General features: G+C 55.0%; 51 protein-coding genes and 1 rRNA gene (1 of these 52 running past the window's edge). 31 read left to right on the top strand and 21 right to left on the bottom strand.

Annotated elements, in window-relative coordinates; genetic code table 11:
* A protein-coding gene (gltB, locus tag AC0TNG_RS04330) for a glutamate synthase large subunit (protein ID WP_032650412.1) crosses the window boundary here: on the top strand, positions 1 to 3,223 show its 3' portion. It extends 1,238 nt beyond the left edge of the window; only the last 3,223 of its 4,461 coding nucleotides appear in the window; its start codon lies beyond the left edge, outside the window; the stop codon is at positions 3,221 to 3,223.
* 9 nt (positions 3,224 to 3,232) lie between these two features.
* Complete coding sequence (gene gltD, locus AC0TNG_RS04325; RefSeq protein ID WP_023309377.1) at positions 3,233 to 4,651, top strand: glutamate synthase subunit GltD; 1,419 nt, start codon at positions 3,233 to 3,235, stop codon at positions 4,649 to 4,651.
* Positions 4,652 to 4,678: 27 nt separating this feature from the next.
* Here the strand turns inward: gltD and sspB are convergent, their stop codons facing one another.
* The 5 genes from sspB to zapE form a co-directional block, all read right to left on the bottom strand.
* Entirely contained in the window at positions 4,679 to 5,176 is a 498-nt protein-coding gene (gene sspB, locus AC0TNG_RS04320) for a ClpXP protease specificity-enhancing factor (RefSeq protein ID WP_024906337.1), read from the bottom strand.
* 5 nt (positions 5,177 to 5,181) lie between these two features.
* Positions 5,182 to 5,820, bottom strand: a complete 639-nt coding sequence (sspA, locus tag AC0TNG_RS04315) for a stringent starvation protein SspA (protein WP_023333624.1) — start codon at positions 5,818 to 5,820, stop codon at positions 5,182 to 5,184.
* Positions 5,821 to 6,128: 308 nt separating this feature from the next.
* Complete coding sequence (rpsI, locus tag AC0TNG_RS04310; RefSeq protein ID WP_003860436.1) at positions 6,129 to 6,521, bottom strand: 30S ribosomal protein S9; 393 nt, start codon at positions 6,519 to 6,521, stop codon at positions 6,129 to 6,131.
* A 15-nt stretch (positions 6,522 to 6,536) separates the two neighbouring features.
* The gene (gene rplM, locus AC0TNG_RS04305; RefSeq protein ID WP_006178824.1) at positions 6,537 to 6,965 is read right to left on the bottom strand and encodes a 50S ribosomal protein L13; all 429 of its coding nucleotides are present in this window, start codon (positions 6,963 to 6,965) and stop codon (positions 6,537 to 6,539) included.
* A gap of 348 nt (positions 6,966 to 7,313) precedes the next feature.
* On the bottom strand, positions 7,314 to 8,438 hold the full coding sequence (zapE, locus tag AC0TNG_RS04300; protein WP_208763299.1) for a cell division protein ZapE: 1,125 nt from the start codon (positions 8,436 to 8,438) through the stop codon (positions 7,314 to 7,316).
* Positions 8,439 to 8,627: 189 nt separating this feature from the next.
* Here zapE and zapG point away from each other — a divergent pair, with 189 nt between their 5' ends.
* The 3 genes from zapG (at position 8,628) to degS (ending at position 11,724) form a co-directional block, all read left to right on the top strand.
* On the top strand, positions 8,628 to 9,026 hold the full coding sequence (zapG, locus tag AC0TNG_RS04295; RefSeq protein WP_008502832.1) for a Z-ring associated protein ZapG: 399 nt from the start codon (positions 8,628 to 8,630) through the stop codon (positions 9,024 to 9,026).
* Between the two features lie 171 nt (positions 9,027 to 9,197).
* Complete coding sequence (gene degQ, locus AC0TNG_RS04290) at positions 9,198 to 10,565, top strand: serine endoprotease DegQ (RefSeq protein ID WP_473712479.1); 1,368 nt, start codon at positions 9,198 to 9,200, stop codon at positions 10,563 to 10,565.
* Positions 10,566 to 10,656: 91 nt separating this feature from the next.
* Positions 10,657 to 11,724 carry an outer membrane-stress sensor serine endopeptidase DegS gene (degS, locus tag AC0TNG_RS04285; RefSeq protein ID WP_032650421.1) on the top strand — a complete coding sequence of 356 codons (1,068 nt, stop codon included), beginning with the start codon at positions 10,657 to 10,659 and terminating at the stop codon, positions 11,722 to 11,724.
* Positions 11,725 to 11,781: 57 nt separating this feature from the next.
* Here degS and mdh read toward each other — a convergent pair whose 3' ends face one another.
* Entirely contained in the window at positions 11,782 to 12,720 is a 939-nt protein-coding gene (gene mdh / locus AC0TNG_RS04280) for a malate dehydrogenase (RefSeq protein WP_023309387.1), read from the bottom strand.
* Positions 12,721 to 13,117: 397 nt separating this feature from the next.
* Between mdh and argR the strand changes: the two genes are divergently transcribed.
* From argR to yhcN (AC0TNG_RS04265), 3 genes are all read left to right on the top strand, one after another.
* Positions 13,118 to 13,588, top strand: coding sequence for a transcriptional regulator ArgR (gene argR, locus AC0TNG_RS04275; RefSeq protein WP_023309388.1), 471 nt, complete (start codon positions 13,118 to 13,120; stop codon positions 13,586 to 13,588).
* Positions 13,589 to 13,963: 375 nt separating this feature from the next.
* A complete protein-coding gene (gene yhcN / locus AC0TNG_RS04270; protein WP_024906333.1) occupies positions 13,964 to 14,227 on the top strand; it encodes a peroxide/acid stress response protein YhcN in 264 nt (87 codons plus the stop codon).
* Between the two features lie 111 nt (positions 14,228 to 14,338).
* Positions 14,339 to 14,605, top strand: a complete 267-nt coding sequence (gene yhcN, locus AC0TNG_RS04265; protein WP_024906332.1) for a peroxide/acid stress response protein YhcN — start codon at positions 14,339 to 14,341, stop codon at positions 14,603 to 14,605.
* A gap of 64 nt (positions 14,606 to 14,669) precedes the next feature.
* On the opposite strand, the gene AC0TNG_RS04260 is transcribed toward yhcN (AC0TNG_RS04265), so the two are convergent.
* From AC0TNG_RS04260 to aaeX, 5 genes are all read right to left on the bottom strand, one after another.
* On the bottom strand, positions 14,670 to 14,942 hold the full coding sequence (locus tag AC0TNG_RS04260) for a barstar family protein (protein ID WP_008502839.1): 273 nt from the start codon (positions 14,940 to 14,942) through the stop codon (positions 14,670 to 14,672).
* Between the two features lie 45 nt (positions 14,943 to 14,987).
* Positions 14,988 to 16,442 (bottom strand): NAD-dependent succinate-semialdehyde dehydrogenase, encoded by a 1,455-nt coding sequence (locus tag AC0TNG_RS04255; protein ID WP_473712480.1) that lies wholly within the window; start codon positions 16,440 to 16,442, stop codon positions 14,988 to 14,990.
* 89 nt (positions 16,443 to 16,531) lie between these two features.
* A complete protein-coding gene (gene aaeB, locus AC0TNG_RS04250; protein ID WP_290093999.1) occupies positions 16,532 to 18,499 on the bottom strand; it encodes a p-hydroxybenzoic acid efflux pump subunit AaeB in 1,968 nt (655 codons plus the stop codon).
* 5 nt (positions 18,500 to 18,504) lie between these two features.
* Positions 18,505 to 19,437 (bottom strand): p-hydroxybenzoic acid efflux pump subunit AaeA, encoded by a 933-nt coding sequence (aaeA, locus tag AC0TNG_RS04245; protein ID WP_032650427.1) that lies wholly within the window; start codon positions 19,435 to 19,437, stop codon positions 18,505 to 18,507.
* 7 nt (positions 19,438 to 19,444) lie between these two features.
* The gene (gene aaeX / locus AC0TNG_RS04240) at positions 19,445 to 19,648 is read right to left on the bottom strand and encodes a p-hydroxybenzoic acid efflux pump operon protein AaeX (protein ID WP_003860416.1); all 204 of its coding nucleotides are present in this window, start codon (positions 19,646 to 19,648) and stop codon (positions 19,445 to 19,447) included.
* A 179-nt stretch (positions 19,649 to 19,827) separates the two neighbouring features.
* Between aaeX and aaeR the strand changes: the two genes are divergently transcribed.
* Positions 19,828 to 20,754, top strand: a complete 927-nt coding sequence (gene aaeR / locus AC0TNG_RS04235) for an HTH-type transcriptional activator AaeR (protein ID WP_023309395.1) — start codon at positions 19,828 to 19,830, stop codon at positions 20,752 to 20,754.
* 219 nt (positions 20,755 to 20,973) lie between these two features.
* Complete coding sequence (locus AC0TNG_RS04230) at positions 20,974 to 21,588, top strand: YagU family protein (RefSeq protein ID WP_024906328.1); 615 nt, start codon at positions 20,974 to 20,976, stop codon at positions 21,586 to 21,588.
* Between the two features lie 47 nt (positions 21,589 to 21,635).
* On the opposite strand, the gene tldD is transcribed toward AC0TNG_RS04230, so the two are convergent.
* The 8 genes from tldD to csrD all read right to left on the bottom strand — a co-directional run bounded on the left by tldD (position 21,636) and on the right by csrD (position 33,906).
* A complete protein-coding gene (gene tldD / locus AC0TNG_RS04225; RefSeq protein ID WP_024906327.1) occupies positions 21,636 to 23,081 on the bottom strand; it encodes a metalloprotease TldD in 1,446 nt (481 codons plus the stop codon).
* An 84-nt stretch (positions 23,082 to 23,165) separates the two neighbouring features.
* A complete protein-coding gene (gene yhdP, locus AC0TNG_RS04220; RefSeq protein ID WP_463727348.1) occupies positions 23,166 to 26,969 on the bottom strand; it encodes an AsmA2 domain-containing protein YhdP in 3,804 nt (1,267 codons plus the stop codon).
* Between the two features lie 41 nt (positions 26,970 to 27,010).
* The gene (rng, locus tag AC0TNG_RS04215) at positions 27,011 to 28,480 is read right to left on the bottom strand and encodes a ribonuclease G (protein ID WP_010436156.1); all 1,470 of its coding nucleotides are present in this window, start codon (positions 28,478 to 28,480) and stop codon (positions 27,011 to 27,013) included.
* The gene (locus AC0TNG_RS04210; protein ID WP_024906325.1) at positions 28,470 to 29,063 is read right to left on the bottom strand and encodes a Maf family protein; all 594 of its coding nucleotides are present in this window, start codon (positions 29,061 to 29,063) and stop codon (positions 28,470 to 28,472) included. Before AC0TNG_RS04210 ends, rng begins: the two co-directional genes overlap by 11 nt.
* A 9-nt stretch (positions 29,064 to 29,072) precedes the next feature.
* A complete protein-coding gene (mreD, locus tag AC0TNG_RS04205) occupies positions 29,073 to 29,561 on the bottom strand; it encodes a rod shape-determining protein MreD (RefSeq protein ID WP_023309399.1) in 489 nt (162 codons plus the stop codon).
* Positions 29,561 to 30,577: a rod shape-determining protein MreC gene (gene mreC / locus AC0TNG_RS04200; RefSeq protein ID WP_032650442.1), complete on the bottom strand. Its 1,017-nt coding sequence runs from the start codon at positions 30,575 to 30,577 to the stop codon at positions 29,561 to 29,563. The genes mreD and mreC overlap by 1 nt, the downstream gene beginning before the upstream one ends.
* A 62-nt stretch (positions 30,578 to 30,639) precedes the next feature.
* Entirely contained in the window at positions 30,640 to 31,683 is a 1,044-nt protein-coding gene (mreB, locus tag AC0TNG_RS04195) for a rod shape-determining protein MreB (RefSeq protein WP_000913396.1), read from the bottom strand.
* A 282-nt stretch (positions 31,684 to 31,965) separates the two neighbouring features.
* The gene (csrD, locus tag AC0TNG_RS04190; RefSeq protein WP_090418905.1) at positions 31,966 to 33,906 is read right to left on the bottom strand and encodes an RNase E specificity factor CsrD; all 1,941 of its coding nucleotides are present in this window, start codon (positions 33,904 to 33,906) and stop codon (positions 31,966 to 31,968) included.
* Between the two features lie 182 nt (positions 33,907 to 34,088).
* Between csrD and acuI the strand changes: the two genes are divergently transcribed.
* The 14 genes from acuI (at position 34,089) to AC0TNG_RS04120 (ending at position 47,009) form a co-directional block, all read left to right on the top strand.
* Positions 34,089 to 35,063, top strand: coding sequence for an acrylyl-CoA reductase (NADPH) (gene acuI / locus AC0TNG_RS04185; RefSeq protein ID WP_049123414.1), 975 nt, complete (start codon positions 34,089 to 34,091; stop codon positions 35,061 to 35,063).
* A 77-nt stretch (positions 35,064 to 35,140) separates the two neighbouring features.
* Positions 35,141 to 36,142, top strand: a complete 1,002-nt coding sequence (gene msrP, locus AC0TNG_RS04180) for a protein-methionine-sulfoxide reductase catalytic subunit MsrP (RefSeq protein ID WP_023333641.1) — start codon at positions 35,141 to 35,143, stop codon at positions 36,140 to 36,142.
* A complete protein-coding gene (gene msrQ, locus AC0TNG_RS04175) occupies positions 36,143 to 36,742 on the top strand; it encodes a protein-methionine-sulfoxide reductase heme-binding subunit MsrQ (RefSeq protein ID WP_024906321.1) in 600 nt (199 codons plus the stop codon).
* Positions 36,743 to 36,976: 234 nt separating this feature from the next.
* Positions 36,977 to 37,429, top strand: coding sequence for a type II 3-dehydroquinate dehydratase (aroQ, locus tag AC0TNG_RS04170; RefSeq protein ID WP_024906320.1), 453 nt, complete (start codon positions 36,977 to 36,979; stop codon positions 37,427 to 37,429).
* 21 nt (positions 37,430 to 37,450) lie between these two features.
* Positions 37,451 to 37,915: an acetyl-CoA carboxylase biotin carboxyl carrier protein gene (accB, locus tag AC0TNG_RS04165; RefSeq protein WP_013098992.1), complete on the top strand. Its 465-nt coding sequence runs from the start codon at positions 37,451 to 37,453 to the stop codon at positions 37,913 to 37,915.
* Between the two features lie 10 nt (positions 37,916 to 37,925).
* Entirely contained in the window at positions 37,926 to 39,275 is a 1,350-nt protein-coding gene (gene accC, locus AC0TNG_RS04160) for an acetyl-CoA carboxylase biotin carboxylase subunit (protein ID WP_024906319.1), read from the top strand.
* Between the two features lie 108 nt (positions 39,276 to 39,383).
* Positions 39,384 to 39,626, top strand: a complete 243-nt coding sequence (locus AC0TNG_RS04155; protein WP_032650447.1) for a YhdT family protein — start codon at positions 39,384 to 39,386, stop codon at positions 39,624 to 39,626.
* Positions 39,616 to 41,067 carry a sodium/pantothenate symporter gene (panF, locus tag AC0TNG_RS04150; protein WP_032650448.1) on the top strand — a complete coding sequence of 484 codons (1,452 nt, stop codon included), beginning with the start codon at positions 39,616 to 39,618 and terminating at the stop codon, positions 41,065 to 41,067. Before AC0TNG_RS04155 ends, panF begins: the two co-directional genes overlap by 11 nt.
* Positions 41,068 to 41,078: 11 nt before the next feature.
* The gene (gene prmA / locus AC0TNG_RS04145) at positions 41,079 to 41,960 is read left to right on the top strand and encodes a 50S ribosomal protein L11 methyltransferase (RefSeq protein WP_032639765.1); all 882 of its coding nucleotides are present in this window, start codon (positions 41,079 to 41,081) and stop codon (positions 41,958 to 41,960) included.
* A 128-nt stretch (positions 41,961 to 42,088) separates the two neighbouring features.
* Complete coding sequence (locus tag AC0TNG_RS04140) at positions 42,089 to 42,829, top strand: carbonic anhydrase (RefSeq protein ID WP_473712481.1); 741 nt, start codon at positions 42,089 to 42,091, stop codon at positions 42,827 to 42,829.
* 330 nt (positions 42,830 to 43,159) lie between these two features.
* Positions 43,160 to 44,125, top strand: a complete 966-nt coding sequence (dusB, locus tag AC0TNG_RS04135) for a tRNA dihydrouridine synthase DusB (RefSeq protein ID WP_045329658.1) — start codon at positions 43,160 to 43,162, stop codon at positions 44,123 to 44,125.
* Positions 44,126 to 44,148: 23 nt separating this feature from the next.
* On the top strand, positions 44,149 to 44,445 hold the full coding sequence (fis, locus tag AC0TNG_RS04130) for a DNA-binding transcriptional regulator Fis (protein WP_000462905.1): 297 nt from the start codon (positions 44,149 to 44,151) through the stop codon (positions 44,443 to 44,445).
* Between the two features lie 178 nt (positions 44,446 to 44,623).
* On the top strand, positions 44,624 to 44,788 hold the full coding sequence (locus tag AC0TNG_RS04125; RefSeq protein ID WP_024906314.1) for a DUF2556 family protein: 165 nt from the start codon (positions 44,624 to 44,626) through the stop codon (positions 44,786 to 44,788).
* 139 nt (positions 44,789 to 44,927) lie between these two features.
* On the top strand, positions 44,928 to 47,009 hold the full coding sequence (locus AC0TNG_RS04120) for a putative bifunctional diguanylate cyclase/phosphodiesterase (protein ID WP_024906313.1): 2,082 nt from the start codon (positions 44,928 to 44,930) through the stop codon (positions 47,007 to 47,009).
* Here the strand turns inward: AC0TNG_RS04120 and envR are convergent.
* Positions 46,925 to 47,644 (bottom strand): acrEF/envCD operon transcriptional regulator, encoded by a 720-nt coding sequence (envR, locus tag AC0TNG_RS04115; protein WP_024906312.1) that lies wholly within the window; start codon positions 47,642 to 47,644, stop codon positions 46,925 to 46,927. The genes AC0TNG_RS04120 and envR overlap by 85 nt on opposite strands.
* A 387-nt stretch (positions 47,645 to 48,031) precedes the next feature.
* On the opposite strand from envR, the gene AC0TNG_RS04110 reads away from it, so the two are divergent.
* From AC0TNG_RS04110 to AC0TNG_RS04080, 7 genes are all read left to right on the top strand, one after another.
* Positions 48,032 to 49,171 carry an efflux RND transporter periplasmic adaptor subunit gene (locus AC0TNG_RS04110; protein ID WP_032650451.1) on the top strand — a complete coding sequence of 380 codons (1,140 nt, stop codon included), beginning with the start codon at positions 48,032 to 48,034 and terminating at the stop codon, positions 49,169 to 49,171.
* Between the two features lie 11 nt (positions 49,172 to 49,182).
* Positions 49,183 to 52,296: an efflux RND transporter permease subunit gene (locus tag AC0TNG_RS04105; protein WP_024906310.1), complete on the top strand. Its 3,114-nt coding sequence runs from the start codon at positions 49,183 to 49,185 to the stop codon at positions 52,294 to 52,296.
* Positions 52,297 to 52,601: 305 nt separating this feature from the next.
* Positions 52,602 to 52,823: a lipoprotein gene (locus AC0TNG_RS04100; protein WP_008502867.1), complete on the top strand. Its 222-nt coding sequence runs from the start codon at positions 52,602 to 52,604 to the stop codon at positions 52,821 to 52,823.
* 473 nt (positions 52,824 to 53,296) lie between these two features.
* Positions 53,297 to 54,322, top strand: a complete 1,026-nt coding sequence (locus AC0TNG_RS04095; protein ID WP_024906309.1) for an amino acid ABC transporter substrate-binding protein — start codon at positions 53,297 to 53,299, stop codon at positions 54,320 to 54,322.
* Between the two features lie 67 nt (positions 54,323 to 54,389).
* Positions 54,390 to 55,571, top strand: coding sequence for an amino acid ABC transporter permease (locus AC0TNG_RS04090; RefSeq protein WP_090418923.1), 1,182 nt, complete (start codon positions 54,390 to 54,392; stop codon positions 55,569 to 55,571).
* Positions 55,572 to 55,580: 9 nt separating this feature from the next.
* On the top strand, positions 55,581 to 56,684 hold the full coding sequence (locus AC0TNG_RS04085; protein WP_032650459.1) for an amino acid ABC transporter permease: 1,104 nt from the start codon (positions 55,581 to 55,583) through the stop codon (positions 56,682 to 56,684).
* Between the two features lie 7 nt (positions 56,685 to 56,691).
* The gene (locus AC0TNG_RS04080) at positions 56,692 to 57,450 is read left to right on the top strand and encodes an amino acid ABC transporter ATP-binding protein (protein ID WP_014171880.1); all 759 of its coding nucleotides are present in this window, start codon (positions 56,692 to 56,694) and stop codon (positions 57,448 to 57,450) included.
* A gap of 106 nt (positions 57,451 to 57,556) precedes the next feature.
* Here the strand turns inward: AC0TNG_RS04080 and rrf are convergent.
* Positions 57,557 to 57,671, bottom strand: a 5S ribosomal RNA gene (gene rrf, locus AC0TNG_RS04075).

Raw genomic sequence — 57,671 nt, 5'->3', positions numbered from 1 at the left:
CAACGATCTGAAAAGCCGCCATCCGTACAAAGAGTGGATGGAGAAGAACGTGCGTCGTCTGGTGCCGTTCGAAGATCTGTCGGACGAAGAAGTGGGCAGCCGCGAGCTGGACGACGATACCCTCGCAAGCTACCAGAAGCAGTTTAACTACAGCGCAGAAGAGCTGGACTCCGTCATCCGCGTGCTCGGTGAGAACGGCCAGGAAGCGGTCGGCTCGATGGGTGACGATACCCCGTTTGCCGTGCTCTCCAGCCAGCCGCGCATCATTTACGATTACTTCCGTCAGCAGTTCGCGCAGGTCACCAACCCGCCGATCGACCCGCTGCGTGAAGCGCACGTGATGTCGCTGGCCACCAGCATCGGTCGCGAGATGAACGTCTTCTGCGAGGCCGAAGGCCAGGCACACCGTCTGACCTTTAAATCGCCGATCCTGCTGTACTCCGATTTCAAACAGCTCACCACCATGAAAGAGGAGCACTACCGCGCCGACACGCTCGACATTACCTTCGACGTGAACGAAGCGAGCCTCGAAGAGACGGTGAATGCGCTGTGTGACAAAGCCGAACAGATGGTGCGTAACGGTACCGTGCTGCTGGTGCTGTCCGACCGCAACATCGCGAAAAACCGTCTGCCGGTACCGGCCCCGATGGCGGTGGGCGCTATCCAGACGCGTCTGGTCGATAAGAGCCTGCGATGCGACGCCAACATCATTGTGGAAACCGCAAGCGCGCGCGATCCGCACCACTTTGCCGTGCTGTTAGGCTTCGGTGCGACGGCGATCTACCCGTACCTGGCCTACGAAACGCTGGCCCGTCTGGTGGATACCCGCGCGATCGACAAAGATTACCGCGCGGTGATGCTGAACTACCGTAACGGCATCAACAAAGGTCTGTACAAGATCATGTCCAAAATGGGCATCTCGACCATTGCCTCCTACCGCTGCTCGAAGCTGTTTGAAGCGGTCGGCCTGCATGACGAGGTCGCCAACCTCTGCTTCCAGGGCGTGGTCAGCCGCATCGGCGGCGCCGGTTTTGCTGACTTCCAGCAGGATCTGGTGAACCTGTCCAAACGCGCCTGGCTGGCACGTAAGCCGCTGGATCAGGGCGGTCTGCTGAAATACGTTCACGGCGGCGAATACCACGCCTACAACCCGGACGTGGTGCGCACGCTGCAGCAGGCGGTTCAGAGCGGCGAATACCGTGATTATCAGCAGTACGCTGAGCTGGTGAACAACCGTCCGGCGGCAACGCTGCGCGACCTCATTGCCCTGAATCCGGGTGATGAAGCGGTCAGCATTGACGACGTTGAACCGGCATCCGAACTGTTCAAACGCTTCGACACCGCGGCGATGTCCATCGGCGCGCTGAGCCCGGAAGCCCACGAAGCGCTGGCGGAAGCCATGAACAGTATCGGCGGCAACTCTAACTCCGGCGAAGGCGGTGAAGATCCGGCCCGTTACGGCACCAACAAGGTGTCCCGTATCAAGCAGGTGGCATCCGGTCGCTTTGGCGTAACGCCAGCGTACCTGGTCAACGCCGACGTGATTCAGATTAAAGTCGCTCAGGGTGCGAAACCGGGCGAAGGCGGCCAGCTGCCGGGTGATAAAGTTACCCCGTACATCGCCAAACTGCGCTACTCGGTACCGGGCGTGACGCTGATCTCCCCGCCGCCGCACCACGATATCTACTCTATCGAGGACTTAGCGCAGCTGATTTTCGACCTGAAGCAGGTCAACCCGAAGGCGATGATCTCCGTGAAGCTGGTTTCCGAACCGGGGGTCGGCACCATCGCCACCGGCGTGGCGAAAGCCTATGCGGACCTCATCACCATCGCCGGCTACGACGGCGGTACCGGTGCAAGCCCGCTCTCCTCCGTGAAATATGCGGGCTGTCCGTGGGAGCTTGGCCTGGTGGAAACCCAGCAGGCGCTGGTGGCTAACGGTCTGCGTCATAAGATCCGCCTGCAGGTGGACGGTGGTCTGAAAACCGGCCTCGACATCATCAAGGCGGCGATCCTCGGCGCGGAAAGCTTCGGCTTCGGTACCGGCCCAATGGTTGCGCTTGGCTGTAAATACCTGCGTATTTGCCACCTGAACAACTGCGCAACCGGCGTGGCAACCCAGGACGAGAAGCTGCGTAAGAATCACTATCACGGTCTGCCGTTCAAAGTAACCAACTACTTTGACTTCATCGCCCGCGAAACCCGCGAGCTGATGGCGCAGCTGGGCGTTAAACGTCTGGTGGATCTGATTGGTCGTACCGACCTGCTGAAAGAGCTGGAAGGCTTCACGGCGAAGCAGCAGAAGCTGGAGCTGTCTAAGCTGCTGGAAACCGCGCAGCCGCACCCTGGCAAAGCGGTCTACTGCACCGAGAACAACCCGCCGTTCGATAACGGCGTGCTGAACGCACAGCTGCTGCAGCAGGCGAAGCCGTACGTGGACGACAAGCAGAGCAAAACGTTCTGGTTTGATATCCGCAACACCGACCGCTCCGTGGGCGCCTCCCTTTCCGGTTATATCGCGCAAACGCACGGTGACCAGGGGCTGGCGGCGGATCCGATTACCGCGCACTTCAGCGGTACTGCGGGTCAGAGCTTCGGCGTGTGGAACGCAGGCGGCGTTGAGCTTTACCTGACCGGCGATGCCAACGACTACGTCGGCAAAGGCATGGCGGGCGGTCTGCTGGCGGTGCGTCCTCCGGTCGGCTCAGCTTTCCGCAGCCATGAAGCCAGCATCATCGGTAACACCTGCCTGTACGGCGCGACCGGCGGTCGTCTGTTCGCAGCAGGCCGTGCGGGCGAGCGTTTTGCGGTGCGTAACTCCGGTGCCATCACCGTGGTGGAAGGCATTGGCGATAACGGTTGTGAATACATGACGGGCGGGATTGTTTGCGTTCTGGGTAAAACCGGCGTGAACTTTGGCGCGGGCATGACGGGTGGTTTTGCCTACGTCCTGGATGAAGACGGTGAGTTCCGCAAACGCGTGAACCCGGAGCTGGTGGAAGTGCTGGACGTTGATACGCTGGCTATCCACGAAGAACATCTGCGCGGTTTGATCACCGAACACGTGCAGCATACCGGTTCTTCGCGCGGCGAAGAGATCCTGGCGAACTGGCCAGCGTTCTCTGCGAAATTCGCGCTGGTTAAGCCGAAGTCCAGCGATGTTAAAGCCCTGTTGGGTCACCGTAGTCGTAGCGCAGCAGAGCTGCGCGTGCAGGCGCAGTAAGGAATTCAGATGAGCCAGAACGTATACCAGTTTATCGACCTGCAGCGTGTTGATCCGCCAAAGAAACCGCTGAAGATCCGCAAAATTGAATTTGTTGAAATCTACGAGCCGTTTTCAGAGGGCCAGGCCAAAGCGCAGGCAGACCGCTGCCTGTCCTGCGGTAACCCTTACTGCGAATGGAAATGCCCGGTACATAACTACATCCCGAACTGGCTGAAGCTGGCCAACGAAGGACGTATTTTTGAAGCCGCCGAGCTGTCTCACCAGACCAACACCCTGCCGGAAGTGTGCGGCCGCGTGTGTCCTCAGGACCGTCTGTGCGAAGGTTCCTGTACGCTGAACGACGAGTTCGGCGCGGTGACCATCGGCAACATCGAGCGCTATATCAACGATAAAGCGTTCGAGATGGGCTGGCGTCCGGATATGACCGGCGTGAAGCAAACCGACAAGCGCGTGGCGATCATCGGCGCGGGCCCGGCGGGCCTGGCCTGTGCGGACGTGCTGACCCGCAACGGCGTGAAGGCGGTGGTCTTTGACCGTCATCCGGAGATCGGCGGCCTGCTGACCTTCGGTATCCCGGCCTTCAAGCTGGAAAAAGAGGTCATGACCCGTCGCCGTGAAATCTTCACCGGCATGGGCATTGAGTTCAAACTTAACGTGGAAGTGGGCCGCGACGTGCAGCTCGACGACCTGCTGAAGGATTACGACGCCGTGTTCCTGGGCGTGGGCACCTATCAGTCCATGCGCGGCGGTCTGGAGAACGAAGATGCGCCGGGCGTGTACGACGCGCTGCCGTTCCTGATTGCCAACACCAAGCAGATTATGGGCTATGGTGAAACGGCGGATGAGCCATTCGTCAGCATGGAAGGCAAACGCGTGGTGGTGCTGGGCGGCGGTGATACCGCGATGGACTGCGTGCGTACCTCCATTCGTCAGAATGCGGCACACGTGATCTGCGCCTACCGTCGTGACGAAGAGAACATGCCGGGTTCTAAACGCGAAGTGAAAAACGCGCGTGAAGAGGGCGTGGAGTTCCAGTTCAACATCCAGCCTCTGGGTATTGAAGTGAATGCCAACGGTAAAGTGAGCGGTGTGAAGATGGCGCGCACGGAGATGGGGGCACCGGATGCGAAAGGCCGTCGTCGTGCGGAAATCGTCGCCGGTTCTGAACACGTGATCCCGGCCGATGCCGTGGTGATGGCGTTCGGTTTCCGTCCTCACAGCATGGAGTGGCTGGCGAAGCACAGCGTCGAGCTGGATTCACAGGGCCGCGTGATTGCGCCAGAAGGCAGCGATAACGCGTTCCAGACCAGCAACCCGAAAATCTTCGCCGGTGGCGATATCGTTCGCGGTTCTGACCTGGTGGTGACGGCGATTGCCGAAGGCCGCAAGGCGGCTGACGGTATACTGAACTACCTGGAAGTGTAAAAAAACAGGCCCGATTGGGCCTGTTTTTTATTTCACGACGCGAAGAGCCGGACGACCACCGCGCGGAGGCGGATCGTCATCAGGGTCATTGTCGTCGTGATGATCGGGTTTATCGCCATCAATAAGTGACATCACCGTGTCGCTTTCGCGCTCATCGGATGCGTTGTCATCATTCAGGCTGGCAACATCTTCATCATACGCCGCTTCCGGCTCGAACATGGTACCCGCACCGTTTTCACGCGCGTAGATAGCCAGCACGGCTGCCAGAGGTACGGAAACCTGACGCGGCACGCCGCCGAAACGCGCGTTGAAGCGCACTTCATCGTTTGCCAGCTCCAGGTTACCCACCGCACGCGGCGCAATGTTCAGTACGATCTGTCCGTCACGCGCGTATTCCATTGGAACCAGCACGCCCGGCAACGTCACATCCACAACCAGGTGCGGCGTGAGCTGGTTATCCAGCAGCCATTCATAGAAGGCGCGCAGCAGATACGGACGGCGTGGGGTAAGTTGTGACATTTCCACAGTCATTAGCCTCGGCCGAGACGCATTTCACGTTCCGGTTCAGTTAAAGATGCCAGGAAAGAGTCGCGTTCAAATACGCGAGTCATATAGCCTTTCAGCTCTTTCGCGCCAGGACCGCTGAACTCTACGCCCAGGGTTGGCAGACGCCACAGCAGCGGTGCCAGGTAGCAGTCCACCAGGCTGAACTCATCGCTCAGGAAGAACGGTTTCTGACCAAACACAGGCGCGATTGCCAGCAGCTCTTCACGCAGCTGCTTACGTGCAGCGTCAGCTTCAGAAGCGGAACCGCTGACGATAACGTTCATCAGCGAGTACCAGTCTTTTTCAATACGCTGCATGTACAGGCGGCTTTCACCACGCGCGACAGGGTAAACAGGCATCAGTGGCGGATGCGGGAAACGCTCATCCAGATATTCCATAATGATACGGGATTCCCACAGGGTCAGCTCGCGATCCACCAGCGTCGGTACGCTTTGGCTCGGGTTGAGATCGATCAGATCCTGAGGCGGGTTATCCTTTTCCACATGCTCGATCTCAAAACTGACACCCTTCTCGGCCAGCACGATACGAACCTGATGGCTATAAATGTCAGTAGGACCAGAAAACAGCGTCATTACCGAACGTTTGTTGGCAGCGACAGCCATGAAAACCTCCAGGTATATTCAGAATTTTTACTGCTACCAGCCCAACAGGGGCCAGCCAGATGTTGTATCGCCCATCCCAGAGAAAACACATTGTTCAAGAAACGAACAAAAATCGAGTATTCACCGATATTTGGGCAGAAAATTGGATGATAGTTTACCAGATTTTGATGGCTTTGTGGTGAGGGGATTCTGGAAATGTGGAAAAAGAGAAGATATATGCATGGAGATTGTGGATAACCTGCGCATTATCCATAAAAAAACCCGCCGAAGCGGGTTTTTCGCCAATCGTTCTGCGTAAGCAGAATGGATTAACGTTTGGAGAACTGTGGACGACGACGTGCTTTACGCAGACCCACTTTCTTACGTTCAACCTGACGCGCGTCACGAGTAACGAAGCCAGCTTTACGCAGTTCAGAACGCAGGGATTCGTCGTACTCCATCAGAGCGCGGGTGATACCGTGACGGATCGCACCTGCCTGACCGGAGATACCACCACCTTTAACGGTGATGTACAGATCCAGTTTTTCTACCATGTCAACCAGTTCCAGCGGCTGGCGAACTACCATGCGGGCAGTTTCGCGACCGAAGTATTGTTCCAGAGAACGCTGGTTGATTACGATTTTACCACTGCCCGGTTTGATGAAAACGCGAGCTGCGGAACTTTTGCGGCGACCAGTGCCGTAGTATTGATTTTCAGCCATTGCCTATAATCCCGATTAGATGTCAAGAACTTGCGGTTGCTGTGCCGCGTGGTTGTGCTCGTTGCCTGCGTAAACTTTCAGTTTACGGAACATAGCACGACCCAGCGGGCCTTTTGGCAGCATGCCTTTAACCGCGATTTCAATCACACGCTCAGGACGGCGGGCAATCATCTCTTCAAAGGTCGCTTCTTTGATACCACCGATGTGGCCGGTGTGGTGATAGTACACTTTGTCAGTACGCTTGTTGCCGGTTACAGCAACTTTATCAGCGTTCAGAACGATGATGTAATCACCGGTATCAACGTGCGGAGTGTATTCCGCTTTATGCTTACCGCGCAGGCGACGAGCCAGTTCAGTAGCCAGACGGCCCAGAGTTTTACCGGTCGCGTCAACAACATACCAGTCGCGCTGTACGGTTTCTGGTTTAGCTGTAAAAGTTTTCATTAAAAGCTTACCCAAATAATAAGTTACACGTTGGTGAACACCCAAACGTTTAGTCAGTTGAGGTTCACACGACAAAGTCCGGCAAACCTACCCCTTCGAATAGCTAATGCCGACACATAGAAAGTTTCGGGAAAAAAACCTTCTCGTAACGTGGGGTCGCAAGATTATAGAGAAGTTGAGGTCAAAGATCGACCCTTAAATGTGATTTGGAATGGGTTTTTCGGGGTTAAGTATTGTACGGTCTGGTGCCCTCACCCCCGGCCCCTCTCCCACAGGGAGAGGGTGGCATTTATTAACGTCTGGTGCCCTCCCCCCAGTCCCTCTCCCACAGGGAGAGGGTGACGTTTGTTACGGCATATGCTCCAGCTTCAGGTATTCCTCGCTCTGCATCTCCTGCAGGCGCGACAGGCAGCGCTGGAATTCAAACTTCAGCCGCTCGCCCTGGTAAATCTCATATAAAGGTACCTCGGCGCTGACCACCAGCTTGACGTGGCGCTCATAAAACTCGTCCACCAGCGCAATGAAGCGCCGTGCTTCGCTCTCCATCAGCCGCGTCATCACCGGTACATCCAGCACCATCACGGTGTGGAACAGACGCGAAAGCGCAATGTAGTCGTGCTGGCTGCGGGCATCCACGCAGAGCGTCGTAAAGGAGACCGCCAGCGTTTGGTTTTCGACGCCAAGGGTGGGCAGCGGGCGATGGTTAATCTCGAGTTCCGGGGCGTGATCGCGTTTTGCCCCCGCCAGCGCCAGCCAAAGCTTATCCATCTCGCGGGTGGTCTCTGCATTTAACGGCGAAAGCCAGAGGTGCGCCTGTGTCAGGGTTCGCAGACGATAATCGACACCGGCATCGACGTTCATGATGTCGCAGTGCTGCTTGAGGGCGTCGATGGCAGGCAGGAAGCGTGCCCGCTGCAGGCCGTTACGATAGAGCTCATCCGGCGGGATATTCGACGTGGCCACCAGCGTGATTCCGCGGGCAAATAGCGCTTTCATCAGGCCACCTAACAGCATGGCATCGGTGATGTCAGACACAAAAAACTCATCGAAGCAGAGCACGTCGGTTTCCGCCTTGAACCTGTCGGCCACAATCTCCAGCGGATCGCTTTTACCCTGCAGTGCGGTCAGCTCTTCATGCACCCGCAGCATAAAACGATGGAAGTGCAGGCGCTGTTTGCGTGCGCCCGGCAGGCTCAGATAGAACAGGTCCATCAGCCAGGTTTTTCCGCGACCGACCCCGCCCCACATATATAAACCGCGCACCGGCGCATGAGCCTGCGGCGCTTTTTTACCGAGCAACCGCCCAAACGCCGCCTTTAGGCCACCGTTCTGTTCGACTTCAGCGGGTTTTGCCGTGAGCTCCTGATAAATCATCTCCAGACGGTTTACCGCCTCACGTTGAACGTCATCCGGCTGATGAGTGCCCTCGTTTAGGGCCAGTTGATATCGCGATGCAGGGGACAGGTTTTGCATAATCTTATTGTTATTCCTTCAATTAACGCTCACCAGCAGACGCGACTGATGAAAAAAAGGCCGTTCTACACTACGCGATGATACGTCAGGATTCCACTTCTACGGAAATAGCGGTTATAGTGGCATTATCAGGCACAGGCAGGAGCCGAGCCAACACCCTACGGAACAACAAGACAACGGGAGAAGTTCATGACCTGGGAATATGCGCTAATCGGTTTAGTCGTCGGCATCGTTATCGGTGCTGTGGCCATGCGTTTCGGTAATCGCAAATTGCGTCAGCAGCAGTCACTGCAGTACGAACTGGAAAAGAACAAAGCCGAGCTGGAAGAGTATCGTGAAGAGCTGGTCAGCCATTTTGCCCGTAGCGCCGAGCTGCTGGACAACATGGCGACCGACTATCGTCAGCTGTATCAACATATGGCCAAAAGCTCCAGCAGCCTGCTGCCGGAAATGACCGCGGAAACCAACCCGTTCCGCAACCGTCTGGCTGACTCTGAAGCCGGTAACGATCAGGCGCCCGTTCAGATGCCTCGCGACTATTCCGATGGCGCGTCCGGCCTGCTGCGCGGCGGTGTAAAACGCGATTAATCGCACAACCTGAATTTATTTTACGGGCGCAGCGATTGCGCCCGTCCTTTCTTGATGACCCCAGCTATCATTTAGTTAAACACCTCATTGTTCAGCGGTTTAAAATTCAATAACATCAACGTGTTTTTGGGGCCGTTTTTCCTTTATTCCAGGTTACGAGAGTCAACATCGATGAAGAAAAAAAACCAGCTGTTGAGCGCTATCGCGTTAAGTGTCGGGTTATCTCTCTCGGCGTCCGTCCCTGTATTCGCCGCCATCCCCACCCAGGTGCCTGGCCAGGCGGCCATTCCAAGCCTCGCACCCATGCTGGAAAAAGTGTTGCCTGCGGTCGTCAGCGTTCAGGTTGAAGGTACCGCAGTACAAAACCAACGCGTCCCTGAAGAACTGAAAAAATATTTTGGCGATGAGTCTCCCGACCAGCAGGCGCAGCCTTTTGAAGGCCTGGGCTCTGGCGTCATTATTGATGCGGCAAAAGGCTATATTCTGACCAACAACCATGTCATCAGCCAGGCCGATAAAATCAGCGTCCAGCTGAACGATGGCCGCGAATTCGATGCCAAACTGATCGGCGGAGATGACCAGAGCGACATCGCGCTGTTGCAGGTGCAAAACCCGAGCAACCTGACCCAGATTGCCATCGCGGACTCCGACAAACTGCGCGTCGGCGATTTTGCCGTCGCCGTGGGCAACCCCTTTGGTTTAGGGCAGACCGCGACTTCCGGGATCGTCTCCGCGCTGGGACGCAGCGGCCTCAATCTGGAAGGGCTGGAAAACTTTATCCAGACCGATGCCTCCATCAACCGTGGGAACTCCGGCGGGGCATTGCTCAACCTTAACGGCGAGCTGATAGGGATTAACACGGCGATTCTGGCCCCGGGCGGCGGCAGCATCGGGATCGGTTTTGCTATCCCCAGCAATATGGCCAAAACCCTCTCTCAACAGCTCATTCAGTTTGGCGAAGTCAAACGCGGGCTGCTGGGTATTAAAGGCATGGAGATGAGCGCGGATATTGCAAAAGCGTTCAACATCAACGTACAGCGCGGGGCGTTTGTCAGTGAAGTGCTGCCTAACTCCGGCTCGGCAAAAGCGGGCGTGAAATCGGGTGATGTGATCGTCAGCCTCAACGACAAGCCGCTGAGCAGCTTTGCAGAACTGCGTTCGCGGATTGCCACAACGGAACCTGGTGCCAAAGTGAAGCTGGGCCTGATACGTGACGGTAAGCCGCTGGACGTTGAAGTCACGCTGGATAAGAGCACCTCTTCCTCTGCCAGTGCGGAGCTTATCGCCCCGGCCCTGCAAGGGGCTACGTTGAGCGATGGGCAGTTGAAAGACGGTACGAAAGGCATTCGCATCGAGACCGTCGAGAAGAGCAGCCCTGCCGCACAGGCCGGATTGCATCAGGATGACGTGATCATTAGCGTAAACCGCAATCGCGTGCAGTCCATTGCCGAACTGCGCAAGGTGCTGGAAAGTAAACCGGCGGTTATTGCCCTGCAGGTCATGCGTGGCAATGAGTCCATCTATATACTGTTGCGCTAAGCATTTGTGACCCGGACATCACCGCTGCGTGTGATGTCCGGATAACTCATGTTATGCTGCAAATCGTTCCTTTTTTAACGACACGCGCATCATGCTTTTAAAGCTCTTACGTTCTATTGTCATCGGTTTGATTGTTGCTGGCCTGCTGCTGCTGGCGCTGCCGTCTATACGTCAGCTCAATAAACTGTCGGCTCCCCAGTTCGATAGCACGGATGAAACGCCAGCCACCTATAACCAGGCCGTTCGCCGTGCCGCACCTGCCGTGGTTAACGTCTATAATCGTGGTCTGAACACCTCAGCCCACAACCAGCTGGAGATCCGTACCCTCGGCTCCGGCGTAATAATGGACGAGCGCGGCTACATTATTACCAACAAGCACGTGATTAACGATGCCGACCAGATCATCGTCGCCCTGCAGGATGGCCGCGTATTTGAGGCGTTACTCGTTGGATCTGACAGCCTGACCGACCTGGCCGTGCTGAAAATTAACGCCACGGGCGGTTTGCCGGTCATCCCGATCAACCGTAAACGAACCCCGCATATTGGTGACGTCGTCCTGGCGATTGGTAACCCTTACAACCTGGGTCAGACCATCACCCAGGGGATTATTAGCGCGACCGGTCGTATTGGCCTCAACCCCTCCGGGCGGCAGAACTTCCTGCAAACCGATGCCTCCATCAACCACGGTAACTCCGGCGGGGCGCTGGTCAACTCGCTGGGCGAACTGATGGGCATCAACACCCTCTCGTTCGATAAGAGTAACGACGGCGAGACGCCGGAAGGGATCGGCTTTGCCATTCCGTTCCAGCTGGCGACCAAGATCATGGATAAGCTGATCCGCGACGGACGCGTGATCCGCGGCTATATCGGTATCGGCGGGCGCGAAATTGCACCGATGCATACCCAGGGCGGTGGTATCGATCAGATTCAGGGGATTGTGGTGAATGAAGTGTCGCCTGGTGGCCCGGCCGCTAATGCGGGTATTCAGGTAAATGACGTCATTGTGTCGGTCAACGGCACGCCAGCGGTCTCTGCGCTGGAGACGATGGACCAGGTGGCAGAGATTCGTCCGGGCTCTATCATCCCTGTTGAAGTCATGCGCAACGATAAGAAACTGACGCTGCATGTGACGATTCAGGAATATCCGGCCACTAACTGACAAGCATAAAAAAACGGAGCGATAAGCTCCGTTTTTTTTGCCAGAAGACGGTTCGTTTTACTTGTTAACGAACTCTTCACCCAGGGTGATATCTTTCTTCAGCGTATCCAGCATACCTTCCATCGCGTGTTGTTCAAACGCGCTCAGCGTACCAATGGATTTACGCTCTTCGATACCGTTTTTACCCAGCAGCAGCGGTTGAGAGAAGAAGCGAGCGTGTTCGCCATCGCCTTCAACGTAAGCGCATTCAACAACGCCTTTCTCGCCCTGCAGAGCGCGAACCAGTGACAGGCCAAAACGCGCAGCTGCCTGGCCCATAGACAGGGTTGCAGAACCGCCACCCGCCTTCGCTTCCACCACTTCGGTGCCCGCGTTCTGGATGCGTTTAGTCAGGTCAGCCACTTCCTGCTCGGTGAAGCTCACGCCTGGGATCTGCGACAGCAGAGGCAGGATGGTGACGCCAGAGTGACCGCCAATGACCGGCACTTCCACTTCTGTTGGCTGTTTGCCTTTCAGCTCAGCAACAAAGGTGTTGGAACGGATGATATCCAGCGTGGTCACGCCAAACAGTTTGTTTTTGTCGTAAACACCGGCTTTCTTCAGCACTTCTGCCGCGATAGCCACGGTGGTGTTCACCGGGTTAGTGATGATACCGATGCATGCTTTCGGGCAGATTTCTGCAATCTGCTGCACCAGGTTTTTCACGATGCCCGCGTTGACGTTGAACAGGTCTGAACGATCCATGCCTGGCTTACGCGCCACGCCTGCAGAAATCAGCACCACGTCAGCACCCTGCAGTGCAGGACGTGCATCTTCACCGGAGAAGCCTTTGATTTTTACAGCGGTCGGGATGTGGCTCAGGTCAACCGCCACACCTGGGGTTACCGGAGCAATATCGTACAGGGAGAGTTCTGAGCCTGAAGGCAGTTGGGTTTTCAGTAGTAGGGCAAGCGCCTGGCCGATACCACCAGCAGCGCCGAGGACTGCGACTTTCATCCTAAACTCCTTATTATGGTTAACTTAAGTATCTGTAAATCCGTTGCGGCGACCATAATTCAGCAAGTAAATAATTACAATTTTCGTAGCTAAAGAATTTGAGGTCACGCGACTTTATCTCTCATCAGAAGGCTATCTGACGACAAATGGCAACGCATTAAGAGGTGGTTACAATACACCCTGCCCCGCCACCAAAACAACATCATTTTGATAACATTTAATTTACTTTTAAGCTTATTTGCGCGGCGTGACCCAGGCATGTTTTCTGATAACGAAATCTGATAAAATCACTCCCTTTCATAACATTATTTCAGCCTGGCGCTGGGTAGATAATTTGCATAAAAATTCATCCACATGCATAATAATGTTGTTTCTATCGTCATATTCCGGGTGACTTATGCGAAGCTCGTCTAAGCAAGAAGAATTAGTAAAGGCGTTTAAGGCGCTACTCAAAGAAGAGAAATTCAGTTCTCAGGGAGAAATTGTTCAGGCGCTGCAGGAACAAGGCTTCGATAACATCAATCAGTCGAAAGTCTCCCGCATGTTAACGAAATTTGGCGCGGTGCGTACCCGTAACGCCAAGATGGAGATGGTCTATTGCCTGCCGGCAGAACTTGGCGTGCCGACCACCTCCAGCCCGCTCAAAAATCTGGTTCTGGATATCGATCATAACGACGCCGTAGTGGTGATCCACACAAGCCCTGGCGCCGCACAGCTGATTGCCCGCATGCTGGACTCGCTGGGTAAAACGGAGGGGATCCTGGGGACTATCGCCGGCGATGACACCATCTTTACCACACCAGCCAGCGGTTTCTCCGTGAAAGATCTCCACGAAGCGATTCTGGTTCTGTTCGAACAGGAACTCTAATCCCCTCTCCCCGTAGCGTCGCTACGGGGATCGTTCTGCTTACGCTGCGTTTCCCCTTCTTTTCTACTGCCCTTCACTTTGACAAATAGTGCTTTTTACCACCCATTAACATTCATCTGGTGAATGCTAAATCAAAAAATCGCACAAAAAATCAAAAGCTACTATCCATATGATTTAATTAGATATAATCACCACAATCGAACAAAAAACACCCAATATTATGCAATTTGGTTATAAAAAATAGTCTGGTTAACACGTAATAACAATAGAAACCATTAGTCTGGTATTAATTTTTACCGTTATTAGTGTATACTTGATTTTGTGATGAGGGTCACGAAACAAGACCCCACTAAAAAATTCGACGAGGTAAGAATCATGAAAATCAAATCAACTGTAGCGGCGCTGAGCGTCCTGTCTGTCCTGTCATTCGGTGCTTTCGCTGCCGACTCTATCAATGCTGACCAGGCGCAATCCCGCCAGGCCATCGGTACGGTTTCTGTCGGCGCGGTCGGCACATCGCCAATGGACATGCGTGAGATGCTGAACAAAAAAGCGGAAGAACAGGGTGCGTCATCCTATCGCATCATCGAAGCGCGTTCTGGTGACCACTGGCACGCCACCGCTGAGCTGTACAAATAAGTTTTAGTAATAACTGAAAACGTAAATCTCCCCTCAACGGCACCAGGCATAAAAATAGCGGTTCAACCCTTCTCGCCGTTGAGTAAAAAACCCTATTCAGGAGTAAAGACTATGAAAACCAAATTGATCATCGCAACCCTCGGTCTGGCATCCGTTCTCTCTTTCGGCGCAAGTGCAGCCGTACAGCAGGTGAATGCCGACCAGGCACAAAATCTGCAGCCAATGGGCAGCGTATCCGTGACGTCAGTCACCGGTTCCCCGATGGATATTCGTCACGAACTTGCCGCCAAAGCTGAAAAAGCAGGCGCCAGCAGCTATCGCGTCACCGAACTGAATCAGGGTGACCACTGGCATGCAACGGCAGAGCTGTATAAATAAACCCTCGTCGTATCTCATCATACGACTTGCCCCTGGCCTCATGGTCAGGGGCTTTTTTTTTGATTCAATGCCGCGCGTTAAAGCGCAGCTGCCCTTCAAGCTCTTCTTCCGCTTCATCGAAAAGCAATATCAGCGCGCCAAAACGTCTGCGAAGCTTATCGGGCAAATGGATGAACTCAATTTCCAGCGGTAGCGGCAGCAGGCTGCCGGTCACCACGTCCCACAGCGTATCCAGATTCGTCACGCTTTCCCGTTCAAGATCAAACACCCGGATAAATTCACGGTAGAAGTCTTCCTGACTGTCGATCTCGTCAAAATCAAACGTATAGGTTTTCATTGCCAGCCACCCAGTCCAGGCGAGCGGCAGATGCCGCCCTGTCTATTATAATCCCCCAATATGCAGGGTTTTAACTTCCAGATACTCTTCCAGCCCCAGCACGGAGCCCTCTCGTCCAAGACCTGACTCTTTTACGCCGCCAAAGGGGCCGAGCTCCGTGGAGACGGCACACTCGTTAATGCCGATCATCCCGCTCTCGATTGCCTGTGAAACGCGGAAGACCCGTGAGAGATTCTGGGTATAGAAGTAAGCCGCCAGCCCATAGGGCGTGTTGTTGGCGCGCTGGATAACTTCATCTTCCGAGGTGAAACGGAAGCACGCCGCCACCGGGCCAAACGTCTCTTCTTCTGCCAGCTTCATGCCTTCATGGCAGTCGCCCAGTACGGTTGGCATCCAGAAATTCCCACCAAGCGGATGGGGTTTACCCCCAGCCAGTACGGTTGCGCCCCGGGCAACGGCATCGTCGACATGCTCACGCACCTTGTTGACCGCAGAAGGTTCAATCAGCGGCCCGACGATCACCCCTTCGTCAAGACCATTCCCCACCTTCAGCCCATTCACCGCATCGGCAAGTTTATTAACAAATTTGTCGTAGACGGTTTCCTGAATATAAAAACGGTTCACGCTGACGCAGACCTGCCCGGCATTGCGGAACTTGTTGGCGATCGCCCCCTTAACCGCTGCGTCGATATCCGCATCCTCAAAAACGATATAAGGAGCATTTCCCCCCAGCTCCATCGAGACTTTCTTCATGGTTTCTGCGGCGTTACGCACCAGCGTTTTGCCGACGGAGGTTGAACCCGTAAAGGAGATTTTACGCACGTCCCGGCTTGCCATAATCGCATCGCTGATTTCATGCGTATTCCCGGCCACGGCGTTGAGCACGCCGTCGGGTACGCCGGCCTGTTTTGCCAGGGTAAGCAGCGCAAAGGCACTAAGCGGTGTGTTATTGGCCGGTTTGATCACCCCGGTACATCCTGCTGCCAGCGCCGGGCCTAACTTGCGGGTGAGCATGGCCATCGGGAAGTTCCACGGCGTAATCGCCGCGACCACACCAATGGGTTCACGGGTCGCCAGAATGCGTGAGCCGGGTTTGATCGGCGGAATAATTTCACCGTTCGCGCGTTTGGCTTCTTCGGCAAACCACTGGATAAAGCTGGCGGCGTACTCGACTTCTCCCTCCGCCTCTTTCAGGGGTTTGCCCTGTTCGGTGGTCATTAACCGCCCGAGCCAGCTTTTATTCTCAATAATCAGTTCGTACCAGCGGTAGAGAATCGCCGAACGCTCTTTTGCGGTTTTGGCACGCCAGGCCGGGAAGGCTTTGGTGGCCGCTGCGATAGCGTCTTCGGTTTGTGCTTTACCCGCCTTCGCGACTTTAGCGATGACTTCCCCGGTCGCGGGGTTAAGTACATCGAACGTCGTGTCCAGCGTTTTCCAGATCCCGTTGACCAGATAACCGGTCTGAAAAAGGATGTGATCCTGAAGCGCCTGGGTCGTCATGTGTCCTCCCTTCCTGAAATGTAAGAACGTGCTGGAATAAGTATAGCCACAAAAAAACCGACGCTTTTGGCGTCGGTTTTTTACTTCAGTCAGTTATCCGTGAGGGCATTCTGGTAGCGCTGCAGCATAAACACCAGCCGTCCTACTGGCTCGGTCACCTGAGGCGGTGCTTCCCAGTGCTTTAGCTTCTCCTGGTAGATATCGAGCTCTTCAAGCAGCTGCGTAAAGTAACGACGCCGTTTGTCATCGCTGCTGGCGGAAAGCACGTGATCGGCGGTACGACGTAACTGGCGGTGCCAGGCCGACAGATCGTCGTTGATCGGCACGGGCGCGTTACGCAGACGCTGGTGCGCGATGATCATGGTTAACGCCAGGCGGAACTTCGCGATATCGCCCGGGAACTTGTTCAGCAGTAAAAACAGCTGCTGGTAGAGCGCGGGCAGGTGGTTCTCTTTACGGCGCGCGGTATTGGTTGTCATCGACGACACGGCAGCCGACACGAACTGGTTCAGCAGCACGCGGCCCGTTCTTGCCTGCGAGTTATCCCGAACCAGAAGTATCACCATCATGGCCAGGAAACAGCCCACCAGCTGACCTAACGCGCTGTCGAGGAACTGGCTGAAATGGAAGGTCATCGGGTTATCGAGCACGATGATGTTAATCGTACTTGCCAGCGCCCCCAGCGATCCCAGGCGCCGCTTTTGTACTTCAATACCGATAAAGAACGCCATTACCGCCAGACTAATACAGAGCAGCAGCATGCTCTGCTGCGTCGACGGGATGATGACCAGAAAATAGAGCGCGCCTATCGGCAGGGCGGCAATGGTGCCGTAGAGGAAATCAATGGCGACCATTCGCGGGTTAGGCAGACGCATCGCCAGTGCGGTCACGACGGCAATCATCACCATCGCGCCGCTGCCGGACGTCCAGCCCGTCCACAGCCAGAACAGCGTGCCGAGCATACAGGCCAGCGTGGTACGCCAGAAGTTGACCATGGCGTGATGACGCTCGGCGGATTCCGCCTTGATCACCACTTCGCCCTGCAGCACCTCTTCTTCCGCCGCGCTGATTTTGGTGTTCCCGATCACGCCGCGCTTCAGCAGCAGATAGCGCGTCGCGGCACCGACCCAGGTGTAGATCGTCACCGGCGTGTCGCGCTCCCCAGTCCAGGCAATCACCCGACGCATGCGCTTAAGCTGCTTGTGCACGTCCTGCACGGTTTCCACCGGCTCGGCAAACAGTTCGCGGAACGTATCGGTGACCGCTTCCGGTCGGGTGTTCTGAATCAAATAGGTTTCACATGCCTGGGTAATCAGCGTCAGAGAGACCGTGTTGAGGGCCTTCAGGCGACGATTCGCGCGAGCCCAGCGCGAGGACTCCATATTAAGGTTGCTGCGCATCCCTTCCAGCGCCTGCGTACGACGTACCAGCCCGCTCCAGGCTTTATCCACCTCTTCGCTGTCGCCGTGCTTAATGCAGAGCTGCATCAGCTGGTACTGGGCAACCATCAGCGCGTCAAGCTCAAGGTCGACTTCCTGCTTGATGGAGCGCGGGGAGAACAGCAGGTCAGCGACGATTGCACTGACAATACCAATCACAATCTCGCTGCAGCGCTCCACCGCAAACTGTGGGGCGAGCAGCGGTTCAGACTGAATGGTAATGACAATAATCAGCGCGGTATAGCCCGCCAGCCCCCAGGCGTAGGAGTTCTCCACTTTCACCAGAGACGAGATCCAGGTGCAGAAACCTGCCCAGATACAGCAGACCATCAGCATCAGCAGCGGGGTGCGGATCATCAGAATAATAATAGTCAGCGCCGCGAAGCAGCCGATAAACGTCCCGATGATACGCAGCATCCCGCGATAGCGGATCGCGCCAGAATAGGGCTCCCCGCCCGCGGCGAAGGCCGGACCCGCCGCGACAATCGCAGCCGTCAGCACCGCCCAGCGAGGGGTTTCAAGCTGGAAGTGGAAGCCGACAAACAGCGCCAGCACGATGGCGCACGCCAGCTTCACGGCGAAGCGAATGTGCTGGCTGGCGATGGAAAAGATACCCATGTCGATTAACCAAACTCGCGCAGGCGGTGGGCAATTTTACGGAAGAATGAATCCTGGCTGGCATCCCGGTCTTTTTCACCGGTAATCACCACCGTCGCCGTGGTACCCGCAGGCCACAGATTTCCCTGCTGTTCATCCAGGTGGATGCGCACCGGCACGCGCTGGGCCAGACGCACCCACTCGAGGTTGGAATCTACCGTCGCCATCCCTTTGGCATCGTTAGAGCTGCTGGAGTTAGTCACCCCTGCGGCAACGCTGTCGACGGTGCCTTTAAAGACGCGATTGCTACCCAGCGGCGTGATCTCCGCGCGATATCCTGGACGTACGCCTTCCAGCTTGGTCTCTTCCATATAGGCGAGCACGTAGAAGGAGTTCTGTTTCACCAGCGCCACGGCGGTTGAGCCGCGGGTAATGAATTCCCCGGCGTAGACGTTCAGGTTGGTCACCCAGCCATCCGACGGCGCACGGATCACGGTGCGCTCCAGATCGAGCTTCGCCAGATCGCGCGTTGCCTGCGCTTTCGCCAGCTGGTGGAGCACGGTCTGCAGCACGTTGTTGGACTGGTCAATCTCTTCACGGGACATTGCCTGAACGCCCAGCTGATTACGGCGGCCAGCCTCGCGGCGTTTCTCCGCAGCCAGCGCCTGGTAATAGGCCACGTCCGCTTCCGCCTCTTCCAGCGCTTTCTGGTAACGAGGCTGGTCGATGGTGAACAGGACCTGATCTTTCTTCACCAGCTGGTTGTCGTGGACGTTGACCGCCGTGATAAGACCGGCCACGTCAGGGGCGATGGCCACCACATCGGCGCTGAAGCGTGCATCACGCGTCCACGGTGATTCGGTGTAATAGACCCAGGCGCGGAAAATAGCGATGAAGGCGAGGATAACCAGCGCCGTAGTAATGGCAGTGCGGGAGATTTTTCTTGTTAGCGTTTTCACATCAACCTCAGACAAACATGCGCGATATCAGATAGAACAGGCAGCAATACAGCGCGGTATTGAACAATGCAGGGTGCCAGACGAAATCGTAGATCCCGGTAGGGACCAGCACCTTGCGCACCAGCCAGAAGATCGCCAGTGATAAAAGAAGCTCGAAAAATATCGGTGGGAACGACAGACCAAACACCACGATAACGGGAAACAGACTCATGTTGACCTTGATTAGAGAGAGTGCAGGCTTCAGAATTTTTTAGCGCACGCCATCGCAGGAGAGCAAGAAACGCCGGGCGAGAATGGCGCAGCCGTTATGTAATAAATAATATATTAACGTAACTGTTATGCTGTTATCTATAATATGTGATCTAAATCACTTTTAAGCCAGAGTGAACAATGGAACGTTTAAAACGCATGTCGGTCTTCGCCAAAGTGGTTGAACTGGGCTCCTTTACCGCCGCTGCACGCCAGCTTCAGATGAGCGTCTCATCCATCAGCCAGACGGTGTCCAAACTGGAAGATGAGCTTCAGGTCAAGCTGCTCAACCGCAGCACCCGCAGCATTGGGCTGACGGAAGCGGGTAAAATTTACTATCAGGGCTGTCGCCGCATGCTGCTTGAAGTGCAGGATGTTCACGAACAGCTTTATGCCTTCAACAACACCCCCATCGGCACGCTGCGCATCGGGTGTTCTTCAACTATGGCACAAAATGTTCTCGCTGCCATGACCGCGGATATGCTGAAAGAGTACCCCGGGCTTACCGTCAATCTGGTGACGGGTATCCCGGCGCCGGATCTGATTGCCGACGGGCTGGACGTGGTGATCCGCGTCGGCGCGCTGCAGGATTCCAGCCTGTTCTCGCGTCGGCTGGGCAGCATGCCGATGGTGGTCTGTGCATCGAAAAGCTATCTGGCGCAGTACGGTGTTCCGGAGAAACCCGCCGACCTCACTAACCACTCATGGCTGGAGTACAGCGTGCGGCCCGACAATGAATTTGAGCTGATCGCCCCGGAAGGGATCTCCACCCGACTGCTGCCGGAAGGGCGTTTTGTCACTAACGATCCGATGACCATTTCGCGCTGGCTGGTGGCCGGCGCCGGGATCGCCTACGTGCCGCTGATGTGGGTGATCAACGAGATCAACAGCGGCGTGCTGGAGATCCTCTTCCCACGCTACCAGTCCGATCCGCGCCCGGTGTACGCCCTGTATACCGAAAAAGACAAACTCCCGCTCAAGGTACAGGTGTGTATTAACTATCTGACCGAGTATTTTGTGGACGTGGCGGAGCTGTTTCAGGGGATGCGGGGAAGAAGGAAGGAATAATCGATTTATCCCTGAAAGTATATGAGCGATGAATATTTCCAGGATAAACCCCCTCTGCAATCTGGAATATTCCTTCGTCACTATCAGGAATAGCTAATTGACACTGCCGCCGCCCGCCCTTTACTTTATAAACAGTCTGCTGTTCAGACTGTTATTAATTTGTTGCTTATATGAATAATAAAATGTATTCCGCAGGATGACATTAAACAAGGAAAAGAAATGAATCTATTTGAACAAACACCGCCTTCACGCAGGCGCTATGGGCTCGCCGCATTCGTCGGTTTAATTGCAGGGATTGTCTCCGCGTTTGTCAAATGGGGAGCCGAAGTGCCGCTTCCGCCACGCAGTCCCACCGATCTATTTACCGGCGCATGCGGGCCTGAGCAATTAATAAGAGCCGCAAGCCAGATTGACTGTTCACGTAATTTTTTAAACCCTCCCTATGTATTTTTACGTGACTGGCTGGGTGTTGTTGATCCTAACGCAGCGGTTTATACATTTGCCGGACATATATTTAACTGGGTCGGCGTGACGCATATTATTTTCTCAATCGTCTTCGCTGTCGGGTATTGTGTCGTTGCTGAAGTCTTCCCGAAAATTAAACTCTGGCAGGGTTTGCTGGCGGGTGCGTTAGCTCAGCTCTTTGTGCATATGATCTCCTTCCCGCTGATGGGGCTGACGCCACCGCTATTTGAGCTGCCGTGGTATGAACACGTGTCAGAGATCGTGGGCCATCTGGTCTGGTTCTGGTCGATAGAAATCATTCGTCGTGATTTACGTAACCGCATCACGCACGAGCCGGATCCGGAGATACCGCTGGGTCACTTACGCTAAAAAAAAAGGCGCTACTGATGTAGCGCCTTTTTTATGAAGGAGTCAGGTCAGGCTGTGCCGCCCACCGTCAGGTTGTCCACTTTCAGCGTTGGCTGGCCCACGCCAACCGGCAGGCTCTGGCCCTCTTTACCGCAGACGCCCACGCCATTATCCAGCTTCAGATCGTTACCAACCATCGAGATCTGCTGCATGGCTTCAATACCGGAGCCAATCAGCGTTGCACCTTTCACCGCTTTGGTCACTTTGCCCTTCTCGATCAGGTACGCTTCTGAAGTAGAGAAGACAAACTTACCGGAGGTAATGTCCACCTGGCCGCCGCCAAAGTTTGGCGCAAAGATACCGTAATCAACGGATTCGATAATCTCCTGCGGCGTGGATTTGCCCGGCAGCATGTAAGTGTTGGTCATGCGCGGCATCGGCAGATGCGCGTAAGATTCACGGCGTCCGTTGCCCGTCGGCGCAACCCCCATCAGGCGCGCGTTGAGTTTGTCCTGCATGTAGCCTTTCAGCACGCCGTTTTCGATCAGCACATTGTACTGGCCTGGCGTACCTTCATCGTCGATAGCCACCGAGCCACGGCGATCGCGCATGGTGCCGTCATCCACCACGGTGCACAGCTCCGAGGAGACAAGTTGCCCGATCTGTCCGCTGAACACGGACGTCCCGCGACGGTTAAAGTCGCCTTCCAGGCCGTGGCCTACCGCCTCATGCAACAATACGCCCGGCCAGCCAGCACCCAGCACCACCGGGAATGAGCCCGCCGGCGCCGCGACGGCATTCAGATTCACCAGCGCCATACGCACGGCTTCTTTTGCCCACGCGTCAGCGCGCGCTTCACCGTCAACGTCGCCCAGGAACCAGTCATAGCCGAAACGACCGCCGCCGCCGCTTGAGCCGCGCTCGCGTTTGCCGTCCTCATCAACCTGCACGCTGATGGAGAGACGCACCAGCGGGCGAACATCTGCCGCCAGGGTGCCGTCCGTTGCCGCCACCAGAATCAGTTCATACACACCGCTCAGGCTGGCTGAAACTTCCTGCACGCGTTTGTCCGCCGCGCGGGCGACTTTGTCCACGCGACGCAGGATATCCAGCTTCTCTTCACGGCTCATGCTCTGCAGCGGATCGATGCTGGTATAGAGCGCAGAGTGCTGCACTTCTCCGAGGGTTTTCACGCGACCATCGCCGGTATCACGCACAATGGTACGCGCGGCCTGCGCGCTCTGCTCAAGTGCGGTGAGGCTAATCTGATCGGCATAGGCAAAACCGGTTTTCTCGCCGCTGACGGCACGGACGCCGACGCCCTGGTCGATGTTGTAGGAGCCATCTTTGATGATGCTGTCTTCTAAAACCCAGGATTCGTGATAGCTCGACTGGAAATAAAGGTCGCCGTAGTCGAGACGGCGTTCGGTCAGTTGACCAAGAATGGAGAACAGGTCCTGATGGCTCAGGCCGTTCGCTGCGAGCAAATGTTCACTTACCAGGTTCAGACTCATCGTATTGCTACTCGTTCGTTGCCGCCCGTGGCGGTATAAAGATCGTATTTATTGAGAGTGAGGCAATTACCTGCCCACGTCAAATCATTGCTGTGCATCTTTGCGCGGCTGGCGCAGCACCTCGTTAATCTGCGGTTTATCTACCGGACCGGTAATGCGGTAGCGCAGAATGGAGACCTTGCTCCAGAGTGGCCCCAGCACTTTACTGGCGGCAAACACCGCCGCACCAACAATCGGGTTCACCACGAAAGCTGCCGCCACACCCACGCTCGCGGAAATTTCCGGTGCCACGACGGCTTCCATATCCAGTTCGCGACGCACGAGGTTAACGGAGCCTTTCATGGCGATATCCGCTTCAAGGCCATCCACCAGCGTGTCGTCCGTGTGCAGAACGCCGTCCTTGATCCACGCCGTACTGCGGATGGAATCGTAGTAGAAACCTTCGTTGAAGGTATCACTGAAATCGAAGCGCAGCTTGCGCAGCAGCGCGTCAAAACTCAGCAGGCGCAGGATCTGTCCGGCACGCCCCGTACTCACGTCGGCGATCTCACCTTTGCCGAAGTGGGTTTTCAGAATGCCGTTAAGCGAGGCCTCATCCGGCTTCCACGGGGCATCACGCCAGTGAAGATCGTAATCGACATCAAATGACGAGCCGCGCAGCGGCGTGCTGATACCAAAGAAACTGGCTGCCGCATCCAGTTTGTTGCCTTTAATGTCGCCCTTCAGGGACGTCCGCTGCTCGCCCGGGTTATTCACCCATTCCCCTGCGGCCGTCATGCGGCCAAATCCGGTATCAACCAGGCCGCCGGAGAGCGTAAGCGTGTTTCCCTGGATGGCAAAATCACCGTCGATGCGGCCATATTTCTGCCCCCACAGCCAGCACTCCGCACAGCGCAGCTGGAGATCGGGCCAGCCGCTAAAATCGACGCGGGAGGTATGACTCAGCGGCGACGTCTCTGCCGGTTTGTCTTTCCCGCTCGCGGCGCTTGCCGGGTTGTAGTAGAGGTAGCGGATCGCCGCCTGCCACGGCGCGTGATTGCGCATGGTCAGCGTACCGTTGATCTCTCTGCCCTGGGCCTCCACCTTCGTGCCGTTAGCGCCAGGCTGCGAGACAATGCTCAGGTTGTTCCACTGCTGTCCGCCCAGCATCAGCGACGGCGTACGTACGGTAATGGTTTGTGGGAACTGGGCGGTTTCATCAACGTTTTGCCCAACGCCTTTCTGGAACAGCGCCAGCCACTCAGCACCGTCCATCGGCGGGAGATTCAGCTCAATGCCCGTCTGCTCCGGCAGCGGCGGCGTGGAGCGGCTATCCGTTGTCCAGATGGCTTTGTCGAGGGTGAGCTTGCGGTTAAGCAGCCAGCGGCTGTTGAAGTGGTTTGTCCCACCCGCGCTGCCGGTCAGCGCGAAGCTGTTCAGGTTGCCATCGACGTTCAGCTTTACCGGCAGCGGCTGTCCGGCCTGTTTATCCAGCGGCGCAGGCAGCTGGCTCTGAAGGTTTTTCAGATCGCCCGTGATGTCGACCTTATACTGGGCACCCGCGTGATAAGGCAGGTCGATTGCCACTTTACCCTGCCAGGCAACCGCCCCCTCCACTGACGCCTCAATGGGCTTCGGCAGGACGTCCATACGTGATGGTTGCCAGTTACCGTCCAGATTGACGGCTACCTGATAGGCCTTTTCACCCTCGGTCGTCGTGAAGTCAATATTAACAGGCTGATTAAACCAGCTCGCCGTAAGCGGCTCGCTCTTCAGGTTACCGTTCTCAAAGCTGAACTGCCCGCTGAGATTTTTCAGCGTGCTCTCAAGGGGTTTAATGAACAGGCTGTTGTTCTTCAGACGGACGTCGCCTTTGGCGGTGGTCATCTTGCCGTCCAGCGGGATATCAAGATGTAAGCGAGCATTCACATCGCCATCAAGCTGCAGCTGTTGAAGCGTCGCGGCCAGCGACTCTTTCAGCGGCGTCTCCTCAAAGTACGGTCCCACCGCCTTGCCGGGACCGTTGATGTCGGCATCAATCAGCAGCTTCTCTTTTGAGTAGTCCGGAATGTTGGCCGTCAGGTTACTGGCCGTCACGCCGCCCAGCGCCACGCTGTCGGACTTCATCCACAGGCCGTCATTGAGGAAATTAAGTTCGATATCCAGGTTTTTCAGCGCGGGCCAGCCCGGCTGGAACGCGAAGGTGGCGTTATGCAGCGGCACCAGCACCTGGAACTGGCCTTCATTATGTTTATACGGGAACAGATGGGGATTACCGCCGTAAACCAGCGTGGCATTGTCCGCCTGACCGCCCTGAATCGCCCCGCTGAGATAGTCTACCAGCGCTTTTCCCATCAGGTTTTCCGGGAAGTAGCGCCAGGCCTGAGAGCCATCATCGGTGCTGATCCCGGCGAGAATACCCAGCCACGGCTCATCCCCTTCAGGCTGCAGATAGCGGAAATCGCCGCGCGCGTGCACCGCTTTGGCTTTCACATCGATATGGCGTCCATCAAGCTGGAAACCCTTGTCGTTACGGAGCCAGTTAAGCACCGCGCTGCCCTGTTTGATTTCTAGCGGCGCGCGGAAGACCGTCTCGTAAGGCATTTTGGCGTCGTGCATATCAACCGTCAGCCTGCCGTTTTCCACGCTGCCTTCCAGCTTGCCGCTAAAGTGCTCTGCACCCGGCAGCAGCTTCCACTGCTTCCAGGCAAGATCTTTCCACGTTGCCTGGAAGCGGGTTTTTTCCGTCGCCTGGAGCGGGATATCCAGCGCCAGAGCGTCTATCTTCCCGCTCGGCTGCGTTGCCAGCCAGATCTCGCCGAGATCGGGAGAGAGCTTTGCCGCCATCGAGCGCAGCCCTTCAATGGCGGCCAAATCCAGGTTGCTGGCACGGATGCGCAGCTCGTCGCTGCGTTTACTGGCCGTACCACCAACGTCCAGCTCCGGCATCCAGGCCAGCGTCAGCGCACCGCGCGGCCACGGCTTGCCGTCCATGGTGATGCGCGTATCCGGAATGGCAAACTGCCAGCCCTCTTTCTCCTGCGTCACGTGTGCGGTGAGGTTATCGACGGAAAGCTGATGCTGTTGTTTTTCGCCTTTCCAGCTCGCGCCCCCCTGCTTGAGCCAGATATCACCGCTGGCAAATTCGCCTTTCGTCAGGGTCAGCCAGCCTTCAAGACTGAAGCGGGCCGTTTCCAGCTGCATATTTTGCTGGAGCCAGTCGCCCAGCCACGGCTTGACGTCCACATCGTCGGCCTGCACCCAGACTTTGCCGTTATTTAACAGGCCGTCATCGTCGCGCAGATCCATGCGCACCTGCATCACGCCGTGCTGGCCGTTCAGGCTTGAGAGATTGACCTGCCCCTCGGCGCGGTGCCGATCCTTACCGTTGAGCCAGGTCAGCTGCGGGATCGCCAGCTCGGCGCGCTGGCCGGAAAGAGTAATAAAGCTCACTTCGCTGTCGCGCAGATCGAAATGATCGAACTGGCGGAGGAAAAGATCGCTGAAGCGGTTGGCTTCAAGCCCCTGACCGCTATCGCTACCGGACAGCGGCGTATTGGTCAGGAACTGGAGCTGATAAAAGGTGAGATCGCGAAACTGCCAGCGCAGATGCAGCAGGCTTTGCCAGACGTCCAGCGCCAGGGTCACGCGTTTGATTTTCAGATAACCGCCATCTTTCAGGCGGGCGTTGATATCCCGGACATCGAGCGTCGGGCCAAAATTTTGCCAGTTAGCGCTGACCTGACTGACGTTCACCGGCACGCCGGTGGTGGATTCGATTTTCGCCAGCAGCTGCGGACGCCAGCTGTCCAGATGCGGCAATACGAGGCGTAGCCCGCTCACGAGCAACGCGACAATCACGACCAGCGTTGCCCCTGTAAGCAATAAAATCCCCGGCAATCGCCTCACGCATCTCTCCTTGTCAGCATTCGTCACGCAGCGTACTGCGCTTACATCATCACGACGTCAAACTGCTCCTGGTTATAGAGCGGTTCAATTTGTACTTTTACCTGTTTGCCGACAAAGATTTCCACTTCCGCCAGCGCGTGTGACTCTTCGCCTTTCAGCGCTTCAGCCACCGCAGGGGAAGCATAGACCAGAAAACGGTCGGAGTCGTAGGCATGATGCACACGCACAATTTCACGCATAATTTCGTAGCAGACGGTCTCAACCGTCTTTACCGTTCCGCGTCCATGGCAGGTCGGGCATTCATTACACAGCACATGCTCCACGCTCTCGCGGGTACGCTTACGCGTCATTTCCACCAGCCCCAGCTGTGAGAAGCCGTTGATGCTGGTTTTCACGCGATCTTTACTCAACGCCTGCTCAAGCGAGTGCAGCACGCGGCGACGATGGTCTTCATTACTCATATCGATGAAGTCGATGATGATAATGCCGCCCAGATTGCGCAGACGAAGCTGGCGCGCAATCGCCTGCGTGGCTTCGATGTTGGTGTTGAAGATGGTGTCATCGAGATTGCGATGGCCGACAAACGCGCCGGTGTTAATATCGACGGTGGTCATCGCTTCGGTCTGATCGATGATCAGATAGCCGCCTGACTTCAGTTCAACCTTACGCTCCAGCGCACGCTGGATCTCGTTTTCGACATCATAGAGATCGAAGATCGGCTGACGCCCTGAATAATGCTCCAGCAGGCCAGGCATCTCGGGGATATATTCGGCGGTAAATTCCAGCAGCGCTTCATAGGTCAGGCGCGAGTCCACGCGAATGCGGTCGAGCTGCGCATCAGCAAAGTCACGCAGAACGCGTTGTGCAAGCGCCAGTTCACCGTAGAGCTGGTAGCGGGTCTGGTTGCGTTTTTTACGCTCCATCACTTTGGTCCAGACGCGCTTCAGGTAAGCCGCATCCGACGCCAGGTCTTCCTCGCTGATCCCCTCTGCGGCGGTACGGATGATAAACCCGCCCTGCTCATCGCAGTAGGCACTCACCACTTTCTTCAGACGCTCGCGCTCGGTTTCGCTCTCAATACGCTGCGAAACGCCCACGTGCGACGCGCCGGGCATAAAGACCAGATAGCGGGAAGGTAAGGTGATGTCGGTGGTCAGACGGGCGCCTTTGGTACCGAGGGGATCTTTCACCACCTGCACCATCAGATCCTGTCCCTGACGCACCAGTTCGGAAATGTCGCGCACGGCAAACTGCTTTTGCTCTTCGCCCGCGACGCACTCGGTGTGCGGCATGATATCGGAGGCATGTAAAAATGCCGCCTTATCCAGTCCAATATCTACAAAAGCCGCCTGCATACCCGGTAGTACACGACTGACACGACCTTTGTAGATATTGCCTACTATTCCGCGCCGCGCTTCACGCTCAATATGAATTTCCTGAAGAATGCCACCATCAATATAGGCCACACGGGTTTCCGATGGCGTTACGTTTACCAACAATTCAGCCGTCATAATTATCCCTTCCCTCACGCAGTGAGTTAAAATTGCTCAGCAACTCATACGTTTCCACCAGCGGTAAGCCGACTACGGCGTGATAGCTGCCATGAATCTTCCTGACAAAACAGCCACCCAGCCCCTGAATACCGTATGCACCTGCCTTATCCATTGGTTCACCGCTGGCAATATAAGCGGCGATGTCGTCGTCGGTAAGCACTCTGAACGTCACTTCTGTCACCACCAGGCAATCCAGCACGTGCTGGCTGTCAGCCAACGCGACGGCCGTCATCACCTGATGCGTATGTCCGGACAGTTTGCGCAGCATGCGCGCCGCATGATCGGCGTCGCGCGGTTTCTCAAGCACTTCACCGTTCAGAATAACGATGGTATCTGCTCCCAGCACGGGGAGATCGCATGGCACACTGGCCACGCCCGCCTGCGCTTTCTCACGCGCCAGGCGAGACACGTACTGCTGGGCGCTTTCGCCCTCAGCACGTCTTTCTTCAATGCCGGTCACGATGCGTTCAAAAGAGACCCCTAGCTGCGTCAGGAGTTCCTGACGGCGCGGGGAGCCGGAAGCGAGATACAAAGACGTCATAGAAACCTTTTATTGCACAGCAAACTGCTGGCGAACCTTACGCATCAGCAGGAATAACCATGGCCAGAGCACACCGTTTACTACACTACTCCAGAACACTTCCGGTCGGAAAGAGACGTTGATCACTAAAAACTCTGCCCAGAAAACAACGATATCCGCAGCGAGCGACAATAGCATCACCACCAGGGCCTGTTGCCAGAGCGCAAGGTTACGGAAGAGCTGGAATTTGAGTGCGACGAGGTACGCAATAATGCTCATGGACAAGGCGCGCACGCCAAGCGTAGAGCCGCTAATGAGATCCAGTATGGCACCCATCACGAAACCTGTGCCGACATTTACGCGATGCGGCAGGGCAAGGATCCAGTAGAGCAAAATGAGCAATACCCAGTTTGGCCGGAAAACGAGAATGTCATCCGGCCAGGGCATCACTTGCAGCAACAGTGCAATGAGAAACGAGAGCCAGATGACCCAGCGTCCCTGGCTACGATAGCTTGCCACTACTGCCCTCCCGAAGAGAGTTTAGGCGGTGGCGGCGCATCCGGCAGCGGCTGCGTTAACCCGGTTGCCGGCGCCGGGACTGGCGCAGGTGGCCCCATGGAATCCGCAGGCGGGAGAACCTGCGGCATCATCTGCATCAGGCGCTCATTTGCCACGCGATGCACCTCTTCAGGCGTCATCGGGTTAGCACCGTTACGATCGGCGCCCCACAGCAGCAGCAGATAGCGCAGACGCTGCAAACCGGCGGTTGGACGCGCCTGAATCACGGTATAGGCACGCTGCGTATCCAGCTTCACCGAAGAGACCACCGCAACCGGATAGCCCTCAGGGAAGCGTCCGCCCAGACCGGAGGTCACCAGGACGTCACCCACGCGGATATCCGTGTTAGCTGGCAGGTGTTCCAGCTGCAGGTCGTCCGTACAGCCATTACCGGCCGCAATCACGCGGATGTCGTTACGCAGGACCTGGATCGGCAGCGCATGCGTGGCATCGCAAATCAGCAGCACGCGGCTGGTCAGTTTGGCCACGGCAACCACCTGGCCCACGACGCCTTTATCACTGATAACAGGCTGACCTTCATACACCCCGTTCACGCTCCCTTTGTCGATCACAACCTGATCGCTGTAGGGGTCGTTCACGGTGGAGATCACCTGCGTGACCATTTTCTGCTCATCCTGACGCAGCGGCGAGCCGAGCAGTTCACGCAGACGCGCATTTTCCTGCTTGTATTGCCCCAGCATCAGCAGTTCACTGTTTTTCAGCAACAGTTCCTGACGTAATGCCCGGTTTTCGAGTTCGAGTTGGTCACGTGAAGACAGCGTTTGAGAAACGGAGTCGAGCAATTCACGGGGACCATTGGATATAAAGTAGAAAGGACTGACGGCGGTATCCATGTACGTTCGGATCTGGCTGAACGTACCGAGGCGGCTATCGGCAATAATGACCCCAAGCGCAACCAGAACCGCCAGAATGAGGCGAAACTGTAGCGATGGGCCACGGCTAAAAATTGGCTTCATAGGCTATGCGTATTCTCGCGTCAGAGAGAAAGGGTAGCAAATTGCTACCCTCTCAAACTCGACTACTCTTCGCTGAACAAATCGCCGCCGTGCATGTCGATCATTTCCAGCGCCTTGCCACCACCACGGGCGACGCAAGTCAGTGGATCTTCTGCAACTACGACAGGAATACCTGTCTCTTCCATTAACAGGCGGTCGAGGTTACGCAGCAGCGCACCACCACCGGTCAGAACCATACCGCGCTCGGAGATATCGGACGCCAGCTCTGGTGGGCACTGTTCCAGCGCGACCATTACCGCGCTCACGATACCCGTCAGTGGTTCCTGCAGTGCTTCCAGAATTTCGTTGGAGTTCAGGGTGAAACCGCGTGGCACACCTTCAGCCAGGTTACGGCCACGCACTTCGATCTCACGCACTTCATCGCCCGGATACGCAGAGCCGATTTCGTGTTTGATACGCTCTGCGGTGGCTTCACCGATCAGAGAGCCGTAGTTACGGCGTACATAATTAATGATGGCTTCGTCGAAGCGGTCACCACCGATACGTACGGAAGAGGAGTACACCACGCCGTTCAGAGAGATAACGGCCACTTCAGTGGTACCACCACCGATATCCACCACCATGGAACCGGTCGCTTCAGACACAGGCAGACCAGCACCGATGGCCGCCGCCATTGGCTCTTCAATCAGGAACACTTCACGCGCACCTGCGCCCTGGGCAGATTCACGAATTGCGCGACGCTCTACCTGGGTTGCACCAACCGGCACACACACCAGAACACGCGGGCTTGGGCGCATGAAGCTGTTGCTGTGAACCTGCTTGATGAAGTGCTGAAGCATTTTTTCAGTCACGAAGAAGTCGGCGATAACGCCGTCTTTCATTGGGCGAATGGCGGCGATGTTGCCAGGGGTACGACCCAGCATCTGCTTCGCGTCATGACCCACTGCGGCCACGCTTTTCGGCGAGCCTGCACGATCCTGACGAATGGCCACAACAGAAGGCTCATTCAATACGATGCCTTGTCCTTTTACATAAATAAGGGTATTCGCGGTACCCAGGTCAATGGACAGGTCATTGGAAAACATGCCACGAAATTTTTTCAACATACTAAGGGATAATCCTGAAAGCTGGGGCGGAAAACAAAATCCGCTTACTTTACCAACCACACGCAGCAGCGACAAGGCGCAAAAATCATCTGCAACGGTGAAAATTTGTGCAGTACGTTTCCTGATGTTACAAAATCATCCCCTGACTCCCTCAGGGCTGAATAAACAGTAGCGTTCCCCACTGACGTTTGTAACCCGTTAAAGGTCGTTCACTGGCTTTTTGCTCGACATACTCAAAGCTACAGGCGCGATATTCTACGTGAAAACAGCGTAAACGGCAGGTCAAACAGAGTATCTTTGCAAATATTTTTTCACGTTGGTGTCAAGCGGTTGAGAGGCAGCAAAAAAATCCCCCTGACCACCCATCACACCGCGCTCTGTTAACATCTGCCATTCACCTCTGGAGCGCACGCCCGTGGCAAATACTTGTGTTCGCGTTCCCTTGCATGCTTCTACCAGACTCTGTACCAGCAGCTGGTTTTCCGTACGCTTCTCAATATTCCTTACCAGCCCCGGATGTAGCTTTAATAATTCTACATCCAGCTCCTTGATCCAGTTGGTACTGACCAGCGTTAAGCCTGCCTGCGTCACCGCTACACGCGCACCGAGCGCATTGATCAAACGAACCACCGGACGTAACCGGCTGATGTGTTGACCTACGTCGGCCTCAGCAAGTTCAAAAATAATGTGTTTGCGTTGCGATTTTTCGCATTGCATTAATGTATCACGCAGCCAGCGCTGAAAACGTGGGCGTATTAATGACTCAACGGTAACCTGTAATGCCAGACTTTCTTCAGGCCAAAAAGATAAAAACGGAATCAATCGGGTAATTTGCTGGCGGTCATACTCTTCGGACAGGCCAAATTGCAGGACCATCGGCAGATATTCCGCCGAGATAACCTCTTCCGTACCGTCAAAAATACGACACATCAGCTCGCGGTGATGAACGTTGCCGTTTTTCATGACCGCGGGTTTTTGATAAATACGTGGTCCACCGCGGCTAAGCATTTGCTCAATCAAAGTACGCCAGCGCACGTTGCCACGCCCTTTTTCCGGCAGCGAGTCGTCATAAACCGCCCATCCGTTCGCCCCCTGCAACACGGCGTTGCGGGTGGCCGCTTCCGCATGTTCCATCACCTGTTCTGTGGATTGTCCGCCACGCCAGGCGCAGATCCCCATGTGGACCATATCGTCCCTGTCGAGCATTTTGCTCTGCGGCAGCGCATCCACCGCTTTCAGCAGCTGGCTGGCGATGCTTTCTGATTCCTTCAGCGTGCGGTGCGGCAACAATACGGCAAAGTCGCTGCGGTGATAGCGGGCCAGCAGCGCGCCCGGGTAGCGCATAATAAAGGTGGAGAGCAGGTTGATCAGCGTAAAGAGATTTTCTTCCGCAGCCCGCTGTCCCCAGGTATCGCGCAGGAGATCGAAATCGGGCAGGCGAATCATCATCACCACCCCGTGTGTCCCCACTTTTTCTGAATCGTCGAGCAGCGTCGCGAGTTGATTATCAAAGAAAAGACGGTTGTTAAGGCCAGTTTTATTATCCTGGGCGGCATAAGAGCGAATCAGCGTATCCATTCGGCTGCGCTGGTCGCTGGCAAACTGGATTTCCGAGAGCAGCGTATCCAGCGCGCTGCTGGCGCGTGACGGCCACTCATGGACCGAGCCACGCACCTGCGGACCGCGTTCACCGTTAAGGATCCGCACGGAGCGCATCTCCAGCAGCTCCTGGCCGGAGAGCTGTCGGCGCAGCCAGCGGACCGCGAGAAAGATCAGCAGGACGATAAACGCAACGGCGACGGTGAGCGGTGCGGTGGTCATCATTGAACGAAAATAGCTCGCCATCGGATCGAGGTAGACCATGTGTATGGTCATCCCCGGATTTTTCAGGGAATGCACCGTCACTTCCCGATACTGGCTCACCACGCCCGCGGGGCGATAGCTTCCCGGCCGTTCGTGGCTTAAAACACGATGCTTTCCCTGCAGAATGTCGATCTGAACGATATCAACAGGTACCATCAACTCATCGAGCTCACGGGAGAGCGCCGGTAGCGGCGTCGTCAGCAGACGCGCATCAATCACCGATGCAACAGACTGTACCCGGTTAACCAGCTTGTCCTGAATGGCGGTGTAAAAGCTCAGGGAGCAGCCCATAAGCGTGACAAAAATGGTAAGCCCCGTCAGCAAGGTGATAAAAGCCGAGAACTTCGTCGTTAATCGCATCCTTGAGATTACTCCGTGGGTTGATGGGGTAGCGAGTAAGCGCTAACTTGCATTCCAAATGCGGCATACTACCAAATCGAGTGTATCTGGCAATTTATTGCGTTAAATCGGCATTGCGTTTCCCTGAGCGAGTATAGTCTTCAGAAATTATTTTCCAATCATCTGAGTCGAGAGGACCCCGTATGCAGGCTTTGATCTTAGAACAGCAGGACGGCAAAACGCTTGCCTCAGTGCAGGCGGTTGAAGAGAGTCGCCTGCCGGAAGGCGAAGTAACCGTCGACATCGACTGGTCCAGTTTAAATTATAAAGATGCGCTGGCGATTACCGGTAAGGGTAAAATCATCCGAAATTTCCCTATGGTGCCGGGGATTGATTTCGCGGGCCGGGTTCATACCAGCGAGGATCCGCGCTTCCACCCGGGCCAGCAGGTGCTGCTCACCGGCTGGGGCGTAGGTGAAAATCACTGGGGCGGGCTGGCAACGCAGGCGCGCGTGAAGGGCGACTGGCTGGTGCCAATGCCGAAAGGCATGGATGGCCGCAAGGCGATGATCGTCGGTACGGCAGGCTTTACCGCCATGCTGTGTGTGATGGCGCTGGAAGAGGCGGGCATCCGCCCTGAGTCGGGTGAAATTGTCGTCACCGGTGCCAGCGGCGGCGTGGGCAGCACTGCAGTCACGCTGCTGCACAAGCTGGGCTATCAGGTCGCGGCGGTGTCGGGCCGCGAAAGCACCCACGATTACCTGCGCCAGCTCGGGGCCAGCCGCATTCTCAGCCGTGACGAATTCGCCGAAACCCGTCCACTGGAAAAACAGGTCTGGGCAGGCGCGGTGGATACCGTCGGTGATAAAGTGCTGGCAAAAGTCCTGGCGCAGATGAACTACGGCGGCTGCGTGGCAGCCTGCGGACTGGCGGGCGGATTTGCCCTGCCCACCACCGTGATGCCATTTATTTTGCGTAACGTCCGCCTGCAGGGTGTGGATTCCGTGATGACCCCAGCGGCTCGCCGTACGCAGGCATGGGAACGTCTGGTACGCGATCTGCCGGAATCCTTCTACACCCGGAGCGCAACGGAGATTACGCTCAGCCAGGCACCGGACTATGCCAGTAAGATCATGGACAACCAGTTCCAAGGTCGTGCGCTGGTGAAAATCGCCTAATCTTCAAATTTTCGTGACATATTCGCGCGAATCCCTCTCCTCCGTCATGCTTAGGAAAACGCATGACGGAGGATGCCATGAAAAACCGAAAACTGACGGAAGCCGACGTAACGTCCGAGTCTGTCTTTATGTTACAGCGCCGCCAGATCCTGAAAATGCTTGGCATCAGCGCCACAGCCCTGACGCTCTCTCCGGCGGCACACGCCGACCTGCTCGACTGGTTTAAAGGCAACGATCGGCCGAAGGCCCCTTCCGGCGCCCCGCTCACCTTTACGAAACCCGCCCAATGGCAAAATAAACTGACGCTGACGCCAGAAGATAAAGTCACCGGCTACAACAACTTCTACGAATTTGGTCTCGACAAGGCCGATCCTGCCGCCAACGCCGGTAGCCTCAAAACCGATCCGTGGACGCTGAAGATTGATGGCGAAGTGGCGAAACCTCTGACGCTGGATCATCACGATCTGACCACCCGTTTCCCGCTCGAAGAGCGTATCTACCGCATGCGCTGCGTGGAGGCCTGGTCGATGGTGGTGCCGTGGGTCGGCTTCCCGCTGCATAAACTGCTGGCGATGGTTGAGCCCACCAGCAACGCAAAATATGTCGCTTTCCAGACGCGCTATGCGCCGGACGAGATGCCAGGACAAAAAGACCGGTTTATCGGCGGCGGGCTTGAGTATCCGTATGTGGAAGGGCTACGTCTCGATGAGGCGATGCACCCGCTTACCCTGCTGACCGTCGGCGTGTACGGCAAGGCGCTTCCGCCGCAGAACGGTGCCCCCATCCGTTTAACCGTACCGTGGAAATACGGTTTCAAAGGAATTAAGTCCATCGTCAGCATTAAGCTCACCCGCGAGCGTCCGCCCACCACCTGGAATCTGGCGGCTCCGAACGAATACGGTTTCTTCGCCAACGTGAACCCGCATGTGGATCACCCGCGCTGGTCGCAGGCAACCGAGCGGTTTATCGGTTCCGGCGGTGCGCTGGACGTGAAGCGTCAGCCCACGCTGCTGTTTAACGGCTATGCGGATGAAGTGGCCTCGCTGTACCGTGGCCTCAATTTACGGGAGAACTTCTGAGTGCGTTTAACGGCAAAACAGATTACCTGGCTGAAAGTGCTGCTGCACCTGGCCGGGTTACTTCCTTTTATATGGCTGTTCTGGGCCGCCAGCCAGGGGCTCTTTAGCGCAGACCCGGCCAAGGATATCCAGCATTTTACCGGTCGGATGGCTCTGAAATTTTTGCTGGCCACCTTGCTCGTTTCGCCGCTGGCGCGCTACGCTAAACAGCCACTATTGATACGCACCCGTCGGCTGTTAGGGCTATGGTGTTTTGCCTGGGCGACGCTGCACCTCACCAGCTATGCCCTGCTGGAACTGGGAATTAACAATCTGGCACTGCTTGGCCGCGAACTGGTGACACGCCCTTATCTGACGCTGGGTATTGTGAGCTGGGTGATTTTACTGGCGTTAGCGCTGACCTCCACGCAATATGCGCAGCGAAAACTGGGCAGGCGCTGGCAGCTGCTGCACAACTTCGTCTATCTTGTCGCGATCCTCGCCCCCATTCATTACCTGTGGTCGGTGAAGATCCTCTCCCCGCAGCCGGTCCTGTACGCACTGGCCGCCGTGGCGCTTTTAGCATGGCGTTACAAGAAGTTCCGCCAGTGGTTGCGATAGTTCGCGAAACTGTGCGTTTTCCCGCATATTCCCCGTCAACCGCAAATCTTTTTCGGATAGCGGTTGATAATCTTCCCTGATAAGACCAGTATTTAGCTGCTAAATGCTACGAAATCGTTATAATGTGCGACCTTGGTTCGCCTGACAGCGGTTTTAAGCCTCTGAAAAGGTGACATTTGCGTTTCGAAGGTATATTTTGTTTTTTACCCGAAAATCGCAGGAGATAGCGGCATAATGACTGATAAGTTCCACATCTTAGTTTTGAACGGACCGAACCTGAACATGCTCGGAACCCGTGAGCCAGAGAAGTACGGCACGCTGACATTGAGTGAAATTGTTAACCGTCTGGGAACGGAAGCAGCGTCACTGAATGTGGATTTGGATCATTTTCAGTCGAATGCGGAGTACGCAATCATCGACCGTATTCATCAGGCTAAAGACAATGTGGACTATATCCTGATCAATCCGGCCGCGTTTACGCACACCAGTGTTGCTATCCGCGACGCACTGCTCGCGGTGAGTATCCCGTTTATCGAGATCCACCTGAGTAACGTGCACGCCCGAGAGCCGTTCCGCCACCATTCGTATCTGTCAGATATCGCTGCTGGCGTTATCTGTGGACTGGGCGCAGACGGCTATTCATACGCTTTACAGACAGCGGTAAAACGCTTGTCACAATCACACTAAACAAGAGTACGGAACCCACTCATGGATATTCGTAAGATTAAAAAACTGATCGAGCTGGTTGAAGAATCAGGCATCTCCGAACTGGAAATTTCTGAAGGCGAAGAGTCTGTACGCATCAGCCGTGCAGCCCCAGCCGCTAGCTTCCCGGTAATGCAGCAGGCTTATGCTGCGCCAGTGCAGCAGCCTGCGCTCTCCGCAGCCGTTGCGCCAGCAGCAACTGAAGCCGCACCTGCCGCTGCAGCAGAAATCAGTGGTCACATCGTACGTTCCCCAATGGTTGGTACTTTCTACCGCACCCCGAGCCCGGACGCGAAGGCGTTCATCGAAGTGGGTCAGAAAGTCAACGTAGGCGATACCCTGTGCATCGTTGAAGCGATGAAAATGATGAACCAGATCGAAGCAGACAAATCAGGTACTGTGAAAGCGATTCTGGTCGAAAGTGGTCAGCCGGTTGAATTTGACGAGCCGCTGGTCGTCATCGAGTAACGAGGCGTACATGCTGGATAAAATTGTTATCGCCAACCGCGGCGAGATCGCACTGCGTATTCTTCGTGCCTGTAAAGAACTGGGCATCAAGACCGTCGCTGTGCACTCAAGCGCGGATCGCGATTTAAAACACGTATTGCTGGCGGATGAGACGGTCTGTATTGGCCCGGCTCCGTCCGTAAAAAGCTATCTGAACATCCCGGCTATCATCAGCGCCGCTGAAATCACCGGCGCGGTGGCAATTCATCCGGGTTACGGCTTCCTCTCTGAGAACGCCAACTTTGCTGAGCAGGTTGAACGCTCTGGCTTCATCTTCATCGGCCCGAAAGCCGACACCATCCGCCTGATGGGCGACAAAGTGTCTGCAATCACCGCGATGAAAAAAGCCGGTGTGCCAACCGTACCAGGCTCTGACGGCCCTCTGACCGACGACATGGATGCTAACCGTGCTCATGCTAAACGCATTGGCTACCCGGTTATCATCAAGGCGTCCGGCGGCGGCGGCGGTCGCGGTATGCGCGTTGTGCGCAGCGATGCTGACCTGGCGCAGTCCATCTCCATGACCAAAGCTGAAGCGAAAGCCGCTTTCAGCAATGACATGGTATACATGGAAAAATACCTGGAAAACCCACGCCACATCGAAATTCAGGTGCTGGCTGACGGTCAGGGTAACGCGATCTATCTGGCAGAACGTGACTGCTCCATGCAGCGTCGTCACCAGAAAGTGGTCGAAGAAGCGCCAGCACCGGGTATTACCCCGGAACTGCGTCGCTACATCGGCGAGCGTTGCGCCAAAGCGTGTGTCGATATCGGCTATCGCGGGGCGGGTACCTTTGAGTTCCTGTTCGAAAACGGCGAGTTCTATTTCATCGAAATGAACACCCGTATTCAGGTTGAACACCCGGTTACCGAAATGATCACCGGCGTTGACCTGATCAAAGAACAGCTGCGTATCGCAGCCGGTCAGCCGCTGTCCATCAAGCAGGAAGAAGTTGTGGTGAAAGGCCATGCGATCGAGTGTCGTATCAACGCCGAAGACCCGAACACCTTCCTGCCAAGCCCGGGTAAAATCACGCGTTTCCACGCGCCGGGCGGCTTTGGCGTGCGTTGGGAATCTCATATCTACGCAGGTTACACCGTACCGCCGTACTATGACTCAATGATCGGTAAACTCATCTGCTACGGCGAAAACCGTGACGTGGCGATTGCCCGCATGAAGAACGCCCTGCAGGAGCTGATCATCGACGGTATCAAAACCAACGTTGATCTGCAGATGCGCATTATGAGCGACGAGCACTTCCAGAATGGTGGAACCAACATCCACTATCTCGAGAAGAAACTCGGTCTTAACGAGAAGTAAGACTGCGCGCACACGAAAAGGCCGGATTATCCGGCCTTTTTTATTTCTGGGGCCTGGAAAGCCTCATCATGTACAATCCCCGCTTTCTTCATCCACAAGGGACAAAAAATGGACAAACGTTTTGTTCAGGCCCATAAAGAAGCGCGCTGGGCGCTGTGGCTGACCCTTCTCTATCTCGCCGCATGGTTAGTAACTGCTTACTTACCGAATTCAGCGTCCGGCATAACCGGCCTGCCGCACTGGTTTGAAATGGCGTGTCTGCTGGTGCCGTTGATTTTTATTTTGCTCAGCTGGCTGATGGTGCGCTTTATCTTCCGCGATTTCCCGCTGGAGGACAGTGATGCAAACTGAAATCATCACCGTACTGGTTGTCTATTTGATCGTGGTATTTGGCCTCTCTTTCTATGCCATGCGCAAACGCAGTACCGGATCGTTCCTGAGCGAATATTTCCTCGGCAGCCGTTCCATGGGCGGGTTTGTGCTGGCGATGACGCTGACCGCCACCTATGTGAGCGCGAGTTCGTTTATCGGCGGGCCGGGAGCCGCATACAAATACGGCCTGGGCTGGGTATTGCTGGCCATGATTCAGGTGCCCACGATTTGGCTGTCACTGGGTATTCTGGGCAAAAAATTTGCCATACTCGCTCGCCGCTATAACGCCATTACGCTGAACGACATGCTGCAGGCGCGTTATCAGAGCCGCGCGGTGGTCTGGATTGCCAGTATCAGCCTGATTGTCGCCTTCGTCGGCGCCATTGCCGTTCAGTTTATTGGCGGCGCGCGCCTGCTGGAGACGGCGGCGGGTATTAAGTACGAGACCGGGCTGCTCATCTTCGGGATCACGATTGCGCTGTACACTGCGTTTGGCGGTTTCCGCGCCAGCGTGCTGAACGACACCATGCAGGGCATGGTGATGCTGATAGGTACTCTTGTGCTGCTGGTTGGCGTCATCTACGCGGCCGGCGGGTTACACAATGCAGTGCAAACGCTGGAACAGATTGATCCTAAGCTGGTCAGCCCTCATGGTGCTGACGATATCCTGACGCCCGCGTTTATGACCTCCTTCTGGGTGCTGGTTTGCTTTGGGGTTATCGGTCTGCCGCACACCGCCGTGCGCTGTATCTCCTATAAAGACAGCAAAGCCGTTCACCGCGGGATTGTGATTGGTACCGTCGTTGTCGCCCTTCTGATGTTGGGCATGCATCTGGCGGGCGCGCTGGGTCGAGCTGTATTACCTCACCTGACCGTACCGGATCAGGTGATACCAACGCTGATGGTGCAGGTTCTGCCGCCGTGGGCCGCAGGTTTATTCCTTGCTGCACCGATGGCGGCCATCATGTCCAACGTTAACGCGCACCTGCTTCAGGCTTCCGCAACCATTATCAAAGATCTGTGGCTTAGCGCGCGTCCGGCTAAAATGCATAATGAGCAGAAGCTGAAACGCATCTCAACCTGGACCACGCTGGTGCTCGGTATTCTGATGATGCTCGCCGCATGGCGTCCGCCGGAGATGATCATCTGGCTGAACCTGCTGGCATTTGGTGGGCTGGAAGCGGTATTCCTGTGGCCGCTGGTGTTAGGGCTTTACTGGGAGCGGGCAAACGCGGCGGGCGCGCTGAGTGGCATGATCGTCGGCGGTGTGCTGTATGCCGTCCTCGCAACGTTTAAGATTCAGTACCTGGGCTTCCATCCGATTGTGCCTTCGTTACTGCTAAGTTTACTGGCGTTTGTGGTGGGGAACCGTTTCGGTCAGCCTGTCCCACAACCCGCTATGATTTCTACTGATAAATAAAGAGTTTTGCCATGCCGTGGATCCAACTAAAACTGAACACAACCGGCGCTAACGCCGAGGAACTGAGCGATGCGCTGATGGAGGCCGGCTCGGTCTCTATCACCTTCCAGGACACGCATGACACGCCGGTCTTTGAGCCACTGCCGGGCGAAACCCGTCTGTGGGGTGATACCGACGTTATTGGCCTGTTTGATGCCGAAACCGATATGAAAGAGGTTGTCGCGATTCTGGAAAACCATCCTCTGCTGGGCGCGGGTTTTGTGCACAAAATCGAACAGCTGGAAGATAAAGACTGGGAACGCGAGTGGATGGATAACTTCCACCCGATGCAGTTCGGCAAGCGTCTGTGGATCTGCCCAAGCTGGCGCGACGTCCCTGACGAGAATGCGGTCAACGTGATGCTCGACCCGGGCCTTGCATTTGGTACCGGTACTCACCCAACCACATCCCTGTGCCTGCAGTGGCTGGATGGTCTCGATCTGGACGGGAAGACGGTGATCGACTTCGGCTGTGGATCCGGGATCCTCGCGATTGCCGCCCTGAAACTGGGTGCGGCTAAAGCCATCGGGATCGATATCGATCCGCAGGCCATTCAGGCCAGCCGCGACAACGCCGAGCGTAACGGCGTGTCCGATCGTCTGGAGCTGTATCTGCCGGATGCACAGCCAGACGCCATGAAAGCCGATGTGGTGGTCGCAAACATTCTGGCAGGCCCACTGCGTGAGCTGGCCCCGTTAATCAGCGTGCTGCCCGTTGAGGGCGGTCTGCTGGGGCTTTCGGGTATCCTGGCAAGCCAGGCCGACAGCGTGTGCGAAGCCTACGCCGATCTTTTCGCTCTCGACCCAGTGGTGGAGAAAGAAGAGTGGTGTCGTATTACCGGTCGTAAAAAATAAGCAATTGGCGTGGTCATCTGACCACGCCTTTCACCCTCTGATTGTTCTCTCTCCCTCTGCCATTCTTCGGTAAAATAACCACACAAATCATGTTGATTTGTATTATAAAAATTCACCGGAAGAATATGATGAAACACATTACAGGCAAGGCAGCGCTGCTGGCGCTGAGCATGGTTTCGGCTTCAGCATTTGCATCACACTGGAGCTACGAAGGGGAAGGTTCGCCGGAACACTGGGGCGAGCTGGACGAGGCATACAAGACCTGTCAAAGCGGGATGAACCAGTCTCCAATTAATATTGATTCGACCGCTAACGCCCATCTCCCTCCGCTTAAAACGCACTACATTGATGGCCCTGTCGGGCTGACAAACAATGGCCATACCATTCAGGCCAGCGAAAAAGCAGATACCCGCAACACGATAACCCTGGACAAGCAAACCTGGACGCTACAGCAGTTCCACTTCCATGCGCCGAGCGAAAACACCGTGCACGGCAAGAAGTACGCGATGGAGATGCATCTGGTACATAAAAACAGCGCGGGTGAACTGGCCGTGGTGGCCGTCATGTTTGATAAAGGTGCTGCGAATCCCGAGCTGGAAAAGCTGTGGAGTGTGATGCCTCAGCAGGCTGAACAGAATGTATCGATTGAGAAGGATCTCAACCTGAACAAACTGCTGCCAAAGGTGAAAACTTACTGGCGCTTTAGCGGCTCTTTGACCACACCACCGTGTTCTGAAGGGGTTACCTGGATCGTGCTCAAACAGCCGTTAACCCTCTCAGCAGAACAGCTTGAGAAAATTACTCATACCATGCATCACGATAATAACCGTCCGGTACAGTCGCTGCACGGGCGCGTTGTGGTCGAATAAGACGCATTTTTCGCATGACGATCATGTTCTAAAATGCGACGCAGATCGCAAAGAAGTGGGGAAATCTGCTGCTAAAAACAGCAGATTATCCCGCTTCATCGAAGCATTTATTCAGAAATGATGAGAAGTTACGGGAAATTGTAAGCGCCTATAAAATAACCATTCTCGTATAACATAATGATTTAAATAATGAATAATTTTGAACAGAAAGATTGAGCGGCGATTCCTTGATCTACAACAGTGGATTGTTCAAAGTTTGGCCTTTCATCTCGTGCAAAAAATGCGTAATATACGCCGCCTTGCAGTCACAGTATGGTCATTTCTTAACTCATGCGCATCGGACACCACCAGCTTAGAAATCGCCTGATCGCAGCCCCTATGGCAGGTATTACCGACCGGCCGTTCAGGACGCTGTGCTATGAGATGGGAGCCGGTTTAACCGTATCCGAGATGATGTCGTCTAACCCGCAGGTTTGGGAAAGCGATAAATCCCGCCTTCGGATGGTGCACATTGATGAACCGGGTATTCGCACCGTGCAAATTGCCGGAAGCGTGCCTGAAGAGATGGCAGATGCCGCGCGTATCAACGTGGAAAGTGGTGCCCAGATTATTGATATCAATATGGGGTGCCCGGCCAAAAAAGTGAATCGCAAGCTTGCAGGTTCAGCCCTTCTGCAATACCCCGACCAGGTGAAAGCTATCCTGACGGCGGTTGTCAGCGCAGTGGACGTTCCTGTTACGTTAAAGATTCGCACGGGTTGGTCGCCGGAACACCGTAACTGTGTAGAGATTGCCCAACTGGCCGAAGACTGTGGCATTCAGGCCCTGACCATTCATGGACGCACGCGCGCCTGTTTGTTCAACGGTGAAGCTGAATACGACAGCATTCGGGCAGTTAAGCAGAAAGTTTCCATTCCGATTATCGCGAATGGCGACATAACTGACCCGCTTAAAGCCAGAGCTGTGCTCGACTATACGGGAGCTGATGCTCTGATGATAGGACGTGCCGCTCAGGGAAGACCCTGGATCTTCCGGGAAATCCAGCATTATCTGGACACTGGGGAGCTGCTTGCCCCGCTGCCTCTGGCAGAGGTTAAGCGCTTGCTTTGTTCGCATGTTCGGGAACTGCATGACCACTACGGTCAGGCAAAAGGGTACCGAATTGCGCGTAAACACGTCTCCTGGTATCTCCAGGAGCACGCTCCAGATGACCAGTTTCGGCGCACATTCAACGCCATAGAGGATGCCAGCGTACAGCTGGAGGCGTTGGAGGCATACTTCGAAAATCTTGCGTAATGAAATAAAGAGCTGACAGAACTATGTTCGAACAACGCGTAAATTCTGACGTACTGACCGTTTCTACCGTTAACTCTCAGGACCAGGTAACTCAAAAGCCCCTGCGTGACTCGGTTAAACAGGCACTGAAGAACTATTTTGCTCAACTGAACGGTCAGGATGTTAATGACCTGTATGAGCTGGTACTGGCTGAAGTTGAACAGCCACTGTTGGACATGGTGATGCAATACACCCGCGGTAACCAAACCCGCGCTGCGCTGATGATGGGTATCAACCGTGGTACTCTGCGTAAGAAACTGAAAAAATACGGCATGAACTGATACTAGTCAGTTAAATGCTTGTTTAAAAAGGCGCTCTTCGGCATGGGGAAGCGCCTTTTTTATTACCTGTACCTCTCCGTCAACGCAGTGTAAACCTTCGCTTCTCCCGCTTTTAAACCACGGTTTTTCGTGTATATTTTTCCCCATCCTACAGGCGCTCTTCTCGCGGAATGACACAATGATTCGTAAATACTGGTGGCTGATTGTCTTTGCAATCTCCGTTCTCATTTTCGATGCACTCCTGATGCAGTGGATTGAACTGATGAGTACCGAAACCGATAAGTGTCGCAATATGAACTCCGTCAATCCGCTGAAACTTGTGAACTGCTCCGAGCTCGACTAACCGCCCGATTGCGCAAATCGCCCCGTTATTACCCACTAAAAACGGGGATTTAAATCCCTTTGAGCCATTACCTGACGGTGATAATGTCTCGCCCTTCTCAACCGCTCTAGCGTAACCCCACACTCGAGTAGAACCGTCCATGCTGGTCAGCCAATACAACCATATCCTTGTCGTCCTCTCCTTTGTTGTTGCCATCCTTGCGGCGTATACCGCGCTGAACATGGCTGCACGCGTCGCCGGGAGTGAGGGCGTCGCTGCCCGCGTCTGGCTGGCTGGCGGCGGTATTGCAATGGGTATTGGCGTGTGGGCCATGCACTTTATCGGCATGCTGGCGATGGACCTCTCCATGAGCATGAGCTACAACGCCACCCTGACGGTGTTATCCATGGTCATCGCCGTGGGTTCGTCGCTGTTTGCGCTATGGCTCGTGAGCTGCGAACAATTACGCCTGCGCCGACTGCTGCCCGGCGCGCTGGTGATGGGGAGCGGTATTGTTGCTATGCATTACACCGGCATGGCGGCGCTGGAAGTGATGCCGGGGATTATCTGGGACAAAGTCTGGGTGGCCATTTCGGTCGCGATTGCGCTTGCCGCTTCTCTCGCGGCACTATGGCTGACCTTCCGCCTGCGTCGCGAAGCCGCACAGGTCGTGCTGATGCGCATGGGGGCCGCCATCACGATGGGGATTGCCATTGCCGGTATGCACTATGCCGGGATGAAAGCGGCGCAGTTTCCCATGTCCACAATGGTTCATCATGAGGGGATTAACGGGAGCTGGCTGGCGGTGCTGGTCAGCGTTGTCGCCCTCTCTATTCTTGGGATCACCCTGCTGGTGTCGATGCTGGATGCCCGCCTTCAGGCACGTACCGCCCTTCTGGCCTCGTCGCTGGCAGAAGCTAACCGGGAACTCGCTCAACTGGCGCTGCACGATACCCTGACGCGTCTGCCCAATCGTATCCTTCTGGAAGACAGACTCGATCAGGCCATCAGCAAAGCCGATCGTGAAGGGAATCACTTTGCCCTGATGTTCATGGATCTCGACGGCTTTAAAGCCATCAATGACGCCTACGGCCATGATGTCGGTGACAGGCTGCTGGTCGCCGTTACGCAGCGTCTGCTGCTTCTCCTGAAAGGCCAGTTCACCCTTGCACGTATCGGCGGTGATGAGTTTGTTCTGCTGGCAGAGGGAGAAGGTCCGGACGACGCGGCATCGCTGGCAAATTCGCTGGTCCGCGCGATCGATAGCCCGTTCAATCTCGGCCCCTATGAACTGGTGGTGACTCTCAGCATTGGTATCGCACTGTACCCTCACGACGGCAAAACTGAGCGTGAGCTGATGTTTAACGCCGACGCGGCGATGTATCACACGAAGCATATGGGCCGTAACGGTTACCACTTTTTCCAGCCCTCTATGAACACCCTGGCGCAGACCCATCTCCAGTTAATGAACGATCTGTGGATGGCGATCGATCGCAATGAGCTCCGCCTGCTGTATCAGCCAAAATTTCACGCCCCCGCGGGTCCTGTCCTCGGATTCGAGGCGTTATTGCGCTGGCAGCATCCTAAGCAGGGGTTACTGACGCCGGAGCTTTTTCTGCCGCTGGCGGAAAAAACGGGGCTGATCATCCCCATTGGCAACTGGGTGATTAATGAAGCCTGTCGCCAGCTGCGGGAATGGCATCTTCAGGGGCATCAAAGCTGGTCAATGGCGGTAAACCTGTCGACACTGCAGTTTGAACAACCTTCGCTGGTGAAAACGGTTCTCGACTGCCTGGCTCTTCACCATGTGCCACCGGAAATGTTGATCCTCGAAGTGACGGAAACCACGGCGATGAGCAACCCGGATGAGAGCGTAAGGGTGCTGACAGAGCTAACGGATGCGGGCGTGAAGGCCTCCATTGATGATTTTGGCACCGGATATTCGAGCCTGCTGTATCTCAAGCGGTTACCGGCCTGTGAATTGAAAATCGACAGGGCGTTTGTGAAAGAGCTAAGCGGCGAAAGCGAGGATGCCACTATTGTCTCAGCGATTGTCGCCCTTGCCAAAACGCTTAACCTGAAAGTCGTGGCAGAGGGTGTGGAAACCGAAGCACAGCAAGCCTTTTTAACCGAGCTGGGCTGTAACACCCTTCAGGGTTATCTGTTAGGTAAACCCACCAGCGCGCAGACCATAGAAGCACTTTGTGCCCGAGGGGAAATGTTACCTGGCGCTGAGCTGTAAGCATCCTCATCAGGCGACACGCGAATGACAGGGAGTGTCGCCAGTATGCTATCAACCAGAGCGGGAGCCTGCTGATAAAGATTAAAACTGTCGTTATTCATTAACCAGTTTTTAATTATTCCGCTAAAAAAACCGTGGAATACAATCAAGGTGAGATCAACATTCACCTTTGGCGAAATGATATTCTGCGAAATACAGGTCTCCAGCGTGGCGCGTAGCGTGTCATCATTGAATCCAATGCGGTTTCTGATTTCACGCTCTGAAATCATATCACTGCTAAATTCACACTTATGATAAAGAATTTGTAAAAGCGCACATTGCCGGGGTTCACGGGCAATATACTGCAGCGCAGTAATAAATTGCTCACGAAGTTTTAACAATGGGTCGTCGCTATCGGAAAGGGAAAGCCTGTCACGAATAATGTCGCGAAGCGGTAATTGCTGTTCCCAGATGGCATTAAATATTTCTGATTTACTGGTGAAGTGCCAGTAGATCGCGCCGCGCGTCACCTTTGCAGCATCAGCGATATCCGTCAGCGTCGTACTGGCTACGCCACGCGTCGCAAACTGTCCTATAGCCGCCTCAATCAGCTGCTGCCGGGTTTGTTGAGCCTCTTCTTTCTTTTTACGCGCCATAGGCAACTACTCGTTACTCACAAGGTTTAAAGGTAATATTGCGTTCATGCAAATGTAAGTATTCACTAAAATCCGTTTTAATTTTGCACAAAAAAAGTCACCTCTCTTAATTTATAATTAATACAAATACATCGAGTCAATTAAATTGACGGGATGAATAACCAAACAACATAAACCCCATTTACCTGATTAACATGCCTGAAGTATATCCCGGAATGGACCAGGTCTGATTCTGATTTTCTCCAGAAGCATGGTCATTCGCACTTATAAATTAAAAAACATTAAATACCCTCATTATTATACGCAGCTACATTTTATTTTTTATCCCTCTGCCCCAGCTACCGGTTCGCGGCATATATCGGTTAATGGGTATTTAAAGGAACAGTAATGACGAATCATTTCAGACGCTTGCCCTTATCCGGTTTCATTGTCTGCGCGGTACTGCTCACTGGATGCGATGGTCAGGAAAATCAACAACAACACCTGCAGGCGCCTCAGGTCAGCGTGCACATTGTGAAAAGCGCACCTCTGGCTGTCACCACTGAACTCCCGGGCAGAACAGATGCATTTCGCGTTGCGGAGGTTCGTCCTCAGGTTAGCGGCATTATCCTTCGCCGCAACTTCGCGGAAGGTAGCGATGTAAAAGCGGGTGAGTCACTTTACCAGATTGATCCTGCGACCTATCAGGCAGCCTATGACAGCGCGAAAGGCGAACTGGCGAAGGCTCAGGCGGCGGCCAATATTGCGCACCTGACGGTAAAACGCTATCTCCCGCTGGTAGGCACCCAATATGTCAGTAAGCAGGAGTATGACCAGGCCGTGGCGACGGCTCAGCAGGCAGATGCCAGCGTGGTTGCTGCGAAAGCCGGCGTTGAAAGCGCACGTATCAACCTTGCCTACACCAAAGTGACCTCTCCTGTTGATGGTCGTATCGGGAAATCCAGCGTGACCGAAGGGGCACTTGTGACGAACGGACAGGCCGCAGCGCTGGCAACGGTCCAGCAGCTCGATCCGATTTATGTCGATGTCACCCAGTCCAGTAATGATTTTATGCGCCTGAAACAGACGAGCCTGCAAAAAGGCGATACCGCCAGCAGCGTTGAGCTACTGATGGAGAACGGGCAGCCCTACCCGCTGAAAGGCACCTTGCAGTTCTCTGACGTCACGGTCGATGAAAGTACCGGCTCGATTACCCTGCGCGCCATTTTCCCGAACCCTCAGCATATGCTGTTACCCGGCATGTTTGTTCGCGCCCGCATTGATGAAGGCACTCAGCCGGATGCGATTCTGGTTCCCCAGCAAGGCGTGACCCGCACACCGCGAGGTGATGCAACCGTCCTGGTGGTGAACGATAAAAACCAGGTTGAGCCGCGTACCGTCGTCGCCCCGCAGGCAATTGGCGATCGCTGGCTGGTGACGGAAGGGCTGAAAAACGGTGACCGCGTGATTGTCAGCGGGCTACAGAAAGTCAGACCGGGGGTAACCGTCGTCGCCACGCCGGATACCACCACGACTCCAGCCGGTTAAGGGACGACGACATGGCTAACTTCTTTATTCAGAGACCAGTTTTCGCCTGGGTACTTGCCATCATCCTGATGATTGCAGGCGGGCTGGCCATTCTCAAACTTCCGGTCGCACAGTATCCGACCATCGCCCCTCCCGCCGTGGCGATTTCCGCGACCTACCCGGGAGCGGACGCTCAAACGGTGCAGGATACCGTGACCCAGGTTATCGAACAGAACATGAACGGTATCGATAACCTGATGTATATGTCCTCCACCAGCGATTCAGCGGGTAACGTCACCATCACCCTGACCTTCGAGTCAGGCACCGACCCGGACATCGCTCAGGTGCAGGTGCAGAACAAGCTGCAGCTCGCCATGCCGCTGCTGCCGCAAGAGGTTCAGCAGCAAGGGATTGGCGTGGAGAAATCCAGCAGCAGCTTCCTGCTGGTCGCCGGTTTTGTTTCAGACAACAAAAACCTTACACAGAATGATATTTCTGACTATGTCGCCTCAAACGTCAAAGATGCCATCAGCCGAACGTCTGGTGTTGGTGACGTTCAGCTGTTTGGCGCTCAGTATGCGATGCGCATCTGGCTCGACAGCAACGCGATGAATAAATACCAGCTGACGCCGCTGGATATTATCAACCAGCTGAAAACCCAGAACGATCAGATAGCGGCAGGCCAGTTGGGTGGAACGCCGTCCATTCCCGGGCAACAGCTGAATGCCTCGATCATCGCGCAAACTCGCCTGAAATCGCCGGAGGAGTTTGGCCGCGTGACGCTCAAGGTGAACCAGGACGGCTCGATGGTTCATCTGAAGGACGTGGCTCGTATTGAGCTGGGCGGCGAAAACTACAACATGGTCACTAAAATCAACGGGCAGGCGGCAACCGGTCTGGGGATTAAGCTGGCAACCGGGGCAAATGCGCTGGACACTGCGGCAGCCATCAAAAGCAAGCTGGCGCAGCTGCAGCAGTTCTTCCCACAGGGGCTGAAAGTTGTCTATCCCTATGACACCACGCCTTTTGTGAAAATCTCCATTCACGAAGTGGTGAAGACCCTGTTTGAAGCGATCGTTCTCGTCTTCCTGGTCATGTACCTGTTCCTGCAAAACCTGCGGGCGACGCTCATCCCGACTATCGCGGTGCCGGTCGTTCTGCTGGGCACCTTTGCGGTTCTGGCGGCGTTTGGTTTCTCCATCAATACCCTGACGATGTTCGGCATGGTGCTGGCGATAGGTCTGCTGGTCGATGACGCTATCGTGGTCGTTGAGAACGTCGAACGTGTCATGGTCGAGGACAAGCTGCCGCCGAAAGAGGCCACGCAGAAGTCGATGGAGCAGATCCAGGGCGCACTGGTCGGGATCGCCATGGTGCTCTCGGCGGTCTTTATTCCGATGGCCTTTTTTGGCGGCTCGACGGGGGCGATCTATCGCCAGTTCTCGCTGACTATCGTTTCCGCTATGGCGTTGTCCGTACTGGTTGCGCTCATCCTGACGCCCGCACTCTGCGCAACGTTGCTTAAGCCCGTATCCGGCGACCATCATGAGAAAAAAGGGGGCTTCTTCGGCTGGTTTAACGCGCTCTTTGATAAAAGCGTTGAGCACTACAGCAACAGCGTGAGCGGTATTTTGCGTAAGACAGGGCGCTATCTGGTGGTGTACGTCATTATTGTCGGTGGGATGGCGGTACTCTTCCTGCGCCTACCCACCTCCTTCCTGCCCGAAGAGGATCAGGGGGTGTTTATGACGATGGTTCAACTCCCGGCAGGTGCAACCCAGACGCGTACTCAGCAGGTCCTCGACCAGGTTCAGGACTACTACCTGAACAAAGAGAAGGCGAACGTTGAATCCGTCTTTACCGTAAACGGCTTTAGCTTTAGCGGCCAGGGTCAGAACTCCGGTATTGCATTCGTCAGCCTGAAGCCCTGGGAGGAGCGCCCGGGGTCGGAAAATGGTGTCGAAGCCATTGTGGGCCGCGCGACGAAAGCCTTCAGTCAGATTAAAGATGGCCTTGTTTTCCCGTTTAACCTGCCTGCAATTATTGAGCTGGGTACCGCCACGGGCTTCGACTTTGAATTGATCGATCAGGCTAACCTGGGGCATACCCAACTGACGCAGGCGCGTAACCAACTGCTCAGCATGGTGAAAGAGCACCCTGATCTGCTGGTTCGCGTGCGCCCTAACGGTCTTGAAGATACGCCTCAGTTCAAACTGGATGTCGATCAGGAGAAAGCGCAGGCGCTGGGCGTCAGTCTTTCTGACGTCAACCAGACGATTTCGACGGCATTAGGTGGCACCTATGTGAACGACTTTATCGATCATGGGCGCGTGAAAAAGGTCTACGTACAGGCCGACGCCAAATTCCGTATGTTGCCAGGCGATATTAACAACCTCTACGTGCGCAGCGCGAATGGGGAAATGGTCCCGTTCTCTGCCTTTAGCAATGCTCATTGGGTCTATGGTTCACCTCGCCTGGAGCGCTATAACGGGATGCCCTCTATGGAGATCCTCGGTGAATCAGCCCCGGGTAAAAGTACCGGTGAGGCCATGGTTATGATGGAAAGTCTCGCGGCAAAACTGCCTTCCGGCATCGGCTATGACTGGACGGGAATGTCCTATCAGGAGCGGCTCTCAGGTAACCAGGCGCCTGCACTGTACGCCATTTCGCTGATCGTGGTGTTCCTGTGTCTGGCAGCGCTGTATGAAAGCTGGTCCATTCCGTTCTCCGTTATGCTGGTTGTACCGCTGGGGGTCATTGGGGCGCTTCTCGCAGCGTCGCTGCGCGGGTTAAACAATGACGTCTATTTCCAGGTCGGCCTGCTGACGACGATTGGTTTATCGGCGAAAAACGCCATCCTGATCGTCGAATTTGCTAAAGACCTGATGGAGAAAGAAGGCAAAGGCATTATTGAAGCCACGCTGGAAGCATCCAGGATGCGCCTTCGACCGATCCTGATGACGTCTCTGGCCTTTATCCTTGGCGTCATGCCGCTGGTGATCAGCTCCGGGGCCGGGAGCGGCGCGCAAAACGCCGTCGGTACGGGCGTTATGGGGGGAATGCTTTCCGCAACGCTTCTGGCGATTTTCTTCGTGCCCGTCTTCTTTGTGGTTGTTCGACGACGGTTTACTCACCATAAAGAGTAATATTCCCCCTAAAAGGCACCTTTGGTGCCTTTTTTTATTTTTAACATAAACAATGAATTACGCTTTACATAAAGGCAGTGTTAAAAATATGATGATTTGCATTAAGTAAAAACAGTCTCTTGCAGCTCCATAATGTCTCCATTAATTCCGCCTGAAACCGATTTTTCTCCACGATTTTTACAAACTACATAATTTGAGATTATTACTCGTGTAACGAGGACTTACCCCGGTGGTAAAATAACCTCCAGTTCGTTAATAGCCCTCCTGGCTTTATAGCGGATGAGAAATAATACTGAGGTAACATCATGAAAAGATTCATTTCCGTTGCACTTCTCGCTGCGCTGCTGGCTGGTTGCGCGCACGACTCTCCATGTGTACCGGTTTACGATGACCAGGGCCGACTGGTTCATACCAATACCTGTATGAAAGGCACCACCCAGGATAACTGGGAAACTGCGGGTGCTATCGCTGGCGGTGCTGCCGCAGTAGCGGGTTTGACGCTGGGTATTGTTGCCCTGACGAAGTAACATCTGTTAAGAAAGCGCGGCTCTGGCCGCGCTTTTGCTTTTAATGAGTGCAGTATTTTCAAATAAGTAAAAAAATAGCCCCGTATTTATTCACGTAATTAATCTAAGCCTGAAGTCAGTCACATCTTTTTCGCATACTCATTCAAATTACTTATTCTATCGTGATGATTTTCACACATTAATATTATTGAATACCCTGCCAATATTCACTTTGGAAACTATCTCCCCTTTTTCCTGACCCGACGCATAACTTTTGCTCCGATTTGTGGCACAGGTTGTAATTTCGCACCATTTCAGGGCGCTCGTTTTATTTAAGCCTGTCTACACTCAGCATTAAGCGTTCACTCGTCTCTTATTTTGTCGAACGCAAAACTGGCATTACGTTTGCTTTATAAACGTTGGCCAAAGCCACAGACAGGTTAAGCGTTTAAAAACGCCTCTATAACGATAAATTTCGCCACACAGGATGCATTATGAAAAAGACGATGATAGCCAGCCTGGCCGCTGCAGGCATGTTGTTTGCCGTAGCCGGTCAAGCCCATGCGGGAACGACACTGGATGCCGTTAAAAAGAAAGGTTTTGTTCAATGCGGTATCAGTGACGGTTTGCCTGGCTTCTCTTATGCCGATGCGAACGGCAAATTTACCGGTATCGATGTGGACGTCTGCCGTGGCGTTGCGGCCGCCGTTTTCGGTGATGACAGCAAAGTAAAATACACCCCGCTGACGGCGAAAGAACGCTTTACGGCGCTGCAGTCCGGCGAGGTCGACATGCTCTCCCGTAATACCACCTGGACGTCCTCACGTGATGCAGGGATGGGGATGTCATTTACGGGCGTGACCTATTATGACGGCATCGGCTTCCTGACCCACAATAAAGCAGGCCTGAAAAGCGCTAAGGAACTGGATGGCGCCACCGTTTGTATTCAGGCGGGCACCGATACCGAGCTGAACGTCGCCGATTATTTCAAAGCAAACAACATGAAATACACCCCAGTGACATTCGACCGCTCGGATGAGTCGGCCAAAGCGCTGGAGTCCGGCCGTTGCGACACGCTGGCCTCTGACCAGTCACAGCTGTATGCCTTACGTATTAAGCTGAGCAACCCGGCAGAATGGATTGTTCTGCCTGAAGTGATCTCCAAAGAACCTCTCGGACCGGTCGTACGTCGTGGCGATGAAGACTGGTTCTCCATTGTTCGCTGGACGCTGTTCGCCATGCTGAACGCAGAAGAGATGGGCATCAACTCGAAAAACGTTGATGAGAAAGCCGCTAAGCCATCCAACCCGGATATGGCACACCTGCTCGGTACAGAAGGTGATTTCGGCAAGGATCTGAAGCTGGATAACAAGTGGGCCTACAACATCATCAAACAGGTGGGCAACTACTCTGAGATCTTTGAGCGCAACGTGGGATCGGAAAGCCCGCTGAAGATCAAACGCGGCCAGAACAATCTCTGGAACAACGGCGGTATTCAGTACGCGCCACCGGTACGTTAAGTCATAGCTGTAACGGGCACTGCTCAGGCAGTGCCCACTCCAGAGTCATGGTTACTGAGGTTTCTTTATGTCCCATCGCCGCTCAGCCGTAAAAGGATCGCTATCCTTTTCTCATCCCGCGGTCCGCGCCTGGCTATTCCAGATTATTGCTATTGTTGCGGTTGTTCTCATCGCCGTGTATCTCATCCATAACACCATTACCAACCTGAATAATCGCGGCATTACCTCCGGTTTCGCGTTTTTAGATCGCAGCGCGGGGTTTGGCATTGTTCAGCACCTTATTGATTACCAGGAAGGTGACACGTATGGACGCGTGTTCGTGGTCGGTTTACTGAATACGCTGTTGGTATCGGCGCTTTGTATCGTCTTCGCGTCGATACTGGGCTTCTTTATTGGCCTGGCACGTCTTTCTGAAAACTGGCTTCTGCGGAAACTGTCGACTGTTTATATCGAGACGTTTCGCAATATCCCCCCGCTCCTGCAGATCTTCTTCTGGTATTTCGCCGTACTGCGCAACCTTCCCGGCCCTCGTCAGGCCGTCGACGCGTTTGAGCTGTTTTTCCTGAGTAACCGTGGGTTGTCCATTCCTTCTCCTCAGACGGGTGAAGGGCTGTACGCTTTCATTGGCGCGATTGTGATGGCGCTTGCTCTTTCTGTTGGCGTATTTCGTTTTAATCGCAAGCACCAGATCAAAACCGGTCAGCTTCGTAGAACCTGGCCAACGGCTGTGGTTCTGATCGTTAGTCTCCCGCTATTGGCACACTGGCTGTTTGGGGCTGCGCTGCACTGGGATATTCCCCATCTGCGTGGCTTTAACTTTCAGGGCGGGATGGTATTAATTCCCGAGCTGGCAGCGCTGACATTGGCGCTATCGATTTATACGTCCGCGTTTATCGCAGAGATTATCCGTGCCGGGATCCAGGCCGTACCTTACGGACAGCACGAGGCGGCACGCTCGCTGGGATTACCCCATACCGTGACGCTTCGCCAGGTCATCATTCCGCAGGCTTTACGGGTCATCATCCCGCCCCTGACCAGCCAGTATCTCAATATTGTCAAAAACTCGTCGCTGGCCGCTGCCATTGGTTACCCGGATATGGTGTCACTCTTCGCCGGAACCGTGCTTAACCAGACCGGACAAGCCATTGAAACCATCGCCATCACGATGTCTGTCTATCTGATCATCAGCCTGGTGATTTCACTGCTGATGAACCTTTATAACCGTCGTATAGCACTGGTCGAGCGCTAAGGATCTATGATGACAAAAGCGATACTGTCGCACTCCTCGCGCCCTGCCAACTCGACAGGTGGACGTTTCATTCTCTGGGCGCGTAAGAATCTGTTCTCCAGCTGGAGTAACAGCCTGCTGACGATTGTCTGTCTGTGGCTCATGTGGGAATTGATTCCTCCCCTGCTGAACTGGGCGTTTTTACAGGCCAACTGGGTCGGTTCAACCCGAGCAGACTGCACAAAAGCCGGTGCCTGCTGGGTGTTTATCCACGAGCGATTCGGTCAGTTCATGTATGGGTTGTATCCGCATGAACAGCGCTGGCGGATTAATCTGGCGCTGGTTATCGGCCTGCTCTCTGTCGCAGCCATGTTCTGGAAAAAGCTGCCTCATCGCGGACGCTATATCGCCGTCTGGGCAGTGGTTTATCCGATTATTGTCTGGGTACTGTTGTATGGCGGTTTTCTGGGGCTGGAACGCGTAGAAACACGCCAGTGGGGCGGTCTGACGCTGACGTTGATTATCGCTTCAGTGGGGATAGCCGGTGCTTTACCGTGGGGGATTTTACTTGCTCTGGGGCGGCGTTCAAAAATGCCGATCGTACGCGTGCTCTCAGTTATCTTCATTGAGTTCTGGCGCGGCGTACCGCTTATCACCGTTCTGTTTATGTCGTCGGTCATGCTGCCGCTGTTTATGGCAGAAGGGACCACCATCGACAAGCTGATCCGTGCCCTGGTGGGGGTGATTCTCTTCCAGTCCGCCTATGTCGCTGAAGTTGTGCGCGGAGGTCTGCAGGCGCTGCCTAAAGGCCAGTACGAAGCGGCGGAATCACTGGCTCTCGGTTACTGGAAAACGCAGGGACTGGTCATTCTTCCACAAGCACTCAAGCTGGTCATTCCAGGGCTGGTCAACACGATCATTGCCCTCTTCAAGGATACCAGCCTGGTGATCATCATTGGATTGTTCGATCTCTTTAGCAGCGTGCAGCAGGCAACCGTTGACCCTGTCTGGCTGGGTATGTCCACCGAGGGATATGTCTTTGCAGCTCTGATCTACTGGATCTTTTGTTTTAGCATGTCGCGCTACAGCCAGCATCTGGAAAAGCGCTTTAACACCGGGCGTACACCGCACTGAGGAAATTATGAGCCAAATAACTATGACACCCGCCGACGCGATGATTACGCTGGAAAATGTGAATAAATGGTACGGACAATTTCATGTCCTGAAGGACATTAATCTTAAGGTCAAGCAGGGAGAGCGCATTGTCCTGTGCGGCCCTTCCGGATCCGGGAAATCCACAACCATTCGCTGCATTAACCATCTTGAAGAACACCAGCAAGGACGCATTGTGGTTGACGGTATCGAGCTGAATGAAGATATCCGCAATATTGAACGCGTGCGTCAGGAAGTGGGAATGGTCTTTCAGCACTTTAATCTGTTTCCGCACCTGACCGTTCTGCAGAACTGTACGCTTGCACCGATTTGGGTACGAAAGATGCCGAAAAAGGAAGCGGAGGCATTAGCCATGCACTACCTGGAGCGCGTACGTATCGCAGAGCATGCGAATAAGTTCCCTGGCCAGATATCGGGTGGCCAACAGCAGCGTGTGGCTATCGCCCGTTCTCTGTGTATGAAACCGAAAATTATGCTGTTTGATGAACCGACATCTGCCCTCGATCCTGAAATGGTGAAAGAGGTTCTGGACACCATGATTGGGCTGGCACAATCCGGCATGACCATGCTGTGTGTGACGCATGAGATGGGGTTTGCGCGAACTGTAGCCGACCGGGTGATCTTTATGGACCGTGGGGAGATTGTTGAGCAGGCGCCGCCGGATGAGTTCTTTGCCCATCCGAAGTCAGAACGTACGCGAGCATTCCTGTCGCAGGTGATTCATTAGTCGTTTGCTCTGCCGGGTGGCGGCTTCGCCTTACCCGGCCTGCCGTTTTTTCGGCGCATAAACGCAAAAAGGCCATCCTTTCGGATGGCCTTCTCACTTATTTGATGTCTGGCAGTTCCCTACTCTCACATGGGGAGACCCCACACTACCATCGGCGCTACGGCGTTTCACTTCTGAGTTCGGCATGGGGTCAGGTGGGACCACCGCGCTAAAGCCGCCAG

It is taken from the genome of Enterobacter sp. PL_is514, from assembly GCF_055816715.1.
The sequence above is the reverse complement of the archived record's forward strand: the minus strand, read 5'-3'. Positions and strand labels throughout refer to the sequence as shown.

Bases quoted from the DNA above. Each gene is read 5' to 3' on its own strand.
- gltD (WP_023309377.1), top strand. From the start codon at position 3,233: ATGAGCCAGAACGTATACCAGTTTATCGACCTGCAGCGTGTTGATCCG.
- sspA (WP_023333624.1), bottom strand. From the start codon at position 5,820: ATGGCTGTCGCTGCCAACAAACGTTCGGTAATGACGCTGTTTTCTGGT.
- rpsI (WP_003860436.1), bottom strand. From the start codon at position 6,521: ATGGCTGAAAATCAATACTACGGCACTGGTCGCCGCAAAAGTTCCGCA.
- rplM (WP_006178824.1), bottom strand. From the start codon at position 6,965: ATGAAAACTTTTACAGCTAAACCAGAAACCGTACAGCGCGACTGGTAT.
- zapE (WP_208763299.1), bottom strand. From the start codon at position 8,438: ATGCAAAACCTGTCCCCTGCATCGCGATATCAACTGGCCCTAAACGAG.
- zapG (WP_008502832.1), top strand. From the start codon at position 8,628: ATGACCTGGGAATATGCGCTAATCGGTTTAGTCGTCGGCATCGTTATC.
- degQ (WP_473712479.1), top strand. From the start codon at position 9,198: ATGAAGAAAAAAAACCAGCTGTTGAGCGCTATCGCGTTAAGTGTCGGG.
- degS (WP_032650421.1), top strand. From the start codon at position 10,657: ATGCTTTTAAAGCTCTTACGTTCTATTGTCATCGGTTTGATTGTTGCT.
- mdh (WP_023309387.1), bottom strand. From the start codon at position 12,720: ATGAAAGTCGCAGTCCTCGGCGCTGCTGGTGGTATCGGCCAGGCGCTT.
- argR (WP_023309388.1), top strand. From the start codon at position 13,118: ATGCGAAGCTCGTCTAAGCAAGAAGAATTAGTAAAGGCGTTTAAGGCG.
- yhcN (WP_024906333.1), top strand. From the start codon at position 13,964: ATGAAAATCAAATCAACTGTAGCGGCGCTGAGCGTCCTGTCTGTCCTG.
- yhcN (WP_024906332.1), top strand. From the start codon at position 14,339: ATGAAAACCAAATTGATCATCGCAACCCTCGGTCTGGCATCCGTTCTC.
- AC0TNG_RS04260 (WP_008502839.1), bottom strand. From the start codon at position 14,942: ATGAAAACCTATACGTTTGATTTTGACGAGATCGACAGTCAGGAAGAC.
- AC0TNG_RS04255 (WP_473712480.1), bottom strand. From the start codon at position 16,442: ATGACGACCCAGGCGCTTCAGGATCACATCCTTTTTCAGACCGGTTAT.
- aaeB (WP_290093999.1), bottom strand. From the start codon at position 18,499: ATGGGTATCTTTTCCATCGCCAGCCAGCACATTCGCTTCGCCGTGAAG.
- aaeX (WP_003860416.1), bottom strand. From the start codon at position 19,648: ATGAGTCTGTTTCCCGTTATCGTGGTGTTTGGTCTGTCGTTCCCACCG.
- aaeR (WP_023309395.1), top strand. From the start codon at position 19,828: ATGGAACGTTTAAAACGCATGTCGGTCTTCGCCAAAGTGGTTGAACTG.
- AC0TNG_RS04230 (WP_024906328.1), top strand. From the start codon at position 20,974: ATGAATCTATTTGAACAAACACCGCCTTCACGCAGGCGCTATGGGCTC.
- tldD (WP_024906327.1), bottom strand. From the start codon at position 23,081: ATGAGTCTGAACCTGGTAAGTGAACATTTGCTCGCAGCGAACGGCCTG.
- rng (WP_010436156.1), bottom strand. From the start codon at position 28,480: ATGACGGCTGAATTGTTGGTAAACGTAACGCCATCGGAAACCCGTGTG.
- AC0TNG_RS04210 (WP_024906325.1), bottom strand. From the start codon at position 29,063: ATGACGTCTTTGTATCTCGCTTCCGGCTCCCCGCGCCGTCAGGAACTC.
- mreC (WP_032650442.1), bottom strand. From the start codon at position 30,577: ATGAAGCCAATTTTTAGCCGTGGCCCATCGCTACAGTTTCGCCTCATT.
- mreB (WP_000913396.1), bottom strand. From the start codon at position 31,683: ATGTTGAAAAAATTTCGTGGCATGTTTTCCAATGACCTGTCCATTGAC.
- csrD (WP_090418905.1), bottom strand. From the start codon at position 33,906: ATGCGATTAACGACGAAGTTCTCGGCTTTTATCACCTTGCTGACGGGG.
- acuI (WP_049123414.1), top strand. From the start codon at position 34,089: ATGCAGGCTTTGATCTTAGAACAGCAGGACGGCAAAACGCTTGCCTCA.
- msrP (WP_023333641.1), top strand. From the start codon at position 35,141: ATGAAAAACCGAAAACTGACGGAAGCCGACGTAACGTCCGAGTCTGTC.
- aroQ (WP_024906320.1), top strand. From the start codon at position 36,977: ATGACTGATAAGTTCCACATCTTAGTTTTGAACGGACCGAACCTGAAC.
- accB (WP_013098992.1), top strand. From the start codon at position 37,451: ATGGATATTCGTAAGATTAAAAAACTGATCGAGCTGGTTGAAGAATCA.
- accC (WP_024906319.1), top strand. From the start codon at position 37,926: ATGCTGGATAAAATTGTTATCGCCAACCGCGGCGAGATCGCACTGCGT.
- AC0TNG_RS04155 (WP_032650447.1), top strand. From the start codon at position 39,384: ATGGACAAACGTTTTGTTCAGGCCCATAAAGAAGCGCGCTGGGCGCTG.
- panF (WP_032650448.1), top strand. From the start codon at position 39,616: ATGCAAACTGAAATCATCACCGTACTGGTTGTCTATTTGATCGTGGTA.
- prmA (WP_032639765.1), top strand. From the start codon at position 41,079: ATGCCGTGGATCCAACTAAAACTGAACACAACCGGCGCTAACGCCGAG.
- AC0TNG_RS04140 (WP_473712481.1), top strand. From the start codon at position 42,089: ATGAAACACATTACAGGCAAGGCAGCGCTGCTGGCGCTGAGCATGGTT.
- dusB (WP_045329658.1), top strand. From the start codon at position 43,160: ATGCGCATCGGACACCACCAGCTTAGAAATCGCCTGATCGCAGCCCCT.
- fis (WP_000462905.1), top strand. From the start codon at position 44,149: ATGTTCGAACAACGCGTAAATTCTGACGTACTGACCGTTTCTACCGTT.
- AC0TNG_RS04125 (WP_024906314.1), top strand. From the start codon at position 44,624: ATGATTCGTAAATACTGGTGGCTGATTGTCTTTGCAATCTCCGTTCTC.
- AC0TNG_RS04120 (WP_024906313.1), top strand. From the start codon at position 44,928: ATGCTGGTCAGCCAATACAACCATATCCTTGTCGTCCTCTCCTTTGTT.
- envR (WP_024906312.1), bottom strand. From the start codon at position 47,644: ATGGCGCGTAAAAAGAAAGAAGAGGCTCAACAAACCCGGCAGCAGCTG.
- AC0TNG_RS04110 (WP_032650451.1), top strand. From the start codon at position 48,032: ATGACGAATCATTTCAGACGCTTGCCCTTATCCGGTTTCATTGTCTGC.
- AC0TNG_RS04105 (WP_024906310.1), top strand. From the start codon at position 49,183: ATGGCTAACTTCTTTATTCAGAGACCAGTTTTCGCCTGGGTACTTGCC.
- AC0TNG_RS04100 (WP_008502867.1), top strand. From the start codon at position 52,602: ATGAAAAGATTCATTTCCGTTGCACTTCTCGCTGCGCTGCTGGCTGGT.
- AC0TNG_RS04095 (WP_024906309.1), top strand. From the start codon at position 53,297: ATGAAAAAGACGATGATAGCCAGCCTGGCCGCTGCAGGCATGTTGTTT.
- AC0TNG_RS04090 (WP_090418923.1), top strand. From the start codon at position 54,390: ATGTCCCATCGCCGCTCAGCCGTAAAAGGATCGCTATCCTTTTCTCAT.
- AC0TNG_RS04085 (WP_032650459.1), top strand. From the start codon at position 55,581: ATGACAAAAGCGATACTGTCGCACTCCTCGCGCCCTGCCAACTCGACA.
- AC0TNG_RS04080 (WP_014171880.1), top strand. From the start codon at position 56,692: ATGAGCCAAATAACTATGACACCCGCCGACGCGATGATTACGCTGGAA.